Here is a 57,671-nt window from a genome sequence, read left to right on the forward strand (position 1 = left end):
AGAAAAACAACTTTTGAGGAGCGTATTGAAATTGTCGACTACTGTTTGAAGCACCAGAAAAATTATCAGTTAGCAGCACACACTTATGGTGTTTCGTATCAGCAAGTGTATCAATGGACGAAGAAATTGGAAGCAAATGGTGAAGAAGGATTACGTGATCGCCGTGGTCGCACAAAAGATGAGGTTGAATTAACCGTTGAAGAGAAATTGAAATTAGAGATTCAACGTATTGAGCGTGAAAATGAGCGCTTACGTGCAGAAAATCTATTTTTAAAAAAGTTAGAGGAAATCGAAAGGAGGCATCGCTAAGCCAAATTCGCTTACAACAACGCTATTTAGCCATTCAAGAATTACATCAAGAGGAAAAACTTGCGATTCTTTTATTATGTGAAATCGCTGATGTTTCACGAGCTGCTTACTATAAGTGGCTAGGTCGCAAGCCTTCTAACAGAGAAGTTGAAAATGAAGCCATTTTAAAGGATATTCACCTTCTTTACCAACAAGTAGATGGCATTTACGGCTATCGTCGTATGGCGTTGACAATCAATCGTCAGCGAAAAGAGAATAATCAAGCGGTAGTTAATGAGAAGCGTATTTATCGTTTGATGCAGGTGAGTGGGTTGAAGTCCGTTATTCGGCGAAAGCGAAAGCCTTATCGTAAATCCCCAGCGCATCATGTGGCGGAAAATGTGTTAAATCGGGCATTTAAAGCGGAAAAGCCAAATGAAAAATGGTGTACAGATGTCACCGAGTTCAAGTATGGAAATGGGAAGAAAGCTTATTTAAGCGCAATTATCGATTTATATGATGGTTCAATTGTGAGCTACGTGTTAGGACATTCAAATAATGATCCATTGGTATTTAACACGATAAAATTAGCAATTCGTTCATTAAAAGAAGGTGAGCAGCCATTAATTCATAGCGATCGAGGCTTTCAATATACATCACACGGATTTAAGCGAATCATCGATAAAGCAAAACTGACACAAAGTATGTCACGTGTAGGTCGATGTATTGATAATGGACCGATTGAAGCATTCTGGGGCACATTGAAATGTGAGAAGTATTATCTACATAAATACGATTCATATGAAGAGTTAAAACTAGCGATAGATGACTATATTCATTTCTATAATCACTATCGCTACCAGAAAAGATTAAACGGCTTGAGCCCTTTAGAATTCAGGAATCAAGCCGCTTAATACAATCTTTATTATTTCCACTGTCTACTTGACGGGGTGCAGTTCTAAATTAGCTTTGCTGGTCATTTGTCATTTTTAGATTAAATAAGGATTTATTTATAACTGTAATTTCATACTTACTGTTCTTAAACTAAATCCCATTTTTTCATATAGTTTAATAGCATTATTCCCTACGTAAGCACTAAGTCTAACTTCGGAATATCCTTCCTGTCTCAATTGTTCAATGGCAACATGCATTAATTCTTTCGAAATACCTCTACCTCTAAATGTCTCTTTTACAAATAGTTCATAAATAAACCCATTTAATTGTTCCGTAAATTGGTCTTTATTTCCCCCAATTAGGATCCATCCCATTAACTCATTATTCTCTGTTGCTATCAAATAATAGCACCCTTTTTTTAGAAGAGGTTCTATAAGGTTTAAAACTTTTTCATTTGTTGCTCTTACTCCGCCCAGTGTACCCTCAAATAAAGCTTGTGGCGAAAGAGCTATAATTTCTTCTAGTTCTAAGTTGTTCGGCTTTCTAATTTCCATTTATAATACCTCTCATCTCGATCTCATATTTAGTTTTATTACCGATTTACCAATCTAACATTATAATTTAATATGTCTTTATTTAAGCAAGCCACTGCGATCCATCACGGTTGCTACTAGGCCTTGAACACAATCTGTAGTAAGTTCTTTGTTGCGCAGTGCTGTAAAATGCTGTGCTTGTATATGTTTCTTATCAATGCCCTATTTAATAATATTTTCTACTCCTCCCTGAAATACTGGTGAACCTGGATTCCAATTCGTCACTTCTTCTGCTTTTGACATAGTTGAAATATAATTTACGCTCACCGCACAGTATAGTTATTTACTAAATAAAAGGTGGTGACAATATGAAAGTTGAATTAAAGCTCACTTATTCTGAATTACTTTTGGTTTTCTTTGTAATTGAAAAAATCTTCTTCAAGTTAAGCAGGTGACAATGCTAAAGGAAAAGGCATTGTCACAGTTAAATTAACAAAATACATAAAAGTATTTTTCTTTTATTATTAACACATAATAAAAGCCACAACTTATTATGCGAAAATCCTGATTATAATTCTTCTAAATAGATTGTAACTATTATACTTTTTGGACTGTAAGTAAAAGCTCTTTCACTCACTGCCCTGTAATTACCATCAATATTAACTACATCACCAACGTTCGGAATCAAAGCTGATAGAGAGTCGTTGATGTCATACGTCATAATTACATCTCCGTTTTGTTCACAAAAATTTATATTAATATGTTCTAAATTACTACCCATCTTTTACCACCACCTTCTAGACTAATCATAGAATGGAAATGGTTAACTGTGTAATATGATTTTGATGCATAATAAAAAGCCACTCAATTGAGAGTGAATAATATGGAGGAACACACTATATCCGTATTTAGTAAAAGCTTAAAAAAACGGGCTTTATTGTCCTCCACAATTCATCGTTCTACTAGCAAAGATAAAACTCGTAACTATCCTTTGTAGATTAATGATATTAGTTCCCTATTTTTAGCTAGACATGGCACTAATTAATGTTTTATTATATAACGATTAGAGAAATTGATATCAGCAGATTAATAAATTGTAGAGGGGTGTTCCTTGATGACAAAAAGTAAAATGAATCCGAAGGTTGATGAGTTTTTAAGTAAAGCTAAAAAGTGGCAGGAAGAATATTCGGCGTTGAGAAATATCGTTCTTGACTGTGAACTGACTGAAGAATTTAAATGGATGCATCCTTGTTACACGCTTGAGAACAAAAACATCGTGTTAATACATGGATTTAAAGATTATTGTGCGCTTCTTTTTCACAAAGGTGCCTTGTTAAAGGATGCCCACGGGATTCTGATTCAACAGACTGAAAATGTACAGGCAGCGCGCCAAATTCGTTTCACTAGCGTTCAAGAAATAGTTGGAATGGAAACTATCATAAAAGACTATATTTATGAAGCCATTGAAGTAGAAAAAGCAGGTTTAGAGGTGCCAATGAAAGAGCATAAGGAATACATAATTCCTGAAGAACTTCACAATAAATTCAATGAGATGCCTACCTTGAAAACTGCTTTTGAAGAATTGACGCCAGGGCGACAAAGAGCATATATTCTACATTTTTCTCAACCTAAACAATCCAAAACGCGAGTGTCAAGAATTGAAAAATGCACGCAGCAAATTCTCGATGGAAAAGGATTAAATGATTAAGTTTATTGAGTCACACCTTTTTAATCGGTTTTGTATTATAAATATAAAAGTCCAATTTCAAAATTAAGAAATTGGACTTTTATATTTACATAGGAACAGCGCTCAATTCTTAGCCTGCTTCCATTCTTCATAACTGTTAATCAAATATTGTATCTTTATTAGGATTTCTTAAGAATTCAAAAAGCATTTTGATTTGAGTATCTGTATTTCTCCCTAAAGAAAGCTTTGGTAAATGATCTTCATGATAAAAGTTTACTCCTTTTGTTTCCAAACCATTTCTTGCTTGCCCACCAATAACCTCACATTGAATAAACAATTTATAATAATGATATGGTTGAGGCGGATGAGGATGCTTATTCATATCCAATACAGCAAGTAATTTCGTAGGAACTACATCGTAACCCGCTTCTTCTTTAATTTCTTTGACAATGTTTTCACTAGGCGACAAACCTATTTCACAGAAACCACCTGGCAAAGACCATCGATCATCAATTTTTTCTCTTACCATTAGTATTTTATTGTTATGAAATACTACTCCTCGAACATCTATTTTAGGTGTTTGATAACCTGTTTCATTCGTAAATAAATCCTTTATTTTTTTAAATTCTAATCCAGTGTATTCTCTCATGATCTCGGTACTTAAATTTCTTAATTCTTCATAACGTTCTATATCATAAACGTCTTTTGAAAAAGTTAATCCTGCTTGGGATATTGATTGTATCTTCTTTGCCCACTCTAACCATTTATAACTCATTGCGATTACCTATATTTATAAAATCAACAAATTGATTAACGCTGTTAAAAAAAGAATTAGGTTCAATATTAAATTCTAAAGTTTGATCATCCTGCAACCACCGAACTCCTACCGTATGTACATTTGCTGCACTTCCTGCTTGTATATCTGCATCACTATCCCCAATAAACATAGCCTCATTATCTCGCACACCCAATAATGATAATGCCTTGATTATTCCTTCTGGATGAGGTTTCGGGTTAATAACATCATCCCCTGTTATTATGACATCAAAGAGATCCTCCATTTGAAGAGCTTTTAATGAAATATCTAAACTCCTTTTTGCTTTTCCTGTAACAATTCCTAATTTAATATCATTGTCATTTAAATGTTTTATCATTTCATCAATTTCCACATTATGTTTAACCAAGTTAGAATGGTTCTCTAAATACTTTTTATAATACAATTCAATAGCTTGTTCTTTATTTGCATTTATTAGATTTTCTCTAATAATTCCTGTTTCTGAGGGACCGAACATTGCTTTTATTTCTTCTGAAGAAAGGTCTTTATTGTCAAACTCTTTGAAAACATTCTGAAAGGCATAATAACAAATTGGTAAAGTATTTGCCAAAGTTCCATCGAAGTCAAAAATAATAGCTTTCATAACACCCACCCCTTTATTTTCTTATATTTCCAACATTATCAAACTCTGGTTAATTGATCAATATCCTAACCACAGTAAAAGTTTGAAGTCTATTGCTGAGGAATCAGATATCTCCATACGAACGCTTCAAATATTGAGTCAGCAAATACCAGCAATTTGAATAAAAGAGACTATCTGTTTAATCGATAGCCTCTTCGATAAAATAATAACACGATTTAGTGCAATGATACCCTTTGTGCGTTCGTTTCCTGGATGTTGATTTAACAAATGACAATATGAAAAAAACCACTCATCGTGGAGTGGTCATGTTTATTATCTTTATCAAGTTTTTAAGCTTTCGATCTATCAGTTAAATCTGAAGTCAATGTGCTCTATCGGCCAACAGATGATACTTGTTGTCCCCATTATTTTTTCTTTAGGGATGAACCCTAACTCAGGATTTCTACTATCGTTACTTACACGACGATTATCCCCTAATACAAAGTAATGCCCTTCAGGTACGGTAGTTTCACCTAAATCTTGTTCTAGCGTAAAATCATAAGTAAGTGATCCAGGATCTTTTAAATCCTTCTTGTACTGATCTAAATAAGGCTCACTGTACTTTTCTCCGTTTATGTATAATTGATCATCCTTATACTCGATTTTATCTCCTGGTAGACCAACGATACGTTTAATAATATTTTTTTCTTCATTGTCAATCATAACATTATTAATAACAACAATGTCAAATCGATCAATTGACTTAAATTTCGGACCGATTTTATTAACAATAACACGATCGCTTTCTACCAGTGTTGGCTCCATAGAAGCTCCTTTTACGAGTACTGGCGTAAATAAAAACTGCTTGATTAAAAATGCCACCAATAAAGCGAATGCAATTGCCTTTACCCATTCAATAAACTCATTTGTTTGTTTTCCCTGTATTTTTTCTTCCAAAATTTCACCTCCTAGTGTTTCTCTTAATTAATACGTAAAAAAAGGAAAATAGTTTCAATTTTCTGTTCAAATAATTTATATTTTTTTGTAATTCACAAACAAAGGTCAAGAAGCCATTTTATGCGATTAACGACTATATCCATTCCTATAATCACTGTCGCAATCAGAAACGATTAAACGACCTGAGCCCTTTAAAATTCAGAGCTCAAGCCGCATAATACATTTTTATTATTAAATTCCCCATAGTATCTCCCCACTGAAGATGAGCCAAATAAGAACATAAAAAAAGCCCTCTACAGAAGAGCGTGGAAGGCAATAGAAAAATTTATTTACGATAAGCACATCTCTCGGGGTATTTTCCTCTTAATACAGAGTACTAAGGCTTCTACCGCCGTCATTCTCCCAACGATCAATGTCCCAAACAACATCAACATCTTCCCAGCCGTCATGTATTTCTCCGTTAGGAAGGGTACCAGTTCTAACTATAGAAATAATACATCCTCCTTTTTTATCAATTTCGCCTTGGCGTAATTGAGTCCGGATTTTGAATTGTGCCAGCACAATTTATTCCTTTCAAAATCCATGACATCCGCCGGAGGCTTTATCTTCATTCAGTAAGTGTTTGACTGAATGAAGATAAATATTTCTTATTTTTATATTATGTAATGTTATTTGTTTTGTTCATCGCCAAATATGGGGGGGTGTTTTGGAGCGAATCATCCAACAGCCACAGAACATAGAACCATTTCTATGGTTGCATACTCTTTAATACCGATAATACACACTCTCTGTTAGGGTAGCGAATCGTTAATGTAGATAAACTAACTGATATTTTTTTCTGGAAGGAAGTATGCTGTTCATAAATAAATAAGAGGCTGGGACAGAACTCGATTATTTTGAAAAATAGCGAAAATAGATAATAACTTTTTCGCTTCGATGAGTAGAGTGTTCCTTCCTAAATCAAAAAAATGTTAGACCGAAATACAATCGGTCTAACATTTTTTCTTTTTGTCCCAGCCTCTTTATAAGAAAGAGTGAAAGTTTTGAGGGGCTAATAAGATAGAAACTTTCGTTTAATATTTTTCCAACCTAAAAATTCTTTTATATATTCAGCAGGTGTTATGACAAGTAAGCTTTTAAATTCTTTGTAATAATGTGAAGGATCATAGTAACCATATTGGTCAATGTTTACAGGTGTCTCTTCAAAAGAAAAATGTTGAAGTAAGAGTTGAATACGTATGAATTTACTTAGTTTTTTTGGTCCAAAACCTGTTTTTTTGTAGAAAAGTTCTCGGATATATCGCTCAGAATAACCTGTTTTATGCTGAATGACATCTGGTAAGAACAGCCCATTATTTTCAATAATAGAATCAAAACAAGTAGCGAATATTTCATCACCCAAGCTTTTTTCCTTTTTTTGAGAACAAAAATACTCATTACAAATCTGCACTCTTTGTTCGAAATCTCCTGCTTCAAAAACAGCTTGTATAAATTTAGAGTCTAGTGTGCAGCCTAATTCAACATTAACAAACGGTTGTTGCACAATTTGTTTTAATGCGCAATTGTATTGAATAACTGTTTGTTTTGGATTTAGACGAACACCAAAATATTTACCTTTTGGGGTAAATGAATAAATTTCACGTGTAGTCGGGGTATTCCCTAAGACAACCTTTTGATCTTTCCCCATGTAAAACATTAAATCTTGGCAAGCATCAGGAATGACATGAATATCACTATTAATGCCTATTGGTTCAAACTCATAATAAAATAGTATATCCTGGTTTAAATTGCTGTTTGGAGTCAGTTCTCTATAAGAATACGCTTTTTGGACCAATTCAGGTTGGATTGGATAATAGCTACTCAATAAGCCGCCCCCTCACTTCACTCTTAGGTAAAATTAAAAGAATCCTTGCGCCTGTTCGTTGTAACTAGCTAAGACACATTTAGTTGATTGATACGATTCTAAAGCTTTTAAATGATTTTCTCGACCGACGCCTGACTTTTTGTAGCCGCCAAATGCTGCACCTGCAGGGTATTGGTGATACGTATTTATCCAAACACGTCCTGCTTGAATCTCTCGACTTGCTTTATAGGTAACGTTTGTATTACGTGACCATACAGCTGCCCCTAGTCCATACATAGTATCATTTGCAATTTCAATCGCTTCCTCGAAAGTTTTAAACGTAGTCACTGCTAATACAGGACCGAAAATTTCTTCTTGGAAAATACGCATTTTATTATTGCCTTTAAAAATAGTTGGTTTAATAAAATAACCATCTAAATTATCAAGGTGATTTTCGGCGCCACCGATTAAACATTCTGCGCCATCTTGTTTAGCAATTTCAAAATAAGAAAGAATTTTTTTATGTTGTTCTTCTGAAGCCTGTGCACCCATCATTGTTTCAAGTTCGAATGGATCACCAACTTTAATTTGCTTTACTCTTTCAATGGCTTTTTCCATGAAACGATCATAAATAGACTCATGGATCAAGGCTCTAGATGGACAAGTGCAAACTTCACCTTGATTTAAAGCAAACATAACTAATCCTTCAATCGCCTTATCTAGATATCCGTCATCAGCATCCATGACATCTTCAAAGAAGATATTAGGAGATTTGCCACCTAACTCTAGTGTAACAGGAATTAAATTCTCAGATGCATATTTCATAATCAGTTTGCCGACAGCTGTAGAACCCGTAAAAGCCACTTTGGCAATACGTGGGCTTGAAGCTAACTCTTTCCCTGCCTCTACACCAAAACCATTAATGACGTTTAATACACCTTTTGGTAATAGGTCTTGAATAAGTTCAACTACGAATAAGAATGATACCGGCGTTTGTTCTGCTAATTTTAATACAACACTATTTCCTGCAGCAAGTGCTGGCGCCAATTTCCAAGCTGCCATTAAAATAGGAAAGTTCCATGGAATGATTTGGCCCACTACACCAATAGGTTCTTGGAAATGATAAGCTACTGTATCCTCATCAAAAGGTGTCACTTGCCCTTGTTGTGCGCGAATGGCACTAGCAAAATAGCGGAAATTATCAATTGCCAATGGAATATCAGCATACATAGTTTCACGAATCGCTTTCCCATTATCCCAAGTTTCTACCCTTGCAATTTTTTCAAGGTTTGCTTCCATACGATCGGCAATGGCTAGTAAGATACGTGCCCGTTCTGCTACGGGTGTTTTCCCCCAAGTTTTTTGAGCTTCATGAGCGGCATCTAATGCTAGCTCTACATCTTCTTTTGTTGAACGAGCTACACGTGTAAATACTTCTTTCGTGATAGGCGTAATATTATCGAAATACTCTCCATTTACAGGTGATACCCATTCACCGCCAATAAAATTGTCATATTTCTTTTTGAATTGAATGCCAAATTCTTCAATATTCGGTTTAACATTAATCATAATTATCGACCCCTTTAATGATGATGATGATGCTGTTGTTCTTCTTTTACAGGTACCTCATGTTGAATCTCAAAACTACTTAATACTAATACACAAATCATTAAACTAGCCACAATATAAATATGCTTTGGAACGGCTTTTATAAAGATAGGAAACATCTCACGATTCCATACACCGATAGAAATGATAGCACTTACAATAAACATCATTGTAAAAAAGATAATGCTTAACGTTAAATATTGGGTGGTCATTAATGTTAGCATCGCGCCCATCATTGCTCCCATAAAACTAGATCCTACACTTTCCATGAATAGGTACATTGGTAAGCCTGTTGACAGTAAATAGCCTAATGCAATAGAAATAATAATAGATGCTATTGCACCTAGTACCATATCGGGAAGCCAGGTAGCCATATTCATCCCAACAGCAGTACTCATTGTCATAGAAATCAGCATTATACAGCACTTGGCCATGCCATGATTAGCAAAACGCTGTTTTAATAAACGGTTAGTGATTACCGTAAAAGTAACAATCACCAACATGCTTAGGAATGGTAGCATATAATCACTCCTTTAAGAGTTTTATTATATATGGCAAGACGAAGTTGTGTGACACTTCTTGTCAGGTCTAGGAACGTCTATTGCTGGGTTTCGATCAAAGAATCCAACCGGTTTTAACTGGAAATTGATGTAAGCAGTTGGCATTACAGGCCAATCTTCAGGGCGCGGGATATGATGATGGCCCATTGTGTACCAGACGACGATATCTTCATCATCAATTGAACGGTTCTTCTCAACGTATTTTGGAAGTCCATCTCCTCCAGCATGTTGATTTGGATACATACCTGTTGCATATTTTTCATTTTCATCAAATTGCGTAACGTGTAAATGGTGTTTAAGGAAACCGGCACGTTTCATAACGCTTGCTTCTTCATGAGCAAATGGGAAGCAATTTTCGCCAGGCAAAATTTTATATCCAACAGGTTGATTCACTCGGTTAAGTGAGTTTTTATTGATAATTTTCCAAGTACGCTGAGTTTTTAAATCTAAATTACGTAATGCTTCCTTCTCCGTTTTAAAGATACGTGAAATAGGATAGAAACCATTGCTATTCGGATTGTGTTCTCCCAATGTTTCTGATACTGTTTCTGTTTCAACTACAGAGTTATTATCACCGTCTAACATCGTATCAAGTCGGAAATTAAAGAAGTGTTGATGATGTGATGCATTTAATCCTGGAGAAATCTCAGATCCATATTTTGTTTGGATGCCATCTTCACATGTACCAGTGTTTAAAATACCTGTTAGTTTGACTTCAGCTTCAATTGTACCGTCTTGGTAGAAACTCCAATAGAAGCCGTAATCATAATTTCCAACTGTACAGAAGAATGAAATGACTAGTCGACGTGAGCGTCGTACTTCTACATGGCCTGTACGCCAATCTGTATGTTTCCAACCAATCCCGTAATCTTCTTCGTGTAAGCAAATCGCATTTTTGATCGTACGCGCATTTCCTTTAACATCAGCTACAACACCATCAAAGTATTGAATTTCACCTAAGCAGTCGCAACCTAGTTCTAACGAATTGGCTAATTGACCCATTCCATATTCACCAGCATCAAAGGCATTTTGTGTGTTATGCGAAAATGTTGGTTCACCATAAGGGACAACCATTTCTGATAATGCTGCACGATAAAGAACTGGACGATCCTTGCCTTTGTCATAGTAATTAATTGTGTATAATACAAGGCCCTCACGTGGTGTAAATCCATAGCGGAAACTCCACTTTTGCCATTTGATCAAATTACCTTCAATTGTAAAGCTTGGACCTTCAGGTTGAATGATTTCCAATGGTTTTAAGTCATTTCTAAACACAATTGATTCATCAACTTCAGGATGGTAATTACCTGATGTTGTTGGAATTGGACGTACACCGTGATCTTCTACTTTGTAAACTTCCATTTTGTTTAGATCTACATACGTTACAATACCTGTTAAAGGGTAAGCATATCCGTTATCTTCTAGTGATTGTTTTTGCCAACAAATCGCACGAAGTAAACGTTTACCTTCATGTTCCTGAACACCAAAATTCCCTGCTGACCAAGGATCCACCATGATTAAATCAGGATTGTCAATGCAACGTTTCTGTAAAGCTGCTACAAAATCAGGGTGGCTCTTTACTAATTCTTCACATTGCTCAAATTCCTCTAAGGCTACATTTGGTTGTACGCCAGGAATAAGTTCGTAGGAATCAACTTTTTCTGAAGTTAAATTTACAACTGCTTCAAATGTGTTCAATTCTTTATCATCTAAAATCACTAAAAATACTTGGCGATCTACAGTATTACCGGGTTTGTAATTTAGTACTTCTGATTTTTTAGGTTCATGTAACATCACCGACATAAATCGTACATGTTCAGACAACTGTTGCTGTTCCTTGACTATTTGAACAGCTTTTTCAATTTCTACTTCAGATAATGGTGATAATGGGTGACTTAGCTCAACGTTTGGATTAACCTTTACTGACATTCTATCAACCCCTTATAATTTGTTCTCTTTAATTATAATCAGAAAATTCAGCAAAGTGATTGTAAATAACGGCATTTCTATAGATTAGTTATTTTCTGTCTCGAGTGTTATTTTTTATAAAAATACTAATTGAGTTGTTTATAGTTCTCTTCGGGAGACCACCATTTAGACCGTCTTCCATCTTGCCCTTGCCGTAGCAATTCCCAATATACGTATCGTTAAATTCAAATATGCATTACGTGTTTGCAAAGGATCGTATGTCCAGGTCATTTTTTCGTAACCAATTTGAGAAGCAAGTTGTTTTTGTTGTAAAAAAAAACAGCTAAGCACCTATTTGCTTAGCTGGGTTTATTTTAAAATTATGCCTTAATTCTTCCCATGACAATCGTATTATAATAGTTGCCATCTGAAAGGAGTTTATCATTTTTCAAGACGCCTTCAACTTCAAAGCCAAGCTTTTTATAGAGCAAAATTGCTTTGTCATTTGTCTCTACAACATGCAAAGCCATTTTTTTAATGTCATTAGCGTCAGCCCATTCTACCGATGTTTTTAAAAAGTTTTTGCCTATCCCATAGCGCCAAAACTCCTTTAATACACCTACACCAAATTCTACTTTATGAGCAATTCTTTTAAATGGCGAGCCCGCACATCTAGAAAATCCGACGATGCGATTATCGACCACTGCCACTAAACACAAATTCCTTGGACTTTCTGAGTCTTCCTTAATAATCGTTTCAAATCCTTTCGTATCGATAAAGCCTTCCCCTTGTTCTCTATCGAAGTTTTCCGTTTCTCCATCAAGTTGTAGCCTTAAATCTGATAATACTTGGGCATCTTCGATATTGGCAGATCTAATTGTATAATGAAGTTCATTGCTATAGAATTCTTGGCTGTTTATGAGCATTATTGAAACCCCTCTTTACTTAGTTTGAAAAAAAATACGTGGCTGAATGTTCACAAATCGATTGTGCCAAACGGACTCGTGATGCTTTATAATTTGCTGTGCATTTAATACGTGACTATCTAATGTGGTATGTGCACCTTCAACTAAAATATTATGATGGTATCCATGGCTATAAGCATTTCGAATGGTCGTATCAAGGCAAAATTCTGTTTGAGCACCAGCGAAAATAAGCTGCTCAATTTGTTGTTCCTGTAAGTATTGCGCTAATTCCGTTTGATAGAATGCATCCCACGTTGTTTTTTGAATAACTTTATCCTCTGTTTGTCGTAGAAGCCCGTGATATAGATCCCAGCCTGGCTTGCCAAACGCAAAATCGTCATCTTTATTTGAATCCGTATGCTGGATAAAAATAATTGGAACTTCGCTATGCCGTGCCCAAGTTATTAACATATTAATGTTTTCTAATACTTTTTCATAATCAAATAAGTAGGTTTCACTATCCAAAAAGAATGCTTCCTGCATATCCACTATAATTAATGCCTGCTTCATATAGTTCTCCTTTAAGAATCTGACTTTAATTCTCTTATTGTACAAAAATATGTTTTCCATTTAAAGAGAATTATGAGAAATGAATAGCTAGTTGATCACCATAACGTATGGTGATCAACTACATGCTCTTATGCCAACTTTAATGTGCATTACGCTAATTTCGGCTCATTTTTATGTAAGATAGCGTTTCACTTTCGCTTCTAAAACATCTACTGAGTAAAGATAAAAACCCCTTCATAGCATAATGCCATGAAGGGGGGAAACAACATTTTATTTCATTAATTCTTCAACAAATTCAACTGGTACATATGTTTTTGTTGGTTCTAATAAAGCTGGTGCTACTTCAAAATGACGAAGTGCTTTATTATAGCCATATTCTTTTTGACCACGTGTAATTGTATAAGATAATGCACCTTTAGAAATAATTGCGCCTTTTCCTGTTGATTCTACTTTAAAGCCTAACTCTTCGGCAATTAAACGTAGTGGTACCATTTTAGTACCTTCAACTTCATAAAAGTCATTGTTAATAATTTCTTGTACGGCAGCTTTAGATGGATCCACTTCACCCGGATCAACCTCACCTGGCTCTTGTGCAATCGTATCTAAAACGACAACTTTTGAAGGTGGTGTTTGTGCTGGGATACTCATTGTTGCAATTGTATAGAACACTAGTAAATGTTGTTCTGCTAAATCCTCAGCCTTTACTTTTTTACCAGACAGGCTAAGTAATTCCGTTTCTTTACCAACATTTAACTTTAACGTGTTATCAGTATTCACTAGTTCTTTATTGAAAAAGTCAACTTCAACAGTTCCCATTTCTTTTGTTTCAACAATAATTACTTCTGGGTTATATTGTGGTGGATAAATCATTAGCATTGGCTTGTTTGCATACGTGTAAGCCGTTACTTTATCACCTTTTTGTAGTTTAACTTCTTTACCAGTATTATCGAAAACTAGTGTATCGTCATTTACGACAAAAACATTTGTATTTTCGCCTTCTTTAACAGTGTAATATGTTGAATCCTCACGTTTTTCAACGTTCTCAATTGTTCCAGCTATTTTAATAAAAATAGGTTGAACTTGCGGATTTTGTTCATTATTATCAGTAGCGTTCGTCACAACCGCTTCTCCTTCTTTTGCTGATGCAGTTGGAGCTACTACAGCGCCCCCGATTAATAATGCTGACATGGCAAATGGTACGACTTTCGTCATTTTCATAAAAAGCATCTCCTTCATTTCACGAATTCAATGTAGTAGTCGGTTATAAAAGAAAAAGGTTACAACATTTCCAACATTTTTTTCATTCACCTAAAAAAGCCGTGATTCTTTTACGATGAAGAATCACGGCTGTCACGCTAACTGTTTAGATTGGTTCGCGGGTATTTTCCTGCTTTGCGCGGGTATTTGTTCACCTTCCGCAGGTAATAGCATTTAATCATATAGAATTAAAACATGAATTGCAGTAGATTTAGTATACGCTGTAAAAAGTATTCACGCTCATTTTGCTTTTTTCGTATATTCAAAGCTATATCTGGGAGATCTGTAATGACTCCATTGACATTTTTCCGAATAAATTCTTGTAATGATTGGTCTTTATTCAATGTCCAGACAAACAAATCAATTTTTTGTTGCTTCACCTCTGCAATTAGTTGATCTGTTACCCATGATTCCTCAAGGGAAATAAAATCAACTGTTTCATCCATAAGCCCGATATTTAAAGCATAGACAATCCCAACACGTAAGTTCGGCGCCAATTTTTTTAACTGTGTCATCATTTGTGGATCTGATGATTGCACATAATACGTATCGAGCACCTTATAAGCCTTTAGTTTTTCTACTAACTTGGGCAATATATCTTCGGTTTCTTTACCATGAACTTTCAATTCAATTAGTAAGGAAACATTTAGAGTTTTTGCTACTTCAATAAAATCATCTAAAGATGAAATTTTGTCGTTAAAGCCATTAGCATGAATCGTTAATGTCTTTAATTCTCCGAGCGTCATATTGGCGATAACACCATTTTTACCAGTTAGTCTTCTTAATGTTTGATCATGAAATACAACGAATTGTCCATCTTCTGTTTGCTGTATATCAATCTCGATTAGATCTGCACCTGCACTTGTTGCGCTGACAAGGCCACTGATCGTATTTTCCACATTTCCCGTCGTGTAGCCACGATGAGCAATAATTTTGGTGTCTGGTGCATAGACACTATTCTCTAACGAAATAATATTCATCACACTTAATACGATGAAAACAACCAAAACGATGAAAGACAATGGCTTATAGCGCCTTTTCTTAACTTTCAGTGTAAACCTTGTCTTGCCGAAAGCAGTTGTATAATAGGTAACAGCCACCATTACTTGTGAGAACATTGCTTGCAACATACTAAATAACACGACGAAAACCATTTCTAAAAAAGCAAGTGTAATCCCCGCTGTGACAAGTGCCGCGCTCGGTATCAAACGCTCCAAAATATACAATGGCAAGGTGCTTATAATCGTAATTCCAAGCATCACAAGCATATGAACTGTAACAAGCATGGCTAATAATCCAAGGAGTTCAAACAAGCCCCGCTTTGAAAAACGCCAGCTCTGTATTAATGAACGAAGTATTGATATTTTAGGCTGGATTGTAAAAATCGGCAATGCCAAAATGCTCCGTATCCCTACTATTACTAAAACAATTGCAACAGCAGTATATAGTAAACGTCCAGAACGACTGCTCATTATTTCATCTGTCAAAAAATGTGGAATGGACATTGCTTGAGTAAACGTTAGCGGAAATATAAATGAAGCTAATGGCAATAAAAATGCAATATAAATAATTAAAAAAATGACTTGAATACTAAAAAAAGATATAACTTTACGGTTGAGCTGCTGCCATATGTGTAGAAATCGGTAGCGAATTCCCCTTTGTTGATGAAAGGCCATTAAAAAAAGAAAGCCCATTTCATAATAAATAAATAGCAAAACAAGCATGATCAAAAGAATAATCATTAAAATGACAAAGGGATGCGCCATAAAACTTTGAATATTTTGCTGAGTAATGTGTGTGTAGCCCGTTACTCGCAGCATTAGCTTAAATACGATAGTCGTCATAGGAGCAATTAATAAAAACTGACATAACTTAGTCAGTGCGAAAACCTGTATATAATCCAAACGATACATATAAATATTGTAGACAGCTTGTCGCATTACTTGTCCCGCTTTGTGCATTTACTCACCCCAGTCATACCTATCGTATCCCCTATCTTAAGCATCTTTACGATTTTTATAAGCTCTTCCCTATAGGATATGTAAATCCATTTATTTCAAATTACCTTTAGCACTTGAAATACAATTTGTCCCATATAATATGCGAGGAAAAATGATAAGATTTCTGTATTTATGGTGTCTATAAATATTTTCTTGAAACTTTTTTGTATGTAACTCGGTAAATAATAAAATCGATACAAATAAAGGGGGCTAATAATTATGAGACAAACAATGTTTAATATTGGTGATATTATTAGTACAACCGTACTTTTTGTCATTTTCCTAGCGATATTTTTCGTGATGATTAATACGATAAAAAAAATGAAATCGACTGCTCCTTTGCCTCCCCAAGAAACACTTCAGCAAAAAGTTGATGATTTAACAACACGAGTGAAAATGCTAGAGCATCAAGTGAAAGATTTATCAGAAAGACGGTAGCTTCTTAAAAAATTATTGTTGCATGAAAAAACGCTGTAAAGGTTATTCTTTACAGCGTTTTTTCAAGTTCTTATAAAAATATTATGTCAATGAAGACAATAAATAATTTGTAACAATAAACAAAGGTTGATTTTCACTCCGAGTTGGCGCTTTCCGTGAAAAATCAACGGTTCCTAATCAGGGTGAGTCGACAAGCTGAAACCCAAACTAGCTTTTATTAAACTATCCTCACACAGAGACAGAAAACACAACAGTTTCGACGTTCCTCACAAAATATTTAATAGCGAGATTGAATAAAATTACCATAGCTTTATGCTAACAAAGTAGCTTTTTTCGTAGTATTGAAAAAGGGACATAAAACACCTGTCCTGCCACTATGCTTTCGCACATCTGGCCCAAGCGGCTAACAAGCTAAAACGCTGTAAAGTTTATTCTTTATAGCGTTTTTCATAGACGATACGGCCATCAACAACTGTATAGGCGACTTTTACTTGTGGAATGTTTTCAATATCTATCGTAAAAAGATCCTCTTCTAGAATAGTAAAATCTGCTGTATAGCCTTTTTCAATCTTACCTCGAACATGGTCTTGCGCTATTATTTGTGCAGCTCCTACAGTATAGAGTCGTACTGCCTCAAAGCGCGAAACTTTCTCCTCTGGACCGTAGCCGTTATGAAATTCCCCAAAATTCCGTCTTGTTATTGCAGCATATATACCATGTAAGGGATTTGGTACTTCAATCGGGGCATCACTACCACCTGCAACAACTAATCCACGATCTAGCAGCGATTTTAACGGGTGCAAGCCTTTTGCTCGTTCCTCCCCTAGCCTAGCTAGTTCTGCCTCGTACTCTCCCTGCACAAATTGAGGCTGCATATCCACTGCGATAGGCAACGCAGTGAGTTTTTCTATAATACCTTCATCGACCAAGCTACAATGAATAACACGATCTAATTGACCTTCGCGAGGCGGATGGGCGGCAAATACTTTTAAAATTGTTTCAATGGCTAAATCACCAATGGCATGCACTGCCACTATTTGTCCATGTTGACGTGCAAGTTGAACATATTCCCCTAATTGTTCTGTTGAATGTACAAGCATACCGCAATTGTCTGGTTCATCACAGTACGGTTCACGAAGAGCAGCAGTACGTCCTCCAAAGGCACCATCGACAAAAATCTTCATGGCACCAAACTCTAAGTACGGAGAAGATGTTTCCTCCATCTTGGTAACTTCTTCAAATACCGAGTGGTGTTGTAATAAATGAACTTTAAACGATTGCTTTGCCTCCACGATTTTTCGAAAAGCATGTATTGGTTGAAGCGGTGGCCCGTAATAGCTTAAATCCTCAGAATGACCACCCACTAAGCCAAATGATTGCAGGGATATTACCGCCTTTTCAAGAGCATCCTCAATATACTCAGGCGTAATATGAGGCATATGGTTCACAATCATATACAATGCTGCATCTTTTAAGACTCCTGTTAGCTGTCCATCCACCTTATCAATGACGCCACCTTCTGGAGCTGGTGTGTCCTTTGTTATTCCCGCAAATGCCAGCGCCTTGGAATTAGCCAAAATTAAATGATGGCAGCTGCGCTTAATAATTAAATGCGCTTCCCCTAGAGCATCAAGCTCCACTAATGTTGGGAAAATAGGCACTTCAAATTGTGTCTCATTAAGCCCTATCGCGATGATCCATTCATCAGCGGGAACTTCTAGCATCCGTTCACGAATAATTGCCAGTAGCTCGTCCTTACTTCTGACGTTCGATACATCAATATGCTTTAATTTCTCCCCGTAGCCAATAATATGTAAATGACTATCGACAAAGCCTGGATACATCACATTCCCTTGTAAATGTTGAAAAGAAGTAGCATGTGGCGACAAGCTATCTACCGAGCCTGTCGCCACAATTTTTCCTTCTTTTACAAGGACTGCTTCAACTGTTTCGCCAACTTGCGCCATCGTGTAAATTTTTCCACCTGTCCATAACGTTGCCAAAACAATTCCTCCTATGCAATCGCTTCTAATCAATTATGCCTCGGCATAATTGCGTCCGGAATCGGCTTTGTGCTAGCACAAAGAACTCCTTTCCGATTCCGTGACATCCGCCGGAGGCTTTAACTTCTTTCAGCGGGTGTTTGGACCCCGCTGAAAGAAATTAAATGTGCTCGCTCTAGCCGACGGCGAACAATTACGCCAAACCATGCTGCCAGAACAGCTTTCACAATACCTACAACGATAAATGGTGCCGCACCACCCATGAATGCAGCTGTCCAAGTTAAATCTCCGACAATTTTTAACCAAGTCGTTCCAAATGCCAATGTCACAACCATTCCAATGATGTTCGCAACAATTGCGTGGAACATTGTAAGCCCAAATTTATCTAAGTATAAGCCCATTATAATTGCCGTCACAAGGAATCCAACAATATAGCCACCTGTAGGACCAACTAAAATACCCAATCCTCCCGACATACCGCTAAATACTGGAAGACTTGCTGCACCTAGTAAAATATAAAGCAGTACGGATAACGTACCAACTCTTGTCCCTAAAATCGTTACGACTAAGCCTACTGCTAATGTTTGTCCTGTAATTGGAATAAGTGGTAGCGGGATCGTTACTTGTGCAAGAACAGCAATAATCGCTGCACCAAATGCCGCTAACACATAATTATATGTACTACTCTTTTTCAAAACTAAATTGCCTCCCTTTACGTTAACTCATATTGTAAATAAGTTAACACAAAGATAAAGCAAATAAAAACTGTTGTCAATCTATTTCGAAAAATTGCTATAAAAAAAGAAATTGCTATAGTGAACTAGCAATTTCTCTTCATAAATTACCAAAGCGGATCGTTGGTAGGATCATCTTTTTGCAAATTAAAGACATATGGTGCTAATTGACGATAATAAATAAGAACTCCAATTATAAAGAAAATAATCCCAATCGTAATATTATTAAAAACAAAATGCATAAAAGACATAAAAGGAACCGGAAATGCTAAAATGCCACCCATTTGCATAGATTTTTTTGTGCGATATTGTTTTTTCCCACAATAAGGACATTCAAGTTGTCCATTTTTTCGGTACATTTTTCGAGCTTGCTTCTCTGACCAAGTTTCCCCACACTCAATGCACACAGGTAGACCATATCCTTTCTTAATTAACACGCGTTTAATAATAATGGAAACCCCTACCATAAAACTAAAAAGCAATATACCTCTAATTAAATCGTATTGTAAAATTGTCCATATACTCCATGTATCCGCTTCTTGCTGTATGCTAGCTGCCTGATGACTTCCTGAATTTTTATTGTGTGATAATAAATAACTAAAACCAATGGCAAAAAGCGTAAACGTTGCTAGTACCACACGATATTGCCACGGACTACTTCTTCTTTGTTTAGTTTTACTACGAGCTTTTTGGGCAATTGCCTGTTTTTTTTCATCTGTAAGCTTTACATCCCGAAGTTCATTTAGCACATCTTCTTTAAATTGATTCATGGCGTAACACCTCCCAATCATAGTCACCGATCGCTGTTGCAAGTTGCTTTCTAGCACGCTGTAATCTTGTACGTATTGTTGCTTCTGGACAACATACGAGCTGTGCAATTTCCACTGTCGTCATATCCTCAAAATAATAGAGAATCAGTACTTCCCTATATGCCACAGATAATGTAAACAAAGCTTCTACTAGCTCTCGTTTTGTGGACTTCGCAAGAAATTCTTTTTCAGGCGTGACTGTTGTCGTACGCCCTGTTATTTTTTCAAAGAGTGTCAGTCGTTTACTTTTCCAGCTACGCAAATAATCATGGCTTCGATTGACCGTCATTTTCACTAAATATGTACGTAATGATGATTCTTGACGAAATTGCTCCTGCTTTTGATAAAAGGCGATAAACACATCCTGCACAATGTCTTCAGCTGTTGCTTCATTTTTTACATATATATAAGCAACCTTTAGTAAATAGTCACCGTGCTCTGCAATAATTTTTTCGATATCCATTTGTTGTCCCACCTTCTTTCTAAACTACTGACGGATGCCACTTCGTTTCCGATTCATTTTATTAAAAAAATTTTTAAAAGAAAAGAATCTGCAAAACTCCAACGACTTTTCGTTGAAATGAAGCAGATCCTTTATGATTTAATCAATTATGCCTCGGCATAATTGCGTCCGGAATCGGCTTTGTGCATGCACAAAGAACTCCTTTCCGATTCCGTGACATCCGCAGAGGCTTTAGGCCAACAGATGTTTTTTGTGCGAAAGCGTAGTGCTAACGCAGCGGCAGCAAGGTGTTTTGTCTGTGCGGAAGCGAAGCGACAGCAACAACATGATGTTGGTCACTCAGTCGTTGCCACAGGACGTGGCGTTCTTAGACTGAGTTCCTCTATATTTCAGCGGATGTTTGGACACCCGCTGAAAGAAGTTAAAAATATTTCGCTGAATAGAACGCTTACATTTTAATATCCGCCAGTATCAACATCTGACTTGGTTATTTACTATTTCCCGCATCACTATATTGATTAAAGACCGTGATTTGGTTACGACCGTTGCGCTTGGACGTATACAGTGCTGTGTCCGCATTATGGATCAGCTCTTCGACCGCGGTAATCTGGCCTTGATTGTTTGTACTTACGCCAATACTAAATTCCAAATGAACGGTCTCATCATTGATTGTTAAAGACAGAGAGTTTAATGTTTGATAGAGATTTCCCGCCATCATTTGCACAGATTCATCTTCCTTTAATTGGCTAAGAACAATAAACTCATCTCCGCCAAAACGAGCAACTATCGACTCAAATGGTTGAAAATAGTCTTTTAATTTAGTAGCAGTAATCGTTAAAGCATCATCACCAAATAAATGACCATTTGTATCATTGATTTCTTTAAAATGATCTAAATCAATCATCATTAATGCTAATTGCTGATTTTCTGCTGAAGCTTTCTCTACCATTTTCTCAGCATTCTCATCAAAATAGCGTCGATTATATATATTCGTTAATGGATCAATGTAAGAAGTTTTTTCAAAATGTTTCTTCTGGTCATTGTACTCCATCTCAAATAACAAATGAGTATAATTTTCCCTTTGTTTTTCCAACAGAATGTTAATATATTCCTTTTGTATCGAGCACAATACAAGTTTATTACCTTGCTCTTCTATCAGGCTCACCAAAGAATTGTAGATAGTTTGAAGCATAGATAAATCATTATTTTGTAAAGCATAGTGCTTCGACTTTTGATACAAATCAATGGCCTCGCCAATGCGTCCCTGCTTTTCACAAAGCAAAGCATAGGCATTTATAACCTCCAATTGTACCTTGGAATAAGGTGGTTTCTGAATCATTGTTAACAGTTCTTGCAAAAATTCATCTGCCTCATCAAATTCTTCCAACCAAATTTGTGCAACAGCTAAGTTTATTTTTGAATAAATTATCCCTGTATAAGGATTGTCATGCTTTGTCTCAAAAAAATTAGCATAGTATAAGCTCTTTAATGCAAAATCCTTCGCTTTTTGATAGTTCCCTATAGAGTTTTCTAAGTCGCTTAAATTATTATAAATTTTCCCTATACTATCTATATGTTGAATACGCTCTGCAATCTCTAATCCCTGGATCATAAACTCTTTAGATTTTTTTATATGGCCAAATGTCCCCCAATAAATGGCTGCTAAAATATAATGATGGATTATATCGATATCATCGCCATATTGAAAGGTTAATTCGCGATATTGCTCAAGTACACTAATGGAATCTTGCAAATCACCTGTTTGAAAATAGCTTGCACAGCTATAGCGTAATAATAGGATTGCTTTTTTATACATACCAAGCGCAATAGCACTTTCAATTGCGACACTACTTAATTCTATATATTCTATAAAGCGATTCGCATTATACAATTCATTTAGCGTAATCCATAATTCTTCAAACTCCTGTGTGTTCATACCGCCCCTCCTTATATTAACCCCTACTTCTTTAATACTATCTTTATGTGCATAATATTACAATTCCTCAGACTCATTTATTTTCAAATTTATGAGTAAATTTAACCTAAAAATAATAATAAGTGATTCATTTATCCTAAAAAAATGTATATACCTGCAAAAATAACTCTTTTTATATGGAAAATATTTATAACAGTACAAAAACTATAAGTCCCAGGCAAATAAAAAACAAGTCTCTTCTTTAAAGAGACTTGCTGACTGTCGTAAATGAAATGAATATAAATTACTTTATGCATACAAGCTATTAAGATTCTTCAATACCTAATATCGACTTTAACTCTTCTGATCTTTTTTGACTAAGATGTACAATACCGTAACCCTCTTTATACACATAAAGTGATTGACCGTAACTAACCCAGACATCTACACGAACTCCCCCTAGCATAAATGAATAATCTGGCGGGCTTTCCATATCTTCAGCAGGCTGCCACTCTGTTTGTCGAAAGAATTGCATGACTTCCTGTTCATTTTGGATGTTGAGCTTAGTAGTGCTTGTGACTGTTGGTTCACTAATTTCCACATTGTTTAATACGCCGTAGTGTGTGACAATTCCATTTTCATCAATTGAATGGTTACTATTTGATTCTAAACTGACATAATCTCCTTGATGTACGGAAAAATCATCCATTACCGGATACCAAGTAGCTTTTGGGTACTTTTTCATGATTTGCTCTTGAGAAAGGTTTTCTAAGTCCTTCGGAACAACTCCTTCAACAAATAGAAAAGCATTGGATTCTACCTCTACTTTAATGACTGTTCCCATATACATAGTTCCATGTGAATTACTATAATAATTCTTGATGCCATTTTGCTCCTGAAACGTTTTTGCCTGCTCTGCAAAATGTTTATCAAAATAACGAAGAGCATCTTGAGCAGCTATTTGTTGTACTATATCTTTCGGAAAAGTTGGATATTTTTCTAGATAAAAGGTATTAAGCTTTTTTCTAGCTGTATACATTGGTAACAATGGCTCCAAATACTTCTTAAAATATTTTTCGACTCCCTCTTCTTTAAAAAGCTCAGCATATTCAGGTATTTGTTGTATCCTAACAAGCTCGTCATAGCGCTCATTTCTCACAGCCTTTAGCTCTGCCTCAGAATATTGAAGACCAAGTAACTTCGCATAATAATAAATGGCAACTACCTTCTTGTAGCGTTCAAATGCCTCTTTTGAGTAAAATTCCTCGTCTTGTTTGCCCCAATTGATACGTGTGATTTTTTCAAAATGAGTAAGCTGTGTATCGTTAAACAAGTTTGCTGATTGTTTCGTTTCCTTATTTAGTAGCTGTACCATGACAAACCCAACTAAGCAAAACGTCAAAATTGCCGTTAAAAGCGCGAAACGAATGGGTTTTTTAGCTTTGACATTCTGCTTCTGTAAGACACGTTTTTTGACACGCTCCTTACTCTCATCCATATCCCCTGCTACTTTCACCATTTCCTTTTGCCATTCATTCATGTCCAAGCACCTCCCATTCCTCCTGCTTTAAATGAGACTTTAAGGCTTCTCTTGCCCTTCTTAGCCTTGTTTTCACAGTGTTTTCTACAATACCTAGAACTTGTGCTATTTCGGCAATCTTCATTCCTTCATAATAGTAAAGGATGATTGGCTCTCTATATGTTAATGGAAGCTTTAATATAGCTGCCCCAATATACGATCTTTCCTCCGCTTCAATCAATGTAGCGCGCTGTATGTTAGCCTTCACCGGAAATATTTTTTCTTGTAAAATTAATTTCTTATAATGCCAGCTTTTTAAATAATCTTTGCTTTTATTAATCGTTAACCTCGATAAATAAGCACGTAGCTGTCCACGTTCCTCATAATCATGCTGTGAAAATTTTATAAAAACCTCCTGCACGATATCTTCTGCTGCATGTCTATTTTTCACGTAAAAATAGGCGAGACGTAATAAATGCTCTGCATGTTCATCCATAATTTTTTCAAGTATGCCATCCACCTCCCCCTCTTACACTATAAACGACTGCCAATAAATGATCGTTTCACTTATTTTTTAAAATTTCAATTATCGTATTGACCTTGGAGCATACTCCAATGTTAGGATAAATTCAGGAGGTGCTCACATGCTTATCAAACAATTCGCAGCTAAGTATAATTTATCTACTGATACCGTACGTTACTATGAAAAAGAAGGATTACTACATCCAAATAAACAGGACAATGGCTATCGCGTGTATGATGTCACTTGTGAACATACAATAAAATTTATTTTAGTATTAAGAAAGGTTGGTTTTACATTACAAGAAATCAAACAGCTTCTTACACTAGAACATAAGCCCATTTCAGATTCCTGCAATCAAGAAACAGTACAGCTTTTCTCAGCAAAGATCACCCACATTGAACAGCAGTTAATTTTTTATCAGCAGGCACTACAATCCTTACAGCTCACTCAAACATTATTAGCTGAAGGAAAATACGCGGAAAATAAGTTAGTCATCGGTTCACTGATCGAGGATATGTATAATAAATTACAAGAAGGAAGTGGTCATCATGAAACTACGTAAAATTATTTCATTGGAATATTTAATAGCATTTTTAGGAAGTGTATTTTTCTACTGGCATTTTGAATTTTCGTTGCTATATTTTGTACTGTTTTTATTACTACCTGATATAACAATGCTAGGCTACATTGTAAACACTAAAGTTGGCGCGTTCTTTTACAATCTTGGTCATAGTTTAGTTGTTCCGGTCATTCTCTTGATTATAGGCTTTGTCACTGTATCGACACCGCTACTAATGGCCTCTATTATTTGGCTAGCTCATATATTTTTAGATCGTGCACTAGGCTATGGTTTAAAATATGATGAAGCCTTTACTAAAACTCATTTACAACAAATAGCTTAAGAATCGAAGTTGCGATCTTATCGGCGGTTTTGATAGTTTTATCAGCGATGTTTGCCGTTTTATCAGCGATTCTCGTACATTTATCAGCGATGTTTGACATTTTATCAGCGATTCTCGTACATTTATCAGCGTTGTTTGACATTTTATCAGCGATTCTCGCACTTTTATCAGCGATGTTTGACGTTTTATCAGCGATTCTCGTACATTTATCAGCGATGGGCTCATTTATCAGCGATTCTGTTCACTTTATCAGCGCTTATGTTTACCCTTTCAAAACCGATTTTTCGGAGGGATACTATGGTGTTGAATTTAGTTCTTCATTTTCTTTTAGAAATTTGTGTGATATTGGGGTATACAAACTGGGAAAGGCATGTTCTTCAAGCTTTTACTTGGCATTGGAGCACCCGCTTTGTTCGTAGTTATTTGGAGCATGTTCGGTTCACCTAAAGCAACATTTCCATTGAATGGGACTTTGCATTTTATGCTTGAATTTGTGATATTCTCTTTAGCCATCATAGCTCTGTATGCTACAGGACGATCACAATTAGCGACTATATTTGCCATACTACTCATCATTAATCAGATTTTATTGTCCGTATTTCATCAACGCTAAAAAATCCACGTTTTTAAAAGTGGATTTTTTAGCTTTTTTGAAGGTATTTATATATCGCTGTAAGATTAGCTTTAATACCGTTTACTCCCTTCCATTCCCTATACTCTTTAGGTATATCAAATTCAAAAATAAAATCTTCTAGTGACAATTTGTGTTGAAGAGCTTCTTTTGCGCGTTGAGTTATTAAAGAGAAATAATCAATTAATGTATCGCATAAAGCCATATCAGCAACATTACCATGACCAGGTACAATTACATTTATATCGATTTGTTTAACTCGCTGTAATATCGTCAAAAATTCTTCAGGGTTATAAATCGGTACATGTAAATCTTCTGTCGCTAAATCACCCATAAAAGCTATTTTTTCTTTAGGTAGGTACATAAATGTATCACTCGGTGAATGTCCTCCGCCTAAACAGTATAATTCCACAGTTCTATTGGAACCGGTGATGGTCAATTTCTCTTCAAACAACAAGGATGGTAACACAATTTGTAATTGAGATAAATCATCCAACACTTTCGTCATTTCTTCATATTGGTTGATTAAACTCGCTTTTAAAACGGTATCTTCTGTTGAATCGATTTGATTTTTCAGCTGAAACAGATAATGATTCATGTCCTGCTTTTCCTTCTCATAATCTTCAATCTTATTTTTTTCTTTGCACAATTTTTCTGTTACATATGTAGAAATAATCGTTGTATCTGAAAATACTTGATTTCCAAAAACGTGATCCCCGTGATAATGACTGTTTATCAAATACTTAACTTTCTTACCCATTAAACTTTCAGCTTGGCGTCTTAACTCTTCCCCCGCTGAAGGAGTACTTAGCGAATCAAAAACTAGAAGCTCGTCGCCTAAATCAATTATTCCTGCATTACTCCAAGCGCCTTGTCCTGGTTTAGCAATGGCAGCAAACACACCGTCACTTAAAGTATGCAAAGTAAAATATTTTGTTTCTACAATCTCCTGTTCCATTCATAGCTCCCCCTAGCAGTTTTTACATATTATAGCATTCAAACTGGAAGATAAATCAAGACAAAAAGAAAAAATCCACTCTTTTAAAGTGGATTTTCTTCATATTAAATAAGTCGCTTAATCTTCGTTTCATATAACGCAACAATTAATAAACCGCCAAGTATAGGGGTTAAAGAACTAAAACTGAAATAAAAACCTTCATCATTGTATTGTCCTAAGAAATGAAATTGCAGCCACGGGACGCCATATGTTTCACCTACACCGTATAAAAAAAATGTGCTAAATAAAAACAATGCGAGACATTTTATAAATTCATTTCTCTTCATACAATTCACCTCACTTAACGATGGTCATATGTTTTGCATAGGCTACAAGATCTTCGATTGTTTGCTTAGCATCTACATTAAAAATGCTATATTGATAGCCGTTTTCCTGCCAGCTAATAGAATGGAATTTTTTCTCGTCCATAACAGTACCTTTTTGACCTCGGATGTCCATTTCTTTTTCACCTTTAATAGACTCTACCTTCTTAGCATTACTATTTGCTTTAAAAACTGTTACTGAAATATCTTGCTGACCATTCTTCGAATAATTAAAGGTATACTCTGAACGATCTTCCATCCCTTTATCTAATGAAATTTCCTCCAAAGATAGTCCATTTTCTTCTGGCACCATTAAAAATTCGCCGAGCTGTTCTTTCACTGTATCCAGTGTCACTGACTCAGATTCAGGTAAACTTATTTCTTCCACTTTTGCATCCTTCGGAATATCAATTGTAAATTGTGCATCATCAATTTTTGCACTGTCATCCAGTTTCGTATACTCTGTTGTCATTTTATTTCCAGCACTATTTGTTGTTGTCTTTAACGTCACCCATGTTTTTTTATCAACCCATACTTCTATATCACCTAATAAAGAATCATCTTTTTTAGCTTTCGCGATAACTTTATACGTATCTCTTTCAGCAATCTTTTCCTCTCCTGCAATTTTCACATCATGTGTATCCTTTATTGCATTAAATAGTAATTCTAACTGATCTCTTTGTGATGGGAATTCATCTAACCCACCTTTGCTAATATCTATTTTATGAACAGTGTTTTTAACAATATCATACATAATAACCTGTGAGCCATTGTTGACTGCGATGCTATGCTCACCATTTTCAGCTGTTGTCTCTATACGTCGTTTACCATCTTTAGTCCACTCTTTGACTTGAGCTTTTCCACCAGCCTCGCCCATATCCATTGTGTATTCAGCGTAATAAGTAAGTGGTTCTTTCGTTTCCTGTAATGCATGATCAATAATTTCCTGTGGTGAATATGCCCCTTCGGTATTACAACCTACTAAGCTAAATGTTAGTGCGGCAACTAAGCCTGCTGCACGTAATGATTTTTTCCAATTCATTGTCAAATCTCTCCTTTAAATGATGGCAACCAGCAAAGTACAGCTGTTCCATTGCCTTCTTTCGATACAAGCTCTACTGTCCCACCATGCTTTTCTATTATTTGTTTTGCAATATTTAATCCTAGTCCAGTACCCCGCTCCCCGGCCTTTGTTCGTGCTGTATCTGCTTGGTACATGGGCTCGAATAACTTTTCGATATCCTCTTTTTTTACACCTTGCCCGCTATTTTGAACAATGATATACATACCATCCTGCTTATTTAGTGCTGGCGATACAAAATCAAAACACCATATAGAGCACTGTCCAGCATTCACGGCTGCTAGATCTATCGTTGTACCTACTGCTCCATAGCGCCAAGCATTACTCATTAAGTTGTCGATCACCCGTTGAAGCTGCTTCGGATGCACTGCATACATACCCTCTATGTCACAAGTAACTTCAAGCATAAATCCTTGATCCCTGCATAGTTGCTCATAATCAGACAGAGCCATTTCAAAAAACTCTGCCCCATCTACTGCAACAAGTTCTAAATGATAGCTTGTCGATTGCAATAAAGTGTACATTAGTAAATCCTCTAACATATGCTTCATCGTTTCTGACTTTGTTAAAATAATCTGTCGGTACTCGTCTTGCTGTTCTTCTGATAACGCCTTGCTTTGTAAAGACTCAGCATATGCTTGAATGGCTGTAAGAGGGGTTTTCAAATCATGGGAAATACTTGCAATCATTAACTCCTTTTGCAGTTGTTCAGTTTTTAAGTGAGCACGCGCAGTTTCAATTTCGTCCTGCATGGCAAGAAAGGTTTGGGCAAGTTCCCCAATTTCATCTTTTCTTGCCACTAAATTTGATTCCACATGCTCCCCCTTTGCAAAAGCACGCATTTGCCGCATCAGTTCATGTAACGGTCGATTTAATCTACGGTTAAGCAGCATCATAACTGCAAAATAAATAAGGAGAAATAATAATATAGAGCTAACTATTACAAGCCAAGAACGACTTTCTACGCCTTTTACCCAATCCGTCCTAACTAATTGAATCTCATAAACCCCAAGCAATTCTCCATCTTGATAAACAGGTTCTTTATAAGTAAAGGCATTGTAATTTTGCTTTAGCTCATATAAACCTTTAAAAATACTATCTTTAGAATCAAACACCTGTTTCAATGGATTAGAGGAATACAAACGTAAGCCTGATTTCGAGTAAAGTGTAATTGCGAGCTGATCATTCGTCAGTGCTTCAATATCTTTTATATCCGCATTTTTTGTATAATACATAGGATTTTCGAGAACAGATTTTACCTGATTGAGCTCTGTCCATTTTTCAAAATACTCAGCAACGTTTTTATCTTGATAATAGGCATTGATCCACACATAAAGGCTATAAGCACCTGTTATCGGTAAAACCATCACGATGAAAAAAGTGATGAGTAACCATGTTTTAATCTTCATAATAGTTCACCGATAAAGCGGTAACCCTTGCCCCATACTGTTTGTATATAATATGGTGATTTGACTGGATCTTTTAGCTTTTCTCGTAGCGCCTTTATATGTACTGTAACTGTATGTGTGTCATCTACGCTCATCTGTTGCCAAATATGCTGATAGAGCTCTTCTTTTGAAAAAGTTTGGCTTGGATTTTTCGCAAGTAGTTTTAATAGAGCAAATTCCTTTTGTGTCAAGGTAAGCTCTTCATTATCAAGGCGCGCTGTTTCCTTCTGCCAATCAATTTTTAAGCCGTGTATAAAGGATGTTACAGCTTCTGTCATTTCTTTTTTCGTATAACGTTTCCAGCGACGCAAGTGTGAGGCAACACGTGCCTTTAACTCTTCTAAGCTAAACGGTTTCGCTATATAATCGTCAGCGCCCTGCAAGCCCTCAACCTTATCTGCCTCTTCCTTACGCGCACTCATCATTAAAATAGGAACATCACTTTCCCACCGAATATTTTGGCAAACCGTAAGACCATCCATCTCAGGTAACATCCAATCGACTAACACTAAATCGAACGTATCGGCTTGAAAATCCGCTAGCCCTTCAAGTCCTGTTGTTGCCCAAGTAATTTGGTAACCCTCTTGCTCAAGCGTATCCTTCACAATACGCCCTATCGCCGTATCATCCTCAATCAGTAATAGCTTTTCTCTCATCTGTTTTCCTCCTGTAATAACCTTACTATGTAAAAAGACATTTTTTCTGAACTTTATACTTTCTTTATAATTACCATAGATTTGGTTATCCGTCACTTCTCGTTTTATGTTAGTCGGACAGGGTGAGGTATCCTTCTCCTTCTGTTGTATCCGTCGGTTTGAGCTGACTTTCCGTTGCTTCGCCTTTTCTTTCCGTCGTTCTGCTCGAGCTTTCCGTCGCCTTCTTTCCCATCCGTCGGTCTGCTCGAGCTTTCCGTCGCCTTCTTTCCCATCCGTCGGTCTGCTCGGACTATCCGTCGCTTCGCCTTTTCTTTCCGTCGTTCTACCCTGACTTTCCGTCGCTTCGCCTTTTCTTTCCGTCGTTCTACCCTGACTATCCGTCGCTTCGCCTTTTCTTTCCGTCGTTCTACCCTGACTTTCCGTCGCCTTCTTTCCCATCCGTTTAATCAAACAAAAAAGGAATGCACGCAATTTGTGCATTCCTTCCATTCAGTTAGAAAAATAAACTTAAAATAAAGTAAATAGTTGCAGCCATGACTGCTGAAATTGGCATGGTGATTACCCATGTTGTCACGATTTTTCGTGCCATGCCCCATTTAACACCTTTAACACGGTGTGCTGTTCCTACTCCCATGATAGATGAAGAAATAACATGTGTTGTAGATACTGGTAAGTGAATTAATGTCGCACCGAAGATGATGGATGCAGAAGCTAGGTCTGCTGCTACCCCGTTTACTGGACGGATTTTCATAATCTTGCCGCCGACTGTTTTGATGATTTTATAACCACCTACAGAAGTACCAAGACCCATCGCACATGCTGCTGCAAAACGTACCCATAGAGGAATATCGTCTGTATGATGCAAGCCTCCTGCAATTAAAGCGAGCGTAATAATCCCCATCGCTTTTTGCGCATCGTTTGTACCATGAGTAAATGATTGTAAAGCGGCTGTACCAATTTGCATTGTTCGGAAGCCTTTATTCGTTCGATATAAATTTGTATCCTTAAATAAAACTTTCATTAAAGTCATCATTAAGAAACCGACTGCAAACGCAAGTAATGGCGAGAAAATAAGTGCCTGAAGGATTTTTATAAAGCCGCTATAGTTCAATATATGAAAGCCAGCAGCCGCAATGGCAGCACCCGCCACTGAACCGATTAATGTATGCGATGAACTAGACGGAATTCCAAAGTACCATGTTACTAAATTCCAAGTAATCGCTGATAATAATGCCGCTAAAATAACGACAGAACCTGTAATATCTCCATCAAAAGCATTTAAGCTGAACGGGTCAACAATATCCTTTGTTAATGCTTTTGCTACCCCAACGAATGTAATAGCTCCAACGAAGTTCATAAGGGCAGCCATATATACTGCTGTACGTGGCTTCAAAGCTCTCGTTGATACAGAAGTTGCTATTGCGTTGGCTGTATCATGGAAGCCGTTAATAAAATCAAACACAAGTGCGAACATAACGACTAATATTGTTATCAGTAATATCGTATCCATTTCTTACACTCCATCTTACGCGTTACGCATAATTATTGTTTCAATTGTGTTCGCTACAGTTTGACAGCAGTCTGCAATATCCTCAAATTGTTCGTAGATACTCTTGAACACGATGATACGCATCGGATCTTTTTCTTGAATAAATAATTGCTTCATAGACGAGCGGAAAATTTCATCACATTCACGCTCATAGTCCTTAATTTGAATAGCATGTTTACGCATATCAACAAGCTTTTTACTATTTAATAGCTCCATTGCTTGAACCATTTCGTCTGTACTTTTCGCAATATATGTTAAGAATTGGCGCATCGGATCTGTAACTTCAGTTAAATTATACATATCAAAATGAGCAATACAGCCTTCCATACCATCAATGACATCATCTAATTTATTGGCAAGTGATAAAATATCTTCACGCTCAATAGGTGTCATAAATGATTTATTGAGCATAACGATAAGCTCGTGAATTAATTTATCTCCACTTGTTTCATATTGCTTCATTGTGTCTGCGATTTCTTTTAATGCATCTATATCTTGAATACGAGCATTATGTGCATAGTAAATACCTTCTTTGACATTTTTAGAAATGTTTAATAATGCTTTAAAAAATGGATCTTGCTTGTTTGAGTTGAACATCATGTTCCTCCTGTTGAATGAATATTGTCGATTTCTGCAATCATCATAACAAAACTTTCACATAATTCTACAGATTTTTAAAGATAAAATAGTTGAATTTACAAAAATGTAATATACAATTTGCCACAATTATTTTTAGGTACTTTTCCAAGTTGAAAACGTTGGAAACTCGATAACAAAAATTATCGTTTTTTCTTTAAATATTACCGTTTTTTCTTTTGTTTTTATAAAAATACTTGAAAAAACTTTTTTTCTTCTATTTTTTCATCGTTATCAATGTTAAGGAATTGTAAACGATATTTACATTCCTCCATTGTCATTTATTACAAATCGCAGTACTGTTATAAGAAAAGTGTATCTTACAAATAAGGATGTGAGTATCATACATATGGACATCGATTTACTATCACTTGGGATACTTTTAGTACTTGGCTTTATCGCGTCGTTTTTAAATGCAATTGTTGGTGGCGGAGGATTAATTTCATTACCTGCGCTTATGGCTGTTGGTTTACCTCCAAGTACAGCAATTGCCACAAACAAACTCGCCAATACAATTAGCAATGGGACTAGCATGTTAACTTTTTTACGAGCTGGCAAGGTTGACGTTAAAAAGAATAAGAAAATAATGCCTTTTATATTTATTGGTTCATTCTCTGGTGCATACACGGTGCATCTCGTATCACCGGCTATTTTAAAGCCTCTAATGCTTGTTATGCTCGTCCTTGTTACCGCTTATACAATTTTCAAAAAAGATTGGGGTCAACAACCTGAAGAACTTACATTAAGTACTGTGAAGAAACTTGCCTTTATTGGCGCTTTTGCTGCTGTTGGTTTTTACGATGGTTTCTTCGGACCTGGCACTGGTTCCTTTTTTATTTTTATTTTATTGATGATGGGAAATGATTTTTTGCAAGCTGCAGGTAATGCTAAAGCCTTTAATTTCACATCGAACTTAGCCGCACTTGCTATGTTTTTGCTATTAGGAAAGGTAAATTTTTTATACGGCTTACCGATGGGCTTCGTCATGATTTTCGGTGCAATCATGGGTTCGAAATTTGCGCTGAAACGTGGGACAAAAATGATGCGTATTATTTTTATCATCATGACTTGTACATTAATCGTCAAAAATGCATGGGATTATTTCAGTATTCATTAGGGTGTACTTTTAAAAATACTTCTGATTTTATTGACAAAAATTATCAGTCAATTGACAAAATTTATTTGCGTGCTATAATACTTTTGGGCTTCACCGCATTGAAGCGAAGAAGTAACTATTAGGAGGATTAGCATGTTTCGAATTGCAGCAAAGAGTAACCCTCGATTTATCGAGGCAAGCTTTATTATACTTTTAATTATTGCCACGATGGCATTCAGTATTGGGTATTTAAAAGCAACACCCCATATACCTATTTTTCTTGTCATTTCACTTTTAATTGCCTATGGATTACTAAAAAAAGTTCCGTTTCGTGAGCTTGAAGCTGGGATGGTTGCAGGTGCAAGTGCTGGACTTGGAGCAGTTTTTATTTTCTTCTTTATTGGTATTCTAATTTCAAGCTGGATTATGGGCGGCACTATTCCAACGCTCATCTATTACGGTTTTTTAACGGTTTCACCAAGCTTTTTCTTTGCAATTGTATTTTTGATTTGTAGTATCGTTGGTGTTTCTGTTGGTAGTTCTTTAACTACAGTAGCAACTGTGGGCGTTGCCTTTATGGGAATTGCTGGTGCATTGGACATCTCTTTAGCTATAACAGCTGGTGCAATTGTTTCAGGAGCTTTCTTTGGTGATAAAATGTCTCCGCTATCGGATACAACAAATCTTGCATCTGGTACGGTTGGCGTAGATCTTTTCGAGCATATTAAAAATATGGGTTGGACAACGATTCCAGCTTTCGTGATCTCATTCGTCCTTTATGCAATATTATCGCCAACAGAAGCAAATACTTCATTTGAAACAGTTGATAAATTTAAAGAGGGCTTACTGTCAACTGGACTTATTCATTGGTATACATTATTGCCAATTGTTGTGCTTGTTATTATGACTTTTTATAAAGCGCCTGCACTTATCACACTCGCAGTCGTCTCAATTATTGGTGTTGGACTAGCCTATATACAAGAACCGATTGCACTATCAAATGTCTTTAAAATGCTTTTTGAAGGCTATAAATCTACTACGGGAAATAAAGATGTGGATGCATTACTGAGTCGCGGTGGTATGAACAGTATGCTATTTACAATTGCCTTAGTCTTATTAGCTTTAACAATGGGTGGTCTATTATTTACGCTCGGCATTATTCAAAGTATTTTAGCGAAGGTAGAGAGCCTCTTTAAAAGTGCTGGCTCTGTTATTACAGGAGCTGCCATTACGGGGATTGGTGTTAACACATTAATTGGTGAGCAATATTTATCCATCCTACTTACTGGTGAAGCATTTAAAGCACAATTTGAGAAGGTAGGGCTGGCCCCTAAAAATTTATCTCGTGTTATGGAGGACGCAGGTACTGTAGTCAATCCTCTTGTCCCGTGGAGTGTTTGTGGTATTTTCATTGCTAGTGTACTAGATATACCAACAACAACTTACCTACCATTTACCTTCTTCTGTCTACTCGGACCAATTTTGACGGTCATCTTTGGTTGGAGCGGTAAAACATTAACGAAGCTTGAAAAATAAGATGGGTAGCTGATGAATTCGTCAGCTACCTTTTTTCTTTAGTGTCTTTCAGCTTTGTGAACTTTATTAAAATAACAAAAAGAGTATGCTTTGAAAAACTGTTCAAAACATACTCTAATTTTATTGTGTATTGCTTGATGCCCTTGTTTCTTAAGATGAAACGTCGTCTATCTTAGTCATTTTTTTCATTGTCCTTTGATGATAAAAACTCTTCTAATGCCTGTTTGTTTTTATCTAAGTCAATATCCAAGACGTCACCTACATCTGCTCGTTTGTCTTCATAAGCATTTGCAACAGGAATTCGTAAAGTGTCCATACCTTTAGATTTCCCATTTATTATCCCTTTTCCGATTGTAAGGATTGTTTTATTATCAACATTCGTATCAAAGTATGAATCTGCAACCCCAAGTATTTTTGGTAAATTCATTAAACTTGAAACACCGATTTGTTCTTTAACCTTACCCAAAACCTCTTGCTGGCGTTCCACTCGCCCAAAATCACTTAAACGATCGTGGCGGAATCGTACATAGCCTAATAACTCATTACCATGTAAAACTTGTTCCCCAGGATGTAATGTCATACCAATTCCATGGGACATTTCATAAGGAATATCAACCTTAATCCCATCGGGTGCTAAAAGATCTATAATTTTAGGGAATCCTTTAAAATCCACGACAGCGTAGTAATTAACATCTATATCAAAATTTTGCTGAATTGTTTTCCTTACAAGTTCAGGTCCCCCAAAAGCAAAAGCAGCATTTATTTTATTCATTCCGTAATCTGGGATGTCGACATACGTATCCCTCATAATAGAAATCAGTTTTACATCATTTGTCGTTTGATCATAGTGTGCAATCATTAAAGAATCCGATCTACCATCCTCGTCTCTAGCGTCACTTCCTATTAATAGCACATTAATCTGACCAAATTGCACATCTGCACCTTCGAATGGATCAAACGTCTTTCCGTCATCTTTATAAGGACCATCGTCTGCCATAGCCAATCCACTATTGTATTGATAAACTCCATAAATAATCCCTGCTACGATTACTAATGCGAATGCTAAGAACAAGTTTCTTAGCCATTTACGGCTCTTTTTGCTTCTTTTCATAAATCAATCCACCTATCATATCAATTATGCCTCGGCATAATTGCGTCCGGAATCGGCTTTGTGCTTAGGCTGACACGATGTCGATCATTTCGGTTATGCCACAGGACGTGGCGTTTTTACCGATGCAGGTCAGTTAGCCGTTATCGCATGGATGCGATGATTTTAGGCTAACAACCTTTAAGTACTCCTTTCCGATTCCGTGACACCCGCCGGAGGCTTTAACTTCTTTCAGCTCTCCACCTATAGAGGTGGGAAACTTTAACTGCCGTTTCACTTACGCTACAAAAGACATTAGCTGAAAGAAGTAAAATCTAAGTTATGTTTTTTAGTAATGCCTTTGTAGTAAGTTGTACAGCTATTGCATCGTCTAAATAACCAATAGGAAATAAATAATCCGGTATAACATCTACTGGAATAATAAAATATAATAATGTACTTCCAATTAAGGTTAGTTCAAAAAGTGTTCCTTTTCCCGATGTGAATTTCTCATATAGCTCTTTTAATTGGCTTATAAATGGACCTATGCTTCCTACACTCTTAATTTTTTCATCAAAATCCTTAAGAATCGTATTTTTACCTTCTTCTGTTTGCGCATATAATCCATAGCTTTCTAGTTTCTGTTCAACATTTGATACCGAAAATTGATCATCGTAAACATTTGAAGATTTAAGAAGAGCTTGTATTGCATCAACAGACGTATGAATGTCTGAATCTGCATCTGATTCTTCTTGTTTCTGTTCAATCGGGTATCCTGCTGCTTCAAAAAGATTGATTAAAGGAACTTCAAGGCAGTCAGCAAATTTTTCTAAATGTTGTGGTGTCGCTTTTCTCTTATCATTTATTATCCGTGAGATCGTAGCTGTATCGATTCCAGTGAGTTCACTAAACTTCCGCATAGATAATGAACGTTCTTTCAATAACTCTCTCAGCAATAAACCAAGTGTATTACTGTTTCTCTGTTCAGCCATTTTCGATTCTCCCTTCTTACAGTGACTAACATGACTTAAAGCCGTTGTTTAACAAATCAATTATGCCTCGATCGGCTTTGTGCTTGCACAAAGCCGATTCCTTGACATCCGCCGGAGGCTTTAACTTCTTTCAGCTCTCCACCTATAAAGGTTGGAAACTTCTGTAACTGCCGTTTCACTTACGTTACAAAAAACATCTGTAGCTGACGTTTCGCTTACGTTACAAAAAACATCTGTAACTGCCGTTTCACTTACGTTACAAAAAACATCTGTAGCTGACGCTTCGCTTTCGCTACCAGAACGCTTGCTAAAAGAAGTTAAATTATCATTCTCAAGAAGTGTATAATTACGTTGACATTTTGTCAACATATAAAACATTTACGACTCGATATAATTGCGTCGTTGAAAGAAGTTAAAAGAAAGCTGCAAAAGCAATTATTAATAACATTACTCCACTAATAATTGTTCCAAATTGCCCTACAGTAAATGTGCCGATCCGAACATCCGCTACTTTACTTCCTAAATTGACACCTAACCAAACCGTAATAAAACTCCCAATTGCAGCAAGTATCGAGATGACAAGCGGCGAAAGGCCGAGTAAACCTGCACCTACCCCATTCGTAAGTGCATTCGCCGATAAGGCAATGCCGAGAAGTACAGCTTCTCCCCATCCAATTTCCCCAGACTTATTGAATTGAGCTTCCTCGGGATTTCTTAAAATATCTTGAACATTATTATTGGACTGCTTTTCATTGTTACTATCCACTATTGAAGTTTCTTGTTTCCGCGGTTTAGCCAAAAGAATAATCCGAATACCGATTATAAATAGTAATAACGCACCGATGACCACGGGAAGTATACCAGGAAGAATTTTTGACATCCATACACCAAATGAAATGCCTCCCATACTCATAAGAAAACAAATGACCGAGATTAAAATATTTTTATCAAATCTAACATTTATCTTTCGAATCCCGTAAGAAAGTCCGACACCAAAATTATCAATACTGGATGAAAAAGTAAAAGCCAAAATGATTAACCAATTCACTCAACCACACCCTTTATTTTTTTATATCATATTATTCGTGTTGACAAATGGTGTCTAAATATCTAAAAATGTTGACAAAAAAACAACAATATTTTGGTAACACAATAAAGTGTGCGAAGTAACAAAACAAAAGCAATATTGGCTTATCAACATAACGTGAGGTTGATTTACATTCCGGCAGGGCTTTCAATGAGCCGATTGAGTCAATGGATATTAGTCAGAAGCAGTATCGCATTATTACAGATTTTATCCCTCCTATATTCCAATTCGGAATCAAAACTGATAATTTTACGCATTTTTGTTCAATTAAGCTCTCTGTTATGCTGAAACAAAGGAGATGAGGGACAATGACAACAATATGGAATGCCAGTTTATATGATCAAAAGCATGACTTTGTTTCAAAATTTGGAGGGAGCTTAGTGGATTTGCTTGCACCACAAAAAAAGGAAAGTATTTTAGATGTCGGCTGTGGTACAGGTGATTTAGTCCATGAAATTGCTGCTCTTGGTGCCCATGTTCAAGGGATAGATGCATCCAATGACATGATTATCGGTGCACAGCAAAAATACCCAGACATTACTTTTCACACAATGGATGCTACCGTACTTCATATGACAAAACAATTCGATGCAGTCTTTTCAAATGCTGCATTACATTGGATGAAACAGCAGGATAAAGTCATTCAAAACATTTACAGCGCACTGAAACAAGGTGGTCGTTTCGTCGCTGAAATGGGTGGACACGGTAATATTTCTTCAATTGTTTGGGCACTTGAAAAAAGTATGGAGGAATTAAAACTTTCTTATATTGAGGAATATTTCCCGTGGTATTTTCCTACTTTAGAAGAATATCAGTCGAAATTAGAAGATGTAGGATTTACAGTTGAAATGATAACACTATATGAGCGCCCAACACCGCTTCAAGGCGAGGATGGGCTGCATAATTGGCTAGTGATGTTCAGTAATAATATGCTTCAGCATTTATCAGAAACTGAAAAAGAACAAATTTATGACAAATGCGAAGAATTATTAAAGCCAAAGCTTTATCAGGATCATCAATGGATTGCTGATTATTGCCGATTACGCTTTGTTGCAATAAAAAAATAACATCTTTTACACATGAAATCGCAGAAATCATTGACGAATAACGTGGCACGTAAAAACGCTTGGAAAATATCCAAGCGTTTTTTCTTTATAATTTGTTTAAAATTCCCGACTATATTTCGTAATGTCGGTCATCATCACAAATGTAACATTCTACCTATCATGAACGAGGTATTAAAATCACCAAAATACCAATCAAACAAATGCCAGCTCCAACCCAATCCAAGATGTCTGGTTTTTCTCCGTCGATTCCCCAGCCCCACAAAATGGAAAGGACAATAAAGACACCTCCATAGGCTGCGTAGACTCTTCCAAAGCTTGGGAAGGACTGAAAAGTAGCGACAACTCCATATAAAGCCAACACAATCCCGCCTATAACTCCCCAATAAAATGGTTTACCTTCTCTTAACCAAAGCCAAATTAAATAGCCGCCCCCTATTTCGCCAATTCCTGCGAGGATAAATAATAATGTTGCACCAATCATTTTTTTCACTCTTTCTGTATATATTTAAAAAAAATTTTAGTATTGTCTGCTCTATTATACATAAAAGCACGTTACGAATATTGAAATCAAAAAATTCCGCTATTCTCCTGTGTACGATCGGTAAGAGGTGGTTTAATTAAACGGTGGGATTCGAAATATTGAAAGTAGATATTGCTATTATGTTTGAATAAACTACCCTTCCCTTTCTTGCTTCTTCCTCTCTTTAATACAATCCCCAGTATGTAATCGTATCCGTAACGCCTATAAAAATCAGAATAACACCCGCTACAATTTGAATCACTCGTCCCATTTTCATGCTTGTACGCATAATGAATCTTTTTGCGTCAAATAAATGAATAAGTCCCAGCATCACTAGTAGTGGTACAGAGGTTGCTATACCAAAAATGGCAGGCAAAACTACCCCATACGAAGAGGTTGCGACTGTTGGCATTAACCATACGAAAAATAGCACAAACATCGTAGGACAAAAGGCTATGGAAAAACTAGCACCCATCAGAAAGGAGCCCAATTTCACCTCTTTTAAAACAGACGGAATATACTTAGGAATTCGATTTAGAAATTTCAATTTTAAAATTCCAATTAGCACGAGTCCTGTTATGAGCATGATTGGACCAATCGCTTTACGAAAAATAGGGAAATACTTAGTCATCTCAGTTTCAAAGGACTGATCGAATAACCAAGCGAAGAAACCTATTAAACTAAATACGACGACTTTCCCTAGTATAAAAAATACAATTTCTTGCCAATTGTTTTTCATTTGCACTGTACGATTTCCATAAAAAGTGATAGCACTCATATTCCCTGTTAATTGACAAGGTGCTAAAGCGCCTATTAATCCAAGAAGAATCGCAATTATGAATGGGGAATGTTCATAAGAATTCAAAAAAACTGTACTCGGTCCACTAATGGCTTGGCTTATTTTTGACATTAAACTATACATCTATAAACACCTTCTATTTTTTATTAAAGTAAGATTACAGATTTAGTACCTCTAGTTATTTACTGCTTCTTGTATATCAGATGACAAACTGCTTAAAACGCCTCAATATCCGCTCGTTAAAAAATAGCTATTCACTATTATCATTCACAAGAACATAAAAGAAAAATCCCGTATTAAAAATTAACACAGGATTTTAATCAAAAAATTTTTTAACTACAATTAAGCATTACTCCACCTTAATTTGACCCATCATTCCATTATCCTCATGCTCTAAAATATGACAATGGAACATGTAGACGCCCTTATGTTTAAATTGTACAGCTATTTTTACTGTCTCATCTGGTTTTACGGAGATAGTGTCCTTCCATCCTTGTTCATTTTCAGGTGGCTTTGTCTCATCACGAGAGAGTACTTTAAATTGTGCTCCATGAATATGGAACGGATGAATCATGCCGCCCATCATATCCGGTTTATTATAAATTTCCCATACCTCGGTAACCCCTTGTTTTTGGGTAAAATCAATTCTTTCCGGATCAAATTTCTTTCCGTTTATCGTGACCATGTCCATCATTCCAAAGAGTTCCACTTTTTTTGTGACAGGTAGATCCATTTCTTTATCTTCTAATGAAAGATCATTCAATTTTTTAGGTACCATACTCGTTTCTCCACTTTGATCAGTAACTACAAATGGTAAAAGGACAGATCCATCCTCATTTATTAAAGCTAGGTCATTAACATCCTTAATTTTTGAAAAGTCAACTACGATTTCTGCCCTTTCGGATGGCGTTAGTGTAATCTCTTTTAAAGAAACCGGTTCATTCAAGAAACCACCATCTGTTGCGATTTGAAGAAAGGAATCCCCAGTACTCAATTTAAAGGTATAATTTCTCGCATTTGACCCATTTAATAAACGAAGACGCACTTTCTCTTTGTTTACAGTCAATTTAGGATTGAGCGTTCCATTAATTAACAATGTATCTCCAATCGTTCCGTCTGTGTTCATTGTAGCGCTATAATTCAATTGCTTCTTATCATCAAATATTCTATCTTGGAAAATCAAGGGGAAATCGTTCTTCCCATAATCATTTGGCAATCCAAGACTTTTTGAATGTTCATCTTCAATATAAACCAAGCCTGCCAACCCGTTATATACCTGTTCAGCTGTTTTCCCATGTGGATGAGGATGGAACCATAGCGTCGCCGCTTCCTGATTCACTTTAAATTCGAGGGTATTTTCTTCGTCTGGTTTAAGAATGCTTTGTGGACCACCATCTTTTTCCCCTGACACCTCTAATCCATGCCAATGAAAAGTTGTATCCTCATCAAGTTCATTGATAGTTCTAATCTTTACGGTTTCACCTTTTTCAAGACGAATCATCGGTCCGAGAAACGATCCGTTATACCCATACGTATTTGTTTGAACACCATCGAATATTTCTGTTTTTCCTTTTTGTGCCCTAACTGTGTATACAACTTCATTCTTATTATTACGTTTAAGTTCAGCAGGGATTTTCACTTCATTTACTCCTGTCGAATTGTTTAAACTTACGACATTGCTATGACTCTCATGTCCCTTCATCTTGTCATGGTCCATGTCTTTCATATCTTGTGAAGTGTGATCCATTCCTTCCATCTTCATAGAGGAATGATCCATATCCTTCATATCGTTACTATTTCCTTGGCTACAAGCCCCAAGTATGCCCAAACTCGCAATAATACCTGCTGCTAATGCTATTTTCCTCATGTCAACCATTCCTTTCACCTTAAGTATATAGAACAGTTGTGTAGGAATTATGTAGAAAACGGCATTTGTATACAAAATGTTGTTCCGATATTTTTCTCACTTTTGACGGAAATTGTACCGTTATGTGCTTCCACTAGTTTTTTGGTAATTGTCATACCAATACCATTGCCAGTATATCGATTTTCCACTCGGTAATTTCGTTCAAAGATTTTTTTACTTATTTCTTCATCCATACCAATTCCATTATCATGTATAAGAATTATATAATCGTCACTTTCTTTAAATAATTTGATTAATATCATGCCATCTTTTTGAACATGATACATAGCATTTTTTATAATATTGTGTAGAATTTGATTCAATCTCAAGACATCTACCTTTGCATTGATTGTTTTGTCTAAATCCAATTCTACCTGTATTTCTTTTTCAAGTAATTCACTTGCCAACGCAATAACAGACTTTTCGATTACATTAGCAATCGATTGCTCTTTCATGATGACCTTAAATGTAGGATTACTAATATCATTTAATGTATCTAATTCTCCAACAAGAAGAATTAGCCTATCAATTTCCTCAACACATGCTTTCAAACGATCTGGAGTAGCTGTCCAAATTCCATCTTCAAATGCACTCAAATAGCTTTTTATTGAGGCTAATGGATTACGAATTTCATGGGCAAGATCCTGTGTCATTTCTTTACGACGGAGTTCATAAGCGTTTAACGTTTCATCTAGTTTCATCAATGATCTACCTAATTGACCAATTTGATCATTAATGGTATAGCTTATCTTTAAGTGACGGTCTCCACGCACTAGTCTTAACGCAAAGTGATTCAGTTCTTGGATAGGTTTCGTTAATGTTTTTGCAATTAACAAACTAGAAATTAGTATAAAAATAAGCAAAAGGCCTAATGACCACATTGCCGTTTCCCTTAATGCCATGTCAAAGTGGTGAATTAATTCTTTAGAATCTGTAATATGAAGCATCATCAAATGTTCATGACCTTTATAAAGTAATATCCCTGTGATGAATAAAAGTATGCTTGTAGAAAAGATAGCTATAATTAAGGCAATTTTTATATGAAATTTCATTGATTTATAACCTTTTCATTTATTTTGTATCCCAAACCAAAAACAGTCTGGATGTACTCTTCCTTCATTTTTTTACGAATATTTTTAATATGTTGATCCACAATACGTGGATTTATGTTCAAATCAAAACTATATATTTTTTGAATGATATCATCCCTGCTAAAAACCTTTTTAGGATTTTCAGCCAGTAATAGTAAAATGCTAAATTCATGTGGCGTGAGCTGAATACTTTGATGATTTACAAATACTTTTCTCTCATCTTTATGGAATTCCAACTGTCCTAAAATAATAATTTGTTTTTTATGTGAACTAGGTAACAACCTTTCAGCTCTTATTAATATTTCTTTAGGATGAAATGGTTTAACTACATAGTCATCTGCACCCATTTCAAATCCAATTACCTTATCATCAATAGAGATTTTTGCTGTAAGCATAATCACAGGAATATCGTAATTTGATTTTACATATTGGCAAATGTCTTCTCCAGCCATATCCGGCAACATTAAATCTAAAATAATCATATCAAGAGGTACTTGATCTATCACTTGGATTGCGGATTCTCCTGTATGTGCAATATATGTATGATCTCCGTTATTTTCAAAATAAGATGCCAATACCTCTGTAATCTTTTCTTCATCATCTACGATTAACACTATCATTTTCCAATTACACCAACTTTGTATAAGAAATTAAAGAATATTATAAACAATTAAAAACGTTTCATTCAAACAATTTCTCAGTCCACTATTTATCTTTTTTTAGTACTTAAGGTCATGAAAATATTTCAGCGGATGTTTGGACACCCGCTGAAAGAAGTTAAAATAGTTTCCTGCTGTAAAAGAGTCCGTGCATCTATCGCCTTTTTTGATATCGGAGCAATCAATTGTAGTGGTTCCTGTGCGAGAAGAACTGTGTGAAGATCACGCGTTGATGTCAATTTTGATAAACCGATATCTACTACGCCAGCATATACCGCTTCCCCAATTTCATTGGACTTTAACAGTTCGATCATTATTTGAATGGAAGGTTTTTGCTGCTGAAATGTATGAATGATCACTGGCAATGTAGAATTGGCAATTTGCGGTGCGACACCAATCGTTAACTGGGACGTATAACCATTCAAGAAGGATACAGTATTTTGTAATCCTTCATCAATCATTGCCATCATTTTCTCTGCGTGTTGAAGGAAGTGAGCACCAATATGATTTAATTTCACATGCTTCCCCTGTCTATCAAAAAGTGTTGTTTGTAGGTATTTTTCTAGGTGTCGAATATGCTTAGAAACTGTTGATTGTGTAATAAAGCGTTGTTCTGCCGTCTCACGAAAATTCTCTGTTTTCGCAGCAACAATAAAAGTTCGTAACCATTCTGTTTCCATAAATAGGCCTTTCTAGTTTTTCATTCATTATATCGAATTCTATTTACATCTTGAAACCTTTTCTAAAAACTGGCGACTGTTCATCCCAAAACATTTACTTGAAATTGTACAATTAAAAAAGCAGTTGAAGATTCCCAATTTCTTGTATCTTCAACTACTATTATGTTGTCTCATGGCTTTTATATAATTAGTTAACAGCTTGCTTTACTTTATCTAACACTTCATCGGATGTTGCTAATTGTAACGCTTCTGTTACTAATGCTTGCATATCCGCTATAGATAAATTTTTAATTAAGGAACGTGTTTTTAAAATGGATGTTGCACTCATTGAAAATTCATCTAGACCTAAACCAAGTAATAGTGGTACAGCATATTCGTCACCTGCCATTTCACCACACATACCGGCCCATTTCTTTTCTTTGTGTGCTGCATCAATGACTATTTTAACCAAACGTAAAATAGCCGGATTATAAGGTTGATATAAATAAGATACTTTTTCGTTCATACGATCCGCTGCCATCGTATATTGGATTAAATCATTCGTACCAATCGAGAAGAAGTCCACTTCTTTCGCAAAAATATCTGCCATCACTGCCGTCGAAGGAATTTCAACCATAATGCCGATTTCAATCTGTTCGCTAACAGCTACGCCTTTTGCAAGTAGGTTTTCCTTTTCTTCTAAAAGAATCCCTTTCGCGTCACGGAATTCTTGCAATGTTGCAATCATAGGGAACATAATTTTTAGGTTACCATAATTGGATGCACGTAATAATGCGCGCAATTGTGTGCGGAAAATGTCTTGATGATCTAGACATAAACGAATCGCACGATGGCCGAGAAACGGATTCATTTCATCTTGGAGTGGTAAATAGGGTAAATTTTTATCTCCACCAATATCAAGTGTACGGATGACAACCGCTTTCCCTTTCATTCCTTCTAATACCATTTTATACGCTGTAAATTGTTCGTCTTCTGACGGTAAGTTTTCTCGTCCCATATATAAAAATTCTGTACGATATAAACCGATTCCTTCACCACCGTGACGAAGTACACCTTCTAAATCATTTGGTGACCCAATGTTTGCAGCTAGTTCAACTTGAACTCCATCTTTGGAAATCGTTTTTTCATTTAGTAATGTTGCCCATTCTACTTGTTGAGCAGTAAAGTTTTCCGCTTTTTTTCTATAGGTTGCAACAACGTCTTCTGCTGGGTTCACAAGTACATCACCGGTTAAACCATCCACGATTAATAAATCACCATCTTGAATGGACGTCGTTGCTGTACCTGTCCCTACAACGGCAGGAATTTCAAGTGAACGTGCCATAATGGCAGAGTGAGATGTACGACCACCAATATCCGTTGTGAAGCCAAGCACAAAGTTACGGTCCAATTGTGCTGTCTCAGAAGGTGTTAAATCATTTGCTACAACAATCACCTGTTCACTAATCTTACTTGGATTTGGAATATGTACACCGAGTAAATGTGCTAAAATGCGGTTTGATACATCTTTAATATCTGCAGCACGCTCACTCATATATTCGTCGTCCATACCTTCAAATAATGATACAAACATCGTTGAAACTTCACTCAATGCATATTCTGCATTCACCGCTTCATCAGCAATTTTTTGTTTGATAGGTCCAATTAATTCTGGATCTTTTACGACAAGTAAATGTGCACCGAAAATTGCTGCCTCTTCCGCGCCTAACTTTTCATGCGTTAGCTGTTGAATTGCGGCTAACTCTTCTTCTGTTTTTTCGAGCGCTGCCGCTAAACGTTGTTGCTCTGCATCAATATCCTGAATAGTTATTTTCGTAAACGTTAAATCCGGTTGAACTAAACGATATGCTTTCGCAATGGCAATGCCGTCAGATGCGGCAATACCTTTGAGTTGTATCATTGTGCTAGCCCCGTTTCTGAAATTAAATTCGTTAATGCAGTAAACGCTTGTTCTTCATCCTCCCCCTCTACTTGTAGTGTAAATGTTGAACCTTGTTTTAGGGCTAATCCCATAACGCCTAAAATAGATTTTAAATTTGCCGTTCTTTGTTCTGTCTGCAATTCTATAGAAGAAGCAAATGGTGTTGCTGCTGCTACAAGCTGGCTAGCTGGACGTGCGTGAATTCCTTGTGGGTCTACTACTGTAAATTGTTTTGTTTTCATTGTTCATTCTCCTCTTTTTGTAAATCTGTTAAAATGATAACATTTGGATGTTTTGTTAATACACTTGCTGGTACATCTTCTGTATATTCAGATGCAAGCACACGTTCTAATACATCACGTTTTGCTTCTCCAACTGCGATTAACAAAATGCACTTAGCGCGCATTATGGATTGAATCCCCATCGTAAATGCTTGGGTTGGAACTTCATCAATCGAATCAAAGAAGCGTGCATTTGCTTGACGTGTTGATTCTTCAAGCGTTACAAGATGTGTCAACGAATCAAAAGATGTTCCTGGTTCATTGAAACCGATATGACCATTTTGTCCAATACCAAGTAATTGAAAATCTAATGGAAGCTGCTGTAATAATGATTCATAGCGCGCCGCTTCCTCTGTAGGATGATCAGCTAAACCATTCGGTAAATAGGATTCTTTAAATGGTTTGTTGTGAAATAAATGTTTGTACATATAATATGCGTAACTTTGTTCATGTTTAGCACTTAGTCCAACGTATTCATCTAGATTAAAGCTAATACAATTAGTGAAATCGATATTAGTCTCACAAATTTTACTATATAACGGTTCCATTGTACCACCTGTAGCTAGACCGAACGTTGTAGCACCCTCATTTTTAGCATTCACGATAATGTCTACTGCACGAGCGTATAAATCTTCTTTTGAAGCAAAGCGTTCCAGTCTCAATTTCTATTCCCCCTTATTTATTTTTTAATCCTAATAACTAGCATACGACTTCTTAGGCTTCGTAGATTACCTTGCCAGCCTTAATTGTTTGTTGCAACATTAAATGTTCATCCAGAATTACAACATCCGCATCAAATCCTTGTTCGATTTGTCCTTTGTTTGCCAATTTTAGTTGTTTTGCTGCATTGTAGCTCGACATTTTAACTAGTTCTTCTAACGTGCAGTTCGTGATGAGTTGCATATTCCGTACAGCTTGGTCCATCTTCAATACACTACCAGCAAGAGCTCCATTTGATAAATGAGCTCCACTTTCGGAGACGTGAACCATTTGACCACCTAAGTCATAATCTCCATATGGCATTCCTTTTGCTCGCATCGCATCGGTAATTAAAATAATACCATCTGCTCCTTTTAAACGATATGCCATATCCACGGCATCCTTGTGCATATGAATAAAATCAACAATGATTTCTGCCTTAATTTCCTCTAATAATAATACGCCACCGACAACACCTGGATCTCGATGATGGAATGGGCGCATTTGGTTGTATAAATGCGTGCCTTGTGTTGCACCATGCTGAACCGCTTCTTTCATTTGTTCAAATGTTGCATCAGAATGACCAATTGATACAACCACACCGCTTTCTGCAATTGCTTGAACTACCTCAAATCCATTTGGTTCTTCTGGCGCCATTGTAATTTCTTTAATTTTATTGGCACTCATGTTTTGCCACTTTGTAAAAACAGCGAAATCAGGTGGTACAACATGTTCAAGCGGCTGTGCACCTACACGCTTTTTTGATATAAAAGGACCTTCTACATGAATACCTAGAAGTTCTGCCTCATCTGGATTTGAAGTAAACTGCGCAATATTTTCAATGGCACGTTCAATATTTTGATAGCTTTGTGTCATAGTCGTTGCTAAAAAGCCTGTTGTACCTTCTTTGGCAAGTGATTTCGCCATCGTATGAAGACCTTCATTCGATGCATCCATCGTGTCCATTTGAGCAGAGCCATGAATATGCATATCGATATAACCAGGGACTAAAAATTTCCCTGTACCATCTAATAGTTGCACATGATCTGCGTTAATTCTTTGCGCAATCAGTGCAATTTTCCCATCCTTTATGAAAACGTCGACACATTCCTTTCGTCCATTTGCATTGACGACTGTGATGTTACGGATTAATAAATTCATTAAAAACATCTCCTAGGATTGATAGAAGATACTGTCCTAAAACTAAAAATAGTATATTTGAAGCAATCTTATCAATGCTAATATTTTTAGATAGCGATAATATCCGCATAGCTTCCTGTGGGATAAAGATGTGACTCATGCTTTCCCACAGAAAGTATAGCGGATTTACTATTAATGCATCTTCATTTTTAGATGGACCTTTTTAGACAGCATCTCTTGTTTGTTACTTCTTCATCGAAATAATATTATGAGAGCCTGCTCGTTGGAAACCAGTTTTTTCAAGTATTATTTCTTGTCCCATTAAACTTGTGAAAACAACTGGTGTGACGATAGACGGTACTTTGTCTTTAATACTTTCAAAATCAACTTTCAATAAAGTATCACCACGTTGAATTAATTGACCCTCTGTAACCATCGCTTCAAAACCTTCACCATTTAGAGTGACCGTATCTAAACCGACATGAATTAATATTTCCACACCTGTATCAGATTTTAAGCCGATCGCATGCTTCGTTGGAAAAATCATCACTACTTGTCCATCAAATGGCGCATGAACTGTACCACTCTGTGGATGAATGCCAAAACCAGGTCCCATTATACCTGATGAGAACGCTTCATCTGGCACGTCAGATAACGGAATTAGATCTCCTGTAATTGGCATTTCAAAATCATTAGAAGGAATTGTTCCTTCTGCTGTTATTTCTTCTTCAACAGGCACTTCTTTTTGTAAATCTACATTTGTAGGAGCTGGATTCCCCCTTTTCAGGCGATCTTTCATGGCTTCTGCCAAAAACTCTACGGATGTACCGATAATCACTTGTACATTTGTCTTACTAATACGCATAACACCACGTGCACCCGCTTGTTTTAATGTTTTTTCATCCACCTGATTCGCATCACCTACAGTCATACGAAGACGTGTTGTACAGTAATCGACTTGCTTAATATTTTCTTGTCCACCTAATGCTTCAATTGTATGGAAAGCACGTACATCTAAATCATCTGAAACAGCTGAAGCAACATCTGCCCCTTCTTCATCTTCGTCTTCACGACCTGGTGTTTTTAAGTCTAGTTTTTTGATTAAGAAATAGAAAACGACAAAGTAAATAGCTCCGAAACCTAATCCCAAAGGAAGTAATAGCCATGGACTATCTGCTAAACCAAAGTTTAAAAGATAGTCAATTAAACCTGCGGAAAAAGCGAAACCATCACGGAATCCAATCAAATAGGCAACGGCAAGCGAAATACCTGTTAAGACTGCATGGATCCCATAAAGTACTGGAGATAAGAACATAAATGTAAATTCAATAGGCTCTGTTACACCTGTTAAAAATGCTGTCAAACCGATGGAGACGAACATACCACCGACTACTGCACGATTTTTCTTTTTCGCTGCAAAGTACATCGCAAGACACGCTGCTGGTAATCCAAACATCATAATTGGGAAGAAACCTGCTTGGAAATGTCCTGCTGTTGGGTCTCCTGCTAAAAAACGATGAATATCTCCTTTGACAAGCTCGCCTGCAGCATTTGTAAATTCACCAAAGTCAAACCAAATTATCGTATTAATAACATGATGTAGACCGACTGGAATTAATAGCCGATTTAAGAAACCATACATTCCAACACCAAGTGCTCCTGCATCGATTAACCAGTTCCCTACCGCATCGATTCCACCTTGGATAGGTCCCCACACAACAGCTAAAATAGTACCAGCTAAAATCGTCATAGTAAGGGACGTTATAATGGGTACAAAACGTCGTCCTCCAAAGAACGATAGCCATTCTGGGAATTTCACATTATAAAACTTGTTATAAAGTAAGCCTGCTGTAATACCTGAAAGAATACCACCAAATACACCCATATTCAGTTCTGCATTTACAGATTTTAACACCGCGACTAACACTAGCTGTGCAATGGCGCCCGCTAATGCTGCACCACCACTATTATCATGTGCTAGGCCCATCGCGATACCGATCGCAAATATAATAGGTAAATTACCCAAAATCGCATCACCAGATGCTGCCATAATACTTGCAATATGCTTAATAACGTCATTTGACACTGCACCAAGCATGTCGTCAGAGCCTAAGCGTAACAGTATTGCAGCTGCTGGTAATGTAGCGATTGGAAACATTAACGACTTACCGATTTTTTGTAAGAAAGCTAACATTATTCATCCCCCTTTGGTATAGTTGTCTAGACCACTTAATAGAAAAAAAAGCGTTTTCATTAAGTTGTTGCTATCAATTATATTACCACTCGTACAAAAAATAAACACTATTTTTGAAATGAGGTCCCTAATTTTTTAAATTCAATGAAGTCATCGCATGGCAATAAACATGATCTTATTTACAAGGATGTATATAGTCTACGCATTGTAACAAACTGCAGCCCAATTGGAAGCTTCTCTTTAACCAATTGGGCTGCAGTTCATAATTCTTTTAGTTATGCTGTGACATCGCGTTTCATAAAGGACATATAGCTGATCACAAGGAAAATTACAGCGTAAATCGCAAGAATTGTGAGTGAGAATGGCATTGTCATACCATCTACTATAAATTGACCACTTTCATACTGTGTTAAATCCGAATGTGTAATCCAAATATATTTAACGATTTCAAATCTGCTTAAGAACATCACAATCATTCCACCTGTAAAAGATAAGAACATCGTTAAGCCAATCGCTAAAGAGCTTGAACGGAAAACTGAGCCCACTAAGAAAGCAAACAATATTGACATGACAAAGTTTCCACCAGAAAGTAAATAGTGGTATGCTAAATCATTCCACACGGCTTTTTCAACAACCTGACCATTGACGATTTCTAACTCTACACCAGTTGCACCACCAAATAGTATCAGTCCAACAAGAGCACTTACTACTACATTGACAACAAACAATAAGAGTCCAAATATGAAAGTTGTAAGTAATTTTGAAGTTAATATTTTTGCTCGTGAAACCGGACGCGTTAATAGCATTTTAATCGTACCAGTAGAGAATTCACTAGATACAATACTTGCTGCAGTAATAACCGTAAATAATGTAATTAAAGTCAGCATGCCACCTGAAAATGACATAAAGCTTGCTACGCTTAGATCTTCTTGAGACGGCACATCTTTTGCTAATCGATACTCAGAAATAGCAATTTGCTCCTCGAAGCGTTTTTTATCCTCTGCCGATAAACCGTCATCTTTTATCATCTCTTTATAATTATTAATAGCCTTCTGTTCACTTTCCTGCCACGCTATATCCTCTGTCGTTTTTGTTTCATAGTATTTCATCATAATACCAGGACCAATAATAAAGAGGATTAGTAGCGCGACCATTACCCAAGTTCCTTTTTTATGCCATAATTTCATCCATTCATTTTGAATTAGCTTCAGCAATTTGGCCACCTCCTGTCATTTCTAGGAATTGATCCTCTAACGTTTTTTGATGCGGTTGAACGGCAAATATTTGAATTTCTTCATTAACAAATTGCGAAATGAGTTTCGGTATATCCTCTTTCTTTATTTCCACTACATAACCGTTATTTTCCGTCACAAAGTTGTAATCAAGCTTTTGTAGAAGTGCTGCAGCCTGATCATTTGGTGTAGCTTCAATATAATAAAACGAAGAAACTTCATTATTGATATCACGAATATCGATGAGTTTGCCATTTTGTATGACAGCTACTCGATCACACATTAACTCAATTTCGGATAATAAATGACTGGAGACAAATACAGATACGCCATCATCCGCCGCAATCTTACGCAAATACATACGAAACTCGCGGATACCTGCTGGGTCTAGACCATTCGTTGGTTCATCTAAAATTAAAAATTTTGGTCGATGAAGTAGCGCCTGTGCAAGTCCTAATCGTTGACGCATCCCTAGCGAATACGTCGAAACCTTTTCATGAATGCGATTCTCAAGACCGACTTGTTTAACGACCTCTTCAATACGCTCTTTTGTAACGTTTTTATGCATACGTGCAAAGTGCAGTAAGTTTTTATAGCCCGTCATAAATTTATACATTTCCGGATTTTCTACAATTACGCCGACCTTACTAATCGCTTCCTCATAATTGTCCTGTAAGGAAAGACCGTCAATAATGACATTGCCCTCAGTTGGATGCATAAGCCCTGTCATCATACGAATTGTCGTCGTTTTCCCTGCACCATTCGGTCCTAAAAATCCAGTAATTTGACCTGGATATAAATCGATATTTAATTGCTGAATCAATTGCTTACCACCAATGGTTTTTGATATATTTTGCAATTGAACAATTGGTTGTGTTGTCATTAATTTCACCCTTTCTTATAATACGCCTTCATCCATTGCACAGCATCCTTATTCGACACATCTCGAATCGTTTCTACTTCCTCATGTGCAATGATCGAACCATTTTGCAATAAAATGATTTGATCTAAAATAGGCTCTACCTCATATAACTCATGTGTTGATAATAATATGGTCTGGTGTTCAATATCTGTAAATTGAATTAACCCTTTTATGAGCTGCTCACGAACAATTGGATCAAGACCTGAAAATGGCTCATCCATTAAATAAAAGGGTACTTCTCGCCCAAGAGTTGCGGCCATTTTCATTCGACCACGATTCCCCTTTGATAATTGCCGTAGCTTCACATTTTTATCAACCTGTAAAAACTCCGCAACAATACATGCCTTATCATACGAAAAATCTTCGAATTGAGAAGCATAATGCTGAAAAAGCTGCTCACCTGTGTAAAAATCAAAAAATAAATCAATATCTGGTAAATAAGCAATTTTATCAGCACTTCTGCGTGTAACAGGCGTTCCATTTAGCAATACTTCACCACTTGATGGACGTAATAAGCCTGCCAACACTTTTAATAGTGTCGACTTGCCACTACCATTTTCTCCAACAAGCCCAATGATTTGTCCAATAGGAAAGGAAAAAGACACATCTTGTAGAATAGGCTTTTTCATATAACGAAAAGAAACATTCGATAACTGTAGCATTTATTTCACCTCACGATTTATTTTGTAAAACAACGAGCATCTCTTCCTTTGAAAATCCAAGTGCTTCAATGGAAGTTAAAAAATGATCTGCCAGTTGATTTTTCATATCTTCCCGTAAAAGAGCAATTCGCCCTTCATCGGTTGTAATAAATGTACCTTGACCTCGTTTGGTTTCCGTTATATTCATTGCTTCTAACTCCTTATACACCCGCTGCACAGTATTTACATTGACACCTGTTTCCACTGCATATTCTCGAACCGAAGGAAGTCGATCCCCAAGCACTAGCTTCCCTTTCAAAATGTCTCCACATATCCGATCTACGAGCTGACTATATATGGGCTTATCACGTGAAAAGTCGATTGTCATCGTAAAACCACCTTTTCAAGCCACTTTGTCGCTATGAAAAATAGGATGGCTACAAAAATGATAGTTGCTACCTCCTCAACAACATACATTGTACCTAAGCTTAGCTTCATTGTTGGTGTCTTTGGGAAAAATCGTTCTAGATCCGTTAAACGAATCCCTATATGATGGAAAATATTATCATATAATTTACTATCTGTAAATTTAAACCATAAATCCATACTGATGAAAAAGGCAAGCATAGTGATAACAATGGAAAAGCTACCAAAAAAGTATTTCATTTGGAAATAAAATGTCAAAAATAGCATCACTATCACAAATATCATCAATTGGAGCATAACAATAATTGCTACAAAAAATAACAGCCATAAAAGTATTTGAGCGAAGTTGCCTATAATTTCATCTTTGACATTGTAAATAGCTACACTCACAAAGATAAAATTGAAGATAGCGTATCCTATTAAGGAAAATACGATTTTCACACCTACAAGCTGTGCAATGGAACTAGTTGAATGCAGCCATATCTCTTTGGTCCTTAAGTCATGACGAATACTAGCTAGGAATTGTAATACCGAAAAAAATCCACCTAACATAAGTACTAATATCGAGAAAAAAAATGGCAGCTGCTTTTCCATCGTAAATTCATCACTAAACCGCATGATTAAATATGGAACTACCATTGACAGCATGACCCCTATAAAAATTCCAACAAATAGCCATGCCCTATAAAGCACCCATTCCTTTTTCAATAGCCCTGCAAAATTTTTCAACATAAACACCTCGCGTCATAGTGTACTAGTCAAATAGTACACTATGACTTTTAAGTTCGCAAGCATTAAATGCAAAAAAAGGAAGAACCCTTAAAATACAAGCTTCTTCCTTCATGAAATTAAGTTGAATAAAGTATGCTTCTTCAGCAATGCAAGTGGGTGATTTCCGTTCCGACTGGGCGCTTTCCTGGGGGCGTCAAGTCTTCACTCCAATCAACTTATCGACATGATAGACGTTTTAACAAAATGTCATCCAACTTTTTAATTTTATCGGAACACTTTTACGTTTTATCGCCCAACTTTTTAGTTTTATCGCTTAACTTTTGCGTTTTATCACCCAACTTCTGAATTTTATCGACATCTGCCTTCCGTTAATTCGTAAGCATAATGAGGGGGCGATTAAAAAGGAAGTAACGACAAGAATTTGTCCCTTGTCGTTACTTCCTAATTCTTTAGAATGTTGTCATTAAAACCTTCTAACAAGGCGATGAAAGATAGATCTAACCCATCTTACCTACTACTTTAACTTTTAATCTCGTTGCATTTTCAGGGTGATACGCAAGGGGTGTTTCTTCTACTTCCACTAATTCAATCGTCTCAGAAAGGGCTCCAGCTAATACAGCTTGTTTCACTGCTTTTTCTTGAGCATCTTTCAGCGAAATTTCACGTGGCTCTTTAGAATAAATATAAATCTGTTCATATTGGCCACTAATTTGAGCAATAGAGGCACCAATGGCATTTGCCACAGTCCCATTTTCAAACTTAACAATATTGGAAACTCCTCGAAGAGTATCTGGAACAATAATACTGCCTCCACCAACTAATACAAGCTGAACATCTTCTGATGAAGTTTTCATTTTATCAATGGCTTGCTCAATTAACGATGATATTTCCGCTTGAACTTCTTTCGCAAACGCTTCATCAATATGCGCTACTAAACGACGATCACCAACATCAGCTAACCCAAGACGAACAGCAATGTCTGTTGTCGTAAGAGTATTCCCTCCAAAAACAAGTGCTTCTTCAGCAATTTTGTACCCAACGCTATCTGGTCCAACTGTAATTTCCCCGTTATTTACTCGGACAATACTGCCTCCACCTAGCCCAACGGAAATAATATCTGGCATTCTAAAATTTGTGCGAATATCCCCTACTTCTACTGCTACAGAAGATTCCCTTGGAAATCCATCCTGTAAAACTCCAATATCAGAGGTCGTTCCACCAACATCTAAAACCATCGTATCTTTGATTTTTGCTAAATAAGAAGCACCACGTATGCTGTTCGTCGGTCCACATGCAATCGTTAAAATCGGGAAATGTTTAGCATAATCAATTGACATTAATGTTCCATCATTTTGGCACAAATAGACTTTGGCATTGAAAATCCCTTCTCCTTCTAAAGCATGAACAAAGCCTGTCGTTGTCGTTTCAATTACTTTGCATAAGGCCGCATTTAAAATAGTTGCATTTTCACGTTCAATTAAACCTACCGAGCCAATCAACGACGAACAGGAAACAGGGAAATCTTCTCCATAAACATCTTGTATAAGACTGCGTACCCTCAACTCTTGATCATTTTTTATGGAAGAAAAGACGCCAACGATCGCTATAGATTTTACTTTGTCACGCCAGTCCTCTAGAAGCGTTTGAATTTCACCTTCATCAAGCTCACCTAAAAGTTGACCATCGTATTCATAACCACCATGGACTAAGGCATAATTCCCCGATAGTTTTTCAATCATATCTTTTGGCCAAGCAGTATATGGAAGTACAGAGGCAGTTGCAGGGTATCCTAGACGGATTACACCAACTTTAGCTAATTTTTTACGCTCTACAATGGCATTTGTACATTGCGTTGTTCCTAACATTGCATGCGTAATTTTCGTCTTATTAATATTCGATTCTCGTAATAAGTTTCGTAAAGCTGTTTCA

At 36.4% G+C, this 57,671-nt stretch carries 56 protein-coding genes and 2 pseudogenes (1 of these 58 running past the window's edge); 10 read left to right on the plus strand and 48 right to left on the minus strand.

The window, feature by feature from the left end; all coding sequences use genetic code 11:
• Positions 1-1,202: pseudogene (locus ACQKOF_RS15250) on the plus strand (IS3 family transposase); the annotation flags it as partial.
• Positions 1,203-1,298: 96 nt separating this feature from the next.
• Here ACQKOF_RS15250 and ACQKOF_RS15255 read toward each other — a convergent pair.
• Together ACQKOF_RS15255 and ACQKOF_RS15260 are read right to left on the minus strand one after the other, a co-directional pair.
• A complete protein-coding gene (locus tag ACQKOF_RS15255; protein WP_427558603.1) occupies positions 1,299-1,736 on the minus strand; it encodes an N-acetyltransferase family protein in 438 nt (145 codons plus the stop codon).
• Positions 1,737-2,283: 547 nt separating this feature from the next.
• On the minus strand, positions 2,284-2,496 hold the full coding sequence (locus tag ACQKOF_RS15260; protein ID WP_427558606.1) for a hypothetical protein: 213 nt from the start codon (positions 2,494-2,496) through the stop codon (positions 2,284-2,286).
• A 333-nt stretch (positions 2,497-2,829) separates the two neighbouring features.
• Here ACQKOF_RS15260 and ACQKOF_RS15265 point away from each other — a divergent pair, with 333 nt between their 5' ends.
• On the plus strand, positions 2,830-3,423 hold the full coding sequence (locus tag ACQKOF_RS15265; protein ID WP_427558609.1) for a YdeI/OmpD-associated family protein: 594 nt from the start codon (positions 2,830-2,832) through the stop codon (positions 3,421-3,423).
• 136 nt (positions 3,424-3,559) lie between these two features.
• Here ACQKOF_RS15265 and ACQKOF_RS15270 read toward each other — a convergent pair whose 3' ends face one another.
• The 3 genes from ACQKOF_RS15270 to lepB form a co-directional block, all read right to left on the minus strand.
• Positions 3,560-4,177 carry an NUDIX hydrolase gene (locus ACQKOF_RS15270; protein WP_427558612.1) on the minus strand — a complete coding sequence of 206 codons (618 nt, stop codon included), beginning with the start codon at positions 4,175-4,177 and terminating at the stop codon, positions 3,560-3,562.
• Positions 4,167-4,820: an HAD family hydrolase gene (locus tag ACQKOF_RS15275; protein ID WP_427558615.1), complete on the minus strand. Its 654-nt coding sequence runs from the start codon at positions 4,818-4,820 to the stop codon at positions 4,167-4,169. The genes ACQKOF_RS15270 and ACQKOF_RS15275 overlap by 11 nt, the downstream gene beginning before the upstream one ends.
• 345 nt (positions 4,821-5,165) lie before the next feature.
• Positions 5,166-5,756 (minus strand): signal peptidase I, encoded by a 591-nt coding sequence (gene lepB / locus ACQKOF_RS15280; RefSeq protein WP_427558618.1) that lies wholly within the window; start codon positions 5,754-5,756, stop codon positions 5,166-5,168.
• 125 nt (positions 5,757-5,881) lie between these two features.
• Here lepB and ACQKOF_RS15285 point away from each other — a divergent pair, with 125 nt between their 5' ends.
• On the plus strand, positions 5,882-5,974 hold the full coding sequence (locus tag ACQKOF_RS15285; protein ID WP_427558854.1) for an IS3 family transposase: 93 nt from the start codon (positions 5,882-5,884) through the stop codon (positions 5,972-5,974).
• Between the two features lie 833 nt (positions 5,975-6,807).
• Here the strand turns inward: ACQKOF_RS15285 and ACQKOF_RS15290 are convergent.
• From ACQKOF_RS15290 to ACQKOF_RS15330, 9 genes and pseudogenes are all read right to left on the minus strand, one after another.
• Positions 6,808-7,620: a hypothetical protein gene (locus ACQKOF_RS15290; RefSeq protein ID WP_427558621.1), complete on the minus strand. Its 813-nt coding sequence runs from the start codon at positions 7,618-7,620 to the stop codon at positions 6,808-6,810.
• Between the two features lie 33 nt (positions 7,621-7,653).
• On the minus strand, positions 7,654-9,168 hold the full coding sequence (locus tag ACQKOF_RS15295; RefSeq protein ID WP_427558624.1) for an aldehyde dehydrogenase family protein: 1,515 nt from the start codon (positions 9,166-9,168) through the stop codon (positions 7,654-7,656).
• Positions 9,169-9,182: 14 nt separating this feature from the next.
• Entirely contained in the window at positions 9,183-9,728 is a 546-nt protein-coding gene (locus tag ACQKOF_RS15300; protein ID WP_427558626.1) for a hypothetical protein, read from the minus strand.
• Between the two features lie 24 nt (positions 9,729-9,752).
• Positions 9,753-11,696, minus strand: a complete 1,944-nt coding sequence (locus ACQKOF_RS15305; protein ID WP_427558629.1) for a primary-amine oxidase — start codon at positions 11,694-11,696, stop codon at positions 9,753-9,755.
• A gap of 151 nt (positions 11,697-11,847) precedes the next feature.
• Positions 11,848-12,005, minus strand: a pseudogene (locus ACQKOF_RS15310) (GNAT family N-acetyltransferase); the annotation flags it as partial.
• Positions 12,006-12,055: 50 nt separating this feature from the next.
• Positions 12,056-12,601, minus strand: a complete 546-nt coding sequence (locus ACQKOF_RS15315; protein WP_427558632.1) for an N-acetyltransferase family protein — start codon at positions 12,599-12,601, stop codon at positions 12,056-12,058.
• Between the two features lie 15 nt (positions 12,602-12,616).
• Entirely contained in the window at positions 12,617-13,150 is a 534-nt protein-coding gene (locus tag ACQKOF_RS15320; protein ID WP_427558635.1) for a cysteine hydrolase family protein, read from the minus strand.
• A 270-nt stretch (positions 13,151-13,420) separates the two neighbouring features.
• Positions 13,421-14,368 carry a stalk domain-containing protein gene (locus tag ACQKOF_RS15325; RefSeq protein ID WP_427558637.1) on the minus strand — a complete coding sequence of 316 codons (948 nt, stop codon included), beginning with the start codon at positions 14,366-14,368 and terminating at the stop codon, positions 13,421-13,423.
• 227 nt (positions 14,369-14,595) lie between these two features.
• Positions 14,596-16,368, minus strand: coding sequence for a glycerophosphoryl diester phosphodiesterase membrane domain-containing protein (locus tag ACQKOF_RS15330; RefSeq protein ID WP_427558640.1), 1,773 nt, complete (start codon positions 16,366-16,368; stop codon positions 14,596-14,598).
• 258 nt (positions 16,369-16,626) lie between these two features.
• Here ACQKOF_RS15330 and ACQKOF_RS15335 point away from each other — a divergent pair, with 258 nt between their 5' ends.
• The gene (locus ACQKOF_RS15335) at positions 16,627-16,845 is read left to right on the plus strand and encodes a hypothetical protein (RefSeq protein ID WP_427558643.1); all 219 of its coding nucleotides are present in this window, start codon (positions 16,627-16,629) and stop codon (positions 16,843-16,845) included.
• 428 nt (positions 16,846-17,273) lie between these two features.
• On the opposite strand, the gene ACQKOF_RS15340 is transcribed toward ACQKOF_RS15335, so the two are convergent.
• From ACQKOF_RS15340 to ACQKOF_RS15370, 7 genes are all read right to left on the minus strand, one after another.
• Positions 17,274-18,848, minus strand: coding sequence for an amidohydrolase (locus ACQKOF_RS15340; protein WP_427558645.1), 1,575 nt, complete (start codon positions 18,846-18,848; stop codon positions 17,274-17,276).
• Positions 18,849-18,967: 119 nt separating this feature from the next.
• Positions 18,968-19,543 (minus strand): biotin transporter BioY, encoded by a 576-nt coding sequence (locus ACQKOF_RS15345; RefSeq protein ID WP_427558648.1) that lies wholly within the window; start codon positions 19,541-19,543, stop codon positions 18,968-18,970.
• Positions 19,544-19,689: 146 nt separating this feature from the next.
• Positions 19,690-20,352 carry a TIGR04104 family putative zinc finger protein gene (locus tag ACQKOF_RS15350; protein ID WP_427558651.1) on the minus strand — a complete coding sequence of 221 codons (663 nt, stop codon included), beginning with the start codon at positions 20,350-20,352 and terminating at the stop codon, positions 19,690-19,692.
• On the minus strand, positions 20,339-20,854 hold the full coding sequence (locus ACQKOF_RS15355; RefSeq protein WP_427558654.1) for a sigma-70 family RNA polymerase sigma factor: 516 nt from the start codon (positions 20,852-20,854) through the stop codon (positions 20,339-20,341). Before ACQKOF_RS15355 ends, ACQKOF_RS15350 begins: the two co-directional genes overlap by 14 nt.
• Positions 20,855-21,341: 487 nt before the next feature.
• A complete protein-coding gene (locus tag ACQKOF_RS15360) occupies positions 21,342-22,790 on the minus strand; it encodes a tetratricopeptide repeat-containing diguanylate cyclase (protein ID WP_427558657.1) in 1,449 nt (482 codons plus the stop codon).
• Between the two features lie 304 nt (positions 22,791-23,094).
• Entirely contained in the window at positions 23,095-24,309 is a 1,215-nt protein-coding gene (locus ACQKOF_RS15365) for a hypothetical protein (protein WP_427558659.1), read from the minus strand.
• Positions 24,302-24,808: a sigma-70 family RNA polymerase sigma factor gene (locus ACQKOF_RS15370; protein ID WP_427558662.1), complete on the minus strand. Its 507-nt coding sequence runs from the start codon at positions 24,806-24,808 to the stop codon at positions 24,302-24,304. Before ACQKOF_RS15370 ends, ACQKOF_RS15365 begins: the two co-directional genes overlap by 8 nt.
• 124 nt (positions 24,809-24,932) lie before the next feature.
• Between ACQKOF_RS15370 and ACQKOF_RS15375 the strand changes: the two genes are divergently transcribed.
• The 3 genes from ACQKOF_RS15375 (at position 24,933) to ACQKOF_RS15385 (ending at position 26,326) form a co-directional block, all read left to right on the plus strand.
• Positions 24,933-25,373: a MerR family transcriptional regulator gene (locus ACQKOF_RS15375; RefSeq protein ID WP_427558665.1), complete on the plus strand. Its 441-nt coding sequence runs from the start codon at positions 24,933-24,935 to the stop codon at positions 25,371-25,373.
• Positions 25,360-25,713, plus strand: a complete 354-nt coding sequence (locus ACQKOF_RS15380) for a DUF4260 domain-containing protein (protein WP_427558668.1) — start codon at positions 25,360-25,362, stop codon at positions 25,711-25,713. The genes ACQKOF_RS15375 and ACQKOF_RS15380 overlap by 14 nt, the downstream gene beginning before the upstream one ends.
• A 370-nt stretch (positions 25,714-26,083) precedes the next feature.
• Positions 26,084-26,326, plus strand: coding sequence for a YrdB family protein (locus tag ACQKOF_RS15385; protein WP_427558670.1), 243 nt, complete (start codon positions 26,084-26,086; stop codon positions 26,324-26,326).
• 28 nt (positions 26,327-26,354) lie between these two features.
• Here the strand turns inward: ACQKOF_RS15385 and ACQKOF_RS15390 are convergent, their stop codons facing one another.
• The 7 genes from ACQKOF_RS15390 to ACQKOF_RS15420 all read right to left on the minus strand — a co-directional run bounded on the left by ACQKOF_RS15390 (position 26,355) and on the right by ACQKOF_RS15420 (position 32,995).
• A complete protein-coding gene (locus ACQKOF_RS15390) occupies positions 26,355-27,302 on the minus strand; it encodes an MBL fold metallo-hydrolase (RefSeq protein WP_427558673.1) in 948 nt (315 codons plus the stop codon).
• Positions 27,303-27,406: 104 nt separating this feature from the next.
• A complete protein-coding gene (locus tag ACQKOF_RS15395; RefSeq protein WP_427558676.1) occupies positions 27,407-27,628 on the minus strand; it encodes a hypothetical protein in 222 nt (73 codons plus the stop codon).
• Between the two features lie 10 nt (positions 27,629-27,638).
• The gene (locus ACQKOF_RS15400; protein WP_427558679.1) at positions 27,639-28,706 is read right to left on the minus strand and encodes a LolA family protein; all 1,068 of its coding nucleotides are present in this window, start codon (positions 28,704-28,706) and stop codon (positions 27,639-27,641) included.
• Positions 28,707-28,708: 2 nt separating this feature from the next.
• The gene (locus tag ACQKOF_RS15405) at positions 28,709-30,154 is read right to left on the minus strand and encodes an ATP-binding protein (protein ID WP_427558682.1); all 1,446 of its coding nucleotides are present in this window, start codon (positions 30,152-30,154) and stop codon (positions 28,709-28,711) included.
• Positions 30,151-30,849, minus strand: coding sequence for a response regulator transcription factor (locus ACQKOF_RS15410; protein ID WP_427558685.1), 699 nt, complete (start codon positions 30,847-30,849; stop codon positions 30,151-30,153). The genes ACQKOF_RS15405 and ACQKOF_RS15410 overlap by 4 nt, the downstream gene beginning before the upstream one ends.
• 493 nt (positions 30,850-31,342) lie before the next feature.
• Entirely contained in the window at positions 31,343-32,359 is a 1,017-nt protein-coding gene (locus tag ACQKOF_RS15415; RefSeq protein ID WP_427558688.1) for an inorganic phosphate transporter, read from the minus strand.
• A 15-nt stretch (positions 32,360-32,374) separates the two neighbouring features.
• Complete coding sequence (locus tag ACQKOF_RS15420) at positions 32,375-32,995, minus strand: DUF47 domain-containing protein (RefSeq protein ID WP_427558691.1); 621 nt, start codon at positions 32,993-32,995, stop codon at positions 32,375-32,377.
• Between the two features lie 388 nt (positions 32,996-33,383).
• Between ACQKOF_RS15420 and ACQKOF_RS15425 the strand changes: the two genes are divergently transcribed.
• Together ACQKOF_RS15425 and nhaC are read left to right on the plus strand one after the other, a co-directional pair.
• Entirely contained in the window at positions 33,384-34,151 is a 768-nt protein-coding gene (locus tag ACQKOF_RS15425) for a sulfite exporter TauE/SafE family protein (protein WP_427558694.1), read from the plus strand.
• Positions 34,152-34,283: 132 nt separating this feature from the next.
• Positions 34,284-35,666: a Na+/H+ antiporter NhaC gene (gene nhaC / locus ACQKOF_RS15430; RefSeq protein WP_427558697.1), complete on the plus strand. Its 1,383-nt coding sequence runs from the start codon at positions 34,284-34,286 to the stop codon at positions 35,664-35,666.
• Between the two features lie 172 nt (positions 35,667-35,838).
• Here nhaC and ACQKOF_RS15435 read toward each other — a convergent pair whose 3' ends face one another.
• The 3 genes from ACQKOF_RS15435 to ytaF all read right to left on the minus strand — a co-directional run bounded on the left by ACQKOF_RS15435 (position 35,839) and on the right by ytaF (position 38,793).
• Positions 35,839-36,777 carry an LCP family protein gene (locus ACQKOF_RS15435; protein ID WP_427558699.1) on the minus strand — a complete coding sequence of 313 codons (939 nt, stop codon included), beginning with the start codon at positions 36,775-36,777 and terminating at the stop codon, positions 35,839-35,841.
• Between the two features lie 311 nt (positions 36,778-37,088).
• Positions 37,089-37,745: a DUF1232 domain-containing protein gene (locus tag ACQKOF_RS15440; protein ID WP_427558702.1), complete on the minus strand. Its 657-nt coding sequence runs from the start codon at positions 37,743-37,745 to the stop codon at positions 37,089-37,091.
• Positions 37,746-38,157: 412 nt separating this feature from the next.
• Entirely contained in the window at positions 38,158-38,793 is a 636-nt protein-coding gene (gene ytaF, locus ACQKOF_RS15445) for a sporulation membrane protein YtaF (RefSeq protein ID WP_427558704.1), read from the minus strand.
• Positions 38,794-39,140: 347 nt separating this feature from the next.
• On the opposite strand from ytaF, the gene ACQKOF_RS15450 reads away from it, so the two are divergent.
• Entirely contained in the window at positions 39,141-39,899 is a 759-nt protein-coding gene (locus tag ACQKOF_RS15450; RefSeq protein ID WP_427558707.1) for a class I SAM-dependent methyltransferase, read from the plus strand.
• Between the two features lie 157 nt (positions 39,900-40,056).
• Here the strand turns inward: ACQKOF_RS15450 and ACQKOF_RS15455 are convergent, their stop codons facing one another.
• From ACQKOF_RS15455 to ACQKOF_RS15535, 17 genes are all read right to left on the minus strand, one after another.
• Positions 40,057-40,380: a YnfA family protein gene (locus tag ACQKOF_RS15455; RefSeq protein ID WP_427558710.1), complete on the minus strand. Its 324-nt coding sequence runs from the start codon at positions 40,378-40,380 to the stop codon at positions 40,057-40,059.
• Positions 40,381-40,603: 223 nt separating this feature from the next.
• Positions 40,604-41,341 (minus strand): sulfite exporter TauE/SafE family protein, encoded by a 738-nt coding sequence (locus ACQKOF_RS15460; protein ID WP_427558713.1) that lies wholly within the window; start codon positions 41,339-41,341, stop codon positions 40,604-40,606.
• Positions 41,342-41,567: 226 nt separating this feature from the next.
• Positions 41,568-43,085, minus strand: coding sequence for a multicopper oxidase family protein (locus tag ACQKOF_RS15465; RefSeq protein WP_427558716.1), 1,518 nt, complete (start codon positions 43,083-43,085; stop codon positions 41,568-41,570).
• A 47-nt stretch (positions 43,086-43,132) separates the two neighbouring features.
• Entirely contained in the window at positions 43,133-44,176 is a 1,044-nt protein-coding gene (locus ACQKOF_RS15470) for a sensor histidine kinase (RefSeq protein WP_427558719.1), read from the minus strand.
• On the minus strand, positions 44,173-44,835 hold the full coding sequence (locus ACQKOF_RS15475) for a response regulator transcription factor (RefSeq protein ID WP_427558721.1): 663 nt from the start codon (positions 44,833-44,835) through the stop codon (positions 44,173-44,175). The genes ACQKOF_RS15470 and ACQKOF_RS15475 overlap by 4 nt, the downstream gene beginning before the upstream one ends.
• A 125-nt stretch (positions 44,836-44,960) precedes the next feature.
• Entirely contained in the window at positions 44,961-45,554 is a 594-nt protein-coding gene (locus ACQKOF_RS15480; RefSeq protein ID WP_427558724.1) for a LysR family transcriptional regulator, read from the minus strand.
• Positions 45,555-45,741: 187 nt separating this feature from the next.
• Positions 45,742-47,454 carry a phosphoenolpyruvate--protein phosphotransferase gene (ptsP, locus tag ACQKOF_RS15485; RefSeq protein WP_427558727.1) on the minus strand — a complete coding sequence of 571 codons (1,713 nt, stop codon included), beginning with the start codon at positions 47,452-47,454 and terminating at the stop codon, positions 45,742-45,744.
• The gene (locus ACQKOF_RS15490) at positions 47,451-47,717 is read right to left on the minus strand and encodes an HPr family phosphocarrier protein (protein WP_370044783.1); all 267 of its coding nucleotides are present in this window, start codon (positions 47,715-47,717) and stop codon (positions 47,451-47,453) included. Before ACQKOF_RS15490 ends, ptsP begins: the two co-directional genes overlap by 4 nt.
• On the minus strand, positions 47,714-48,418 hold the full coding sequence (locus tag ACQKOF_RS15495) for a glucosamine-6-phosphate deaminase (protein ID WP_427558729.1): 705 nt from the start codon (positions 48,416-48,418) through the stop codon (positions 47,714-47,716). The genes ACQKOF_RS15490 and ACQKOF_RS15495 overlap by 4 nt, the downstream gene beginning before the upstream one ends.
• Positions 48,419-48,470: 52 nt before the next feature.
• On the minus strand, positions 48,471-49,616 hold the full coding sequence (nagA, locus tag ACQKOF_RS15500; RefSeq protein WP_427558732.1) for an N-acetylglucosamine-6-phosphate deacetylase: 1,146 nt from the start codon (positions 49,614-49,616) through the stop codon (positions 48,471-48,473).
• Between the two features lie 223 nt (positions 49,617-49,839).
• Complete coding sequence (nagE, locus tag ACQKOF_RS15505) at positions 49,840-51,789, minus strand: N-acetylglucosamine-specific PTS transporter subunit IIBC (protein ID WP_427558735.1); 1,950 nt, start codon at positions 51,787-51,789, stop codon at positions 49,840-49,842.
• Between the two features lie 275 nt (positions 51,790-52,064).
• Positions 52,065-53,003 carry an ABC transporter permease gene (locus ACQKOF_RS15510; RefSeq protein WP_427558738.1) on the minus strand — a complete coding sequence of 313 codons (939 nt, stop codon included), beginning with the start codon at positions 53,001-53,003 and terminating at the stop codon, positions 52,065-52,067.
• The gene (locus ACQKOF_RS15515; protein WP_427558741.1) at positions 52,981-53,904 is read right to left on the minus strand and encodes an ABC transporter ATP-binding protein; all 924 of its coding nucleotides are present in this window, start codon (positions 53,902-53,904) and stop codon (positions 52,981-52,983) included. Before ACQKOF_RS15515 ends, ACQKOF_RS15510 begins: the two co-directional genes overlap by 23 nt.
• Before the next feature lie 5 nt (positions 53,905-53,909).
• Positions 53,910-54,605, minus strand: a complete 696-nt coding sequence (locus tag ACQKOF_RS15520) for an ATP-binding cassette domain-containing protein (RefSeq protein WP_427558744.1) — start codon at positions 54,603-54,605, stop codon at positions 53,910-53,912.
• A gap of 10 nt (positions 54,606-54,615) precedes the next feature.
• Complete coding sequence (locus tag ACQKOF_RS15525; RefSeq protein ID WP_370044796.1) at positions 54,616-54,972, minus strand: GntR family transcriptional regulator; 357 nt, start codon at positions 54,970-54,972, stop codon at positions 54,616-54,618.
• Entirely contained in the window at positions 54,969-55,742 is a 774-nt protein-coding gene (locus ACQKOF_RS15530; protein WP_427558748.1) for a hypothetical protein, read from the minus strand. Before ACQKOF_RS15530 ends, ACQKOF_RS15525 begins: the two co-directional genes overlap by 4 nt.
• Positions 55,743-56,239: 497 nt before the next feature.
• Positions 56,240-57,671: the 3' portion of a hydantoinase/oxoprolinase N-terminal domain-containing protein gene (locus ACQKOF_RS15535; RefSeq protein ID WP_427558750.1), read on the minus strand. The gene runs 119 nt beyond the window's last position; the window shows 1,432 of its 1,551 coding nt (coding positions 120-1,551); its start codon lies beyond the right edge, outside the window; its stop codon occupies positions 56,240-56,242.

This window comes from Lysinibacillus sp. NPDC093190 (assembly GCF_050280425.1).
Taxonomy (GTDB): Bacteria; Bacillota; Bacilli; order Bacillales_A; family Planococcaceae; genus Lysinibacillus.

Bases quoted from the DNA above. Each gene is read 5' to 3' on its own strand.
- ACQKOF_RS15460 (WP_427558713.1), bottom strand. From the start codon at position 41,341: ATGTATAGTTTAATGTCAAAAATAAGCCAAGCCATTAGTGGACCGAGT.
- ACQKOF_RS15305 (WP_427558629.1), bottom strand. From the start codon at position 11,696: ATGTCAGTAAAGGTTAATCCAAACGTTGAGCTAAGTCACCCATTATCA.
- ACQKOF_RS15275 (WP_427558615.1), bottom strand. From the start codon at position 4,820: ATGAAAGCTATTATTTTTGACTTCGATGGAACTTTGGCAAATACTTTA.
- ACQKOF_RS15325 (WP_427558637.1), bottom strand. From the start codon at position 14,368: ATGAAAATGACGAAAGTCGTACCATTTGCCATGTCAGCATTATTAATC.
- ACQKOF_RS15355 (WP_427558654.1), bottom strand. From the start codon at position 20,854: ATGGATATCGAAAAAATTATTGCAGAGCACGGTGACTATTTACTAAAG.
- ACQKOF_RS15300 (WP_427558626.1), bottom strand. From the start codon at position 9,728: ATGCTACCATTCCTAAGCATGTTGGTGATTGTTACTTTTACGGTAATC.
- ACQKOF_RS15315 (WP_427558632.1), bottom strand. From the start codon at position 12,601: ATGCTCATAAACAGCCAAGAATTCTATAGCAATGAACTTCATTATACA.
- ACQKOF_RS15455 (WP_427558710.1), bottom strand. From the start codon at position 40,380: ATGATTGGTGCAACATTATTATTTATCCTCGCAGGAATTGGCGAAATA.
- ACQKOF_RS15350 (WP_427558651.1), bottom strand. From the start codon at position 20,352: ATGAATCAATTTAAAGAAGATGTGCTAAATGAACTTCGGGATGTAAAG.
- ACQKOF_RS15330 (WP_427558640.1), bottom strand. From the start codon at position 16,368: ATGCACAAAGCGGGACAAGTAATGCGACAAGCTGTCTACAATATTTAT.
- ACQKOF_RS15440 (WP_427558702.1), bottom strand. From the start codon at position 37,745: ATGGCTGAACAGAGAAACAGTAATACACTTGGTTTATTGCTGAGAGAG.
- nhaC (WP_427558697.1), top strand. From the start codon at position 34,284: ATGTTTCGAATTGCAGCAAAGAGTAACCCTCGATTTATCGAGGCAAGC.
- ACQKOF_RS15515 (WP_427558741.1), bottom strand. From the start codon at position 53,904: ATGACAACACAACCAATTGTTCAATTGCAAAATATATCAAAAACCATT.
- ACQKOF_RS15405 (WP_427558682.1), bottom strand. From the start codon at position 30,154: ATGAAGATTAAAACATGGTTACTCATCACTTTTTTCATCGTGATGGTT.
- ACQKOF_RS15490 (WP_370044783.1), bottom strand. From the start codon at position 47,717: ATGAAAACAAAACAATTTACAGTAGTAGACCCACAAGGAATTCACGCA.
- ACQKOF_RS15435 (WP_427558699.1), bottom strand. From the start codon at position 36,777: ATGAAAAGAAGCAAAAAGAGCCGTAAATGGCTAAGAAACTTGTTCTTA.
- ACQKOF_RS15260 (WP_427558606.1), bottom strand. From the start codon at position 2,496: ATGGGTAGTAATTTAGAACATATTAATATAAATTTTTGTGAACAAAAC.
- ACQKOF_RS15420 (WP_427558691.1), bottom strand. From the start codon at position 32,995: ATGTTCAACTCAAACAAGCAAGATCCATTTTTTAAAGCATTATTAAAC.
- ACQKOF_RS15415 (WP_427558688.1), bottom strand. From the start codon at position 32,359: ATGGATACGATATTACTGATAACAATATTAGTCGTTATGTTCGCACTT.
- ACQKOF_RS15525 (WP_370044796.1), bottom strand. From the start codon at position 54,972: ATGACAATCGACTTTTCACGTGATAAGCCCATATATAGTCAGCTCGTA.
- ACQKOF_RS15475 (WP_427558721.1), bottom strand. From the start codon at position 44,835: ATGATAGTGTTAATCGTAGATGATGAAGAAAAGATTACAGAGGTATTG.
- ACQKOF_RS15520 (WP_427558744.1), bottom strand. From the start codon at position 54,605: ATGCTACAGTTATCGAATGTTTCTTTTCGTTATATGAAAAAGCCTATT.
- ACQKOF_RS15295 (WP_427558624.1), bottom strand. From the start codon at position 9,168: ATGATTAATGTTAAACCGAATATTGAAGAATTTGGCATTCAATTCAAA.
- ACQKOF_RS15320 (WP_427558635.1), bottom strand. From the start codon at position 13,150: ATGAAGCAGGCATTAATTATAGTGGATATGCAGGAAGCATTCTTTTTG.
- ACQKOF_RS15400 (WP_427558679.1), bottom strand. From the start codon at position 28,706: ATGAATTGGAAAAAATCATTACGTGCAGCAGGCTTAGTTGCCGCACTA.
- ACQKOF_RS15380 (WP_427558668.1), top strand. From the start codon at position 25,360: ATGAAACTACGTAAAATTATTTCATTGGAATATTTAATAGCATTTTTA.
- ACQKOF_RS15255 (WP_427558603.1), bottom strand. From the start codon at position 1,736: ATGGAAATTAGAAAGCCGAACAACTTAGAACTAGAAGAAATTATAGCT.
- ACQKOF_RS15390 (WP_427558673.1), bottom strand. From the start codon at position 27,302: ATGGAACAGGAGATTGTAGAAACAAAATATTTTACTTTGCATACTTTA.
- ACQKOF_RS15450 (WP_427558707.1), top strand. From the start codon at position 39,141: ATGACAACAATATGGAATGCCAGTTTATATGATCAAAAGCATGACTTT.
- ACQKOF_RS15385 (WP_427558670.1), top strand. From the start codon at position 26,084: ATGTTCTTCAAGCTTTTACTTGGCATTGGAGCACCCGCTTTGTTCGTA.
- ACQKOF_RS15530 (WP_427558748.1), bottom strand. From the start codon at position 55,742: ATGTTGAAAAATTTTGCAGGGCTATTGAAAAAGGAATGGGTGCTTTAT.
- ACQKOF_RS15470 (WP_427558719.1), bottom strand. From the start codon at position 44,176: ATGAAATTTCATATAAAAATTGCCTTAATTATAGCTATCTTTTCTACA.
- ACQKOF_RS15270 (WP_427558612.1), bottom strand. From the start codon at position 4,177: ATGAGTTATAAATGGTTAGAGTGGGCAAAGAAGATACAATCAATATCC.
- ptsP (WP_427558727.1), bottom strand. From the start codon at position 47,454: ATGATACAACTCAAAGGTATTGCCGCATCTGACGGCATTGCCATTGCG.
- ACQKOF_RS15480 (WP_427558724.1), bottom strand. From the start codon at position 45,554: ATGGAAACAGAATGGTTACGAACTTTTATTGTTGCTGCGAAAACAGAG.
- ACQKOF_RS15410 (WP_427558685.1), bottom strand. From the start codon at position 30,849: ATGAGAGAAAAGCTATTACTGATTGAGGATGATACGGCGATAGGGCGT.
- ACQKOF_RS15465 (WP_427558716.1), bottom strand. From the start codon at position 43,085: ATGAGGAAAATAGCATTAGCAGCAGGTATTATTGCGAGTTTGGGCATA.
- ACQKOF_RS15265 (WP_427558609.1), top strand. From the start codon at position 2,830: ATGACAAAAAGTAAAATGAATCCGAAGGTTGATGAGTTTTTAAGTAAA.
- nagE (WP_427558735.1), bottom strand. From the start codon at position 51,789: ATGTTAGCTTTCTTACAAAAAATCGGTAAGTCGTTAATGTTTCCAATC.
- ACQKOF_RS15395 (WP_427558676.1), bottom strand. From the start codon at position 27,628: ATGAAGAGAAATGAATTTATAAAATGTCTCGCATTGTTTTTATTTAGC.
- nagA (WP_427558732.1), bottom strand. From the start codon at position 49,616: ATGAATTTATTAATCCGTAACATCACAGTCGTCAATGCAAATGGACGA.
- ACQKOF_RS15425 (WP_427558694.1), top strand. From the start codon at position 33,384: ATGGACATCGATTTACTATCACTTGGGATACTTTTAGTACTTGGCTTT.
- ACQKOF_RS15375 (WP_427558665.1), top strand. From the start codon at position 24,933: ATGCTTATCAAACAATTCGCAGCTAAGTATAATTTATCTACTGATACC.
- ACQKOF_RS15360 (WP_427558657.1), bottom strand. From the start codon at position 22,790: ATGAACACACAGGAGTTTGAAGAATTATGGATTACGCTAAATGAATTG.
- ACQKOF_RS15365 (WP_427558659.1), bottom strand. From the start codon at position 24,309: ATGAATGAATGGCAAAAGGAAATGGTGAAAGTAGCAGGGGATATGGAT.
- ACQKOF_RS15335 (WP_427558643.1), top strand. From the start codon at position 16,627: ATGAGACAAACAATGTTTAATATTGGTGATATTATTAGTACAACCGTA.